68 protein-coding genes and 1 pseudogene (1 of these 69 cut by a window edge) are annotated in these 56,104 nt (G+C 41.7%); 28 read left to right on the top strand and 41 right to left on the bottom strand.

Annotated elements, in window-relative coordinates:
- Nucleotides 1-67: the 5' end (the start) of a DUF6219 family protein gene (locus DW922_RS03045; RefSeq protein WP_117649891.1), read on the bottom strand. Its footprint begins 146 nt before the window's first position; 67 of the gene's 213 nt are visible here — the first part of the coding sequence; its start codon is at nt 65-67; its stop codon lies beyond the left edge, outside the window.
- A 1,139-nt stretch (nt 68-1,206) separates the two neighbouring features.
- Here DW922_RS03045 and DW922_RS03040 point away from each other — a divergent pair.
- Together DW922_RS03040 and DW922_RS03035 are read left to right on the top strand one after the other, a co-directional pair.
- Complete coding sequence (locus tag DW922_RS03040) at nt 1,207-1,521, top strand: YdcP family protein (protein WP_002578441.1); 315 nt, start codon at nt 1,207-1,209, stop codon at nt 1,519-1,521.
- A 21-nt stretch (nt 1,522-1,542) separates the two neighbouring features.
- Complete coding sequence (locus DW922_RS03035) at nt 1,543-1,920, top strand: YdcP family protein (protein ID WP_118529870.1); 378 nt, start codon at nt 1,543-1,545, stop codon at nt 1,918-1,920.
- Between the two features lie 120 nt (nt 1,921-2,040).
- Here the strand turns inward: DW922_RS03035 and DW922_RS03030 are convergent, their stop codons facing one another.
- Nucleotides 2,041-2,307, bottom strand: coding sequence for a hypothetical protein (locus DW922_RS03030; protein WP_118725756.1), 267 nt, complete (start codon nt 2,305-2,307; stop codon nt 2,041-2,043).
- Nucleotides 2,308-2,448: 141 nt separating this feature from the next.
- Here DW922_RS03030 and DW922_RS03025 point away from each other — a divergent pair, with 141 nt between their 5' ends.
- The 11 genes from DW922_RS03025 (at nt 2,449) to DW922_RS02975 (ending at nt 14,479) form a co-directional block, all read left to right on the top strand.
- A complete protein-coding gene (locus DW922_RS03025; protein ID WP_118529868.1) occupies nt 2,449-3,846 on the top strand; it encodes an FtsK/SpoIIIE domain-containing protein in 1,398 nt (465 codons plus the stop codon).
- Between the two features lie 164 nt (nt 3,847-4,010).
- On the top strand, nt 4,011-5,222 hold the full coding sequence (gene mobT, locus DW922_RS03020) for a MobT family relaxase (RefSeq protein ID WP_347560259.1): 1,212 nt from the start codon (nt 4,011-4,013) through the stop codon (nt 5,220-5,222).
- A gap of 51 nt (nt 5,223-5,273) precedes the next feature.
- Entirely contained in the window at nt 5,274-5,495 is a 222-nt protein-coding gene (locus DW922_RS03015; protein ID WP_002570387.1) for a hypothetical protein, read from the top strand.
- 186 nt (nt 5,496-5,681) lie between these two features.
- Nucleotides 5,682-6,188 carry a superinfection exclusion B family protein gene (locus tag DW922_RS03010; protein ID WP_074133969.1) on the top strand — a complete coding sequence of 169 codons (507 nt, stop codon included), beginning with the start codon at nt 5,682-5,684 and terminating at the stop codon, nt 6,186-6,188.
- Between the two features lie 73 nt (nt 6,189-6,261).
- A complete protein-coding gene (locus DW922_RS03005; protein WP_074133967.1) occupies nt 6,262-6,756 on the top strand; it encodes an antirestriction protein ArdA in 495 nt (164 codons plus the stop codon).
- A gap of 16 nt (nt 6,757-6,772) precedes the next feature.
- Complete coding sequence (locus DW922_RS03000; protein WP_118529866.1) at nt 6,773-7,270, top strand: antirestriction protein ArdA; 498 nt, start codon at nt 6,773-6,775, stop codon at nt 7,268-7,270.
- A gap of 90 nt (nt 7,271-7,360) precedes the next feature.
- Nucleotides 7,361-7,753 carry a conjugal transfer protein gene (locus DW922_RS02995; protein WP_118725894.1) on the top strand — a complete coding sequence of 131 codons (393 nt, stop codon included), beginning with the start codon at nt 7,361-7,363 and terminating at the stop codon, nt 7,751-7,753.
- A complete protein-coding gene (locus DW922_RS02990) occupies nt 7,737-10,190 on the top strand; it encodes an ATP-binding protein (protein ID WP_055058889.1) in 2,454 nt (817 codons plus the stop codon). The genes DW922_RS02995 and DW922_RS02990 overlap by 17 nt, the downstream gene beginning before the upstream one ends.
- Nucleotides 10,187-12,553 (top strand): YtxH domain-containing protein, encoded by a 2,367-nt coding sequence (locus DW922_RS02985; RefSeq protein ID WP_118529864.1) that lies wholly within the window; start codon nt 10,187-10,189, stop codon nt 12,551-12,553. Before DW922_RS02990 ends, DW922_RS02985 begins: the two co-directional genes overlap by 4 nt.
- A complete protein-coding gene (locus DW922_RS02980) occupies nt 12,550-13,554 on the top strand; it encodes a bifunctional lysozyme/C40 family peptidase (protein ID WP_118529862.1) in 1,005 nt (334 codons plus the stop codon). Before DW922_RS02985 ends, DW922_RS02980 begins: the two co-directional genes overlap by 4 nt.
- A 16-nt stretch (nt 13,555-13,570) precedes the next feature.
- Entirely contained in the window at nt 13,571-14,479 is a 909-nt protein-coding gene (locus DW922_RS02975) for a conjugal transfer protein (protein ID WP_118725755.1), read from the top strand.
- 74 nt (nt 14,480-14,553) lie between these two features.
- On the opposite strand, the gene DW922_RS02970 is transcribed toward DW922_RS02975, so the two are convergent.
- Nucleotides 14,554-15,114 carry a TetR/AcrR family transcriptional regulator gene (locus tag DW922_RS02970; RefSeq protein ID WP_103900079.1) on the bottom strand — a complete coding sequence of 187 codons (561 nt, stop codon included), beginning with the start codon at nt 15,112-15,114 and terminating at the stop codon, nt 14,554-14,556.
- A gap of 179 nt (nt 15,115-15,293) precedes the next feature.
- Between DW922_RS02970 and DW922_RS02965 the strand changes: the two genes are divergently transcribed.
- Nucleotides 15,294-15,989, top strand: coding sequence for a hypothetical protein (locus tag DW922_RS02965; RefSeq protein ID WP_015552517.1), 696 nt, complete (start codon nt 15,294-15,296; stop codon nt 15,987-15,989).
- Between the two features lie 32 nt (nt 15,990-16,021).
- Here the strand turns inward: DW922_RS02965 and DW922_RS02960 are convergent, their stop codons facing one another.
- Nucleotides 16,022-16,378 (bottom strand): helix-turn-helix domain-containing protein, encoded by a 357-nt coding sequence (locus DW922_RS02960; protein ID WP_118529858.1) that lies wholly within the window; start codon nt 16,376-16,378, stop codon nt 16,022-16,024.
- Between the two features lie 600 nt (nt 16,379-16,978).
- On the opposite strand from DW922_RS02960, the gene DW922_RS02955 reads away from it, so the two are divergent.
- From DW922_RS02955 to DW922_RS02935, 5 genes are all read left to right on the top strand, one after another.
- Nucleotides 16,979-17,398 carry a sigma factor-like helix-turn-helix DNA-binding protein gene (locus tag DW922_RS02955; RefSeq protein WP_172749839.1) on the top strand — a complete coding sequence of 140 codons (420 nt, stop codon included), beginning with the start codon at nt 16,979-16,981 and terminating at the stop codon, nt 17,396-17,398.
- The gene (locus tag DW922_RS02950; RefSeq protein ID WP_118529854.1) at nt 17,395-17,634 is read left to right on the top strand and encodes a helix-turn-helix domain-containing protein; all 240 of its coding nucleotides are present in this window, start codon (nt 17,395-17,397) and stop codon (nt 17,632-17,634) included. Before DW922_RS02955 ends, DW922_RS02950 begins: the two co-directional genes overlap by 4 nt.
- A 221-nt stretch (nt 17,635-17,855) precedes the next feature.
- A complete protein-coding gene (locus tag DW922_RS17550) occupies nt 17,856-18,005 on the top strand; it encodes a hypothetical protein (protein ID WP_172749838.1) in 150 nt (49 codons plus the stop codon).
- A 202-nt stretch (nt 18,006-18,207) separates the two neighbouring features.
- Entirely contained in the window at nt 18,208-18,402 is a 195-nt protein-coding gene (locus DW922_RS02940) for a DUF3173 domain-containing protein (protein ID WP_011861908.1), read from the top strand.
- Nucleotides 18,403-18,438: 36 nt separating this feature from the next.
- Nucleotides 18,439-19,623 carry a site-specific integrase gene (locus DW922_RS02935; RefSeq protein ID WP_015552515.1) on the top strand — a complete coding sequence of 395 codons (1,185 nt, stop codon included), beginning with the start codon at nt 18,439-18,441 and terminating at the stop codon, nt 19,621-19,623.
- An 80-nt stretch (nt 19,624-19,703) separates the two neighbouring features.
- On the opposite strand, the gene DW922_RS02930 is transcribed toward DW922_RS02935, so the two are convergent.
- Genes DW922_RS02930 through DW922_RS02915 form a run of 4 tightly spaced genes read right to left on the bottom strand, consistent with a single transcriptional unit; the run spans nt 19,704 to nt 22,832 of the window.
- Nucleotides 19,704-20,000: a hypothetical protein gene (locus DW922_RS02930; protein WP_243031995.1), complete on the bottom strand. Its 297-nt coding sequence runs from the start codon at nt 19,998-20,000 to the stop codon at nt 19,704-19,706.
- Between the two features lie 18 nt (nt 20,001-20,018).
- Nucleotides 20,019-21,065 carry an aldo/keto reductase gene (locus DW922_RS02925; protein ID WP_118725754.1) on the bottom strand — a complete coding sequence of 349 codons (1,047 nt, stop codon included), beginning with the start codon at nt 21,063-21,065 and terminating at the stop codon, nt 20,019-20,021.
- Between the two features lie 33 nt (nt 21,066-21,098).
- Nucleotides 21,099-21,437: a TIGR04076 family protein gene (locus tag DW922_RS02920; protein ID WP_118543688.1), complete on the bottom strand. Its 339-nt coding sequence runs from the start codon at nt 21,435-21,437 to the stop codon at nt 21,099-21,101.
- A 15-nt stretch (nt 21,438-21,452) separates the two neighbouring features.
- Nucleotides 21,453-22,832: a Na+/H+ antiporter NhaC family protein gene (locus tag DW922_RS02915; RefSeq protein ID WP_118725893.1), complete on the bottom strand. Its 1,380-nt coding sequence runs from the start codon at nt 22,830-22,832 to the stop codon at nt 21,453-21,455.
- A 601-nt stretch (nt 22,833-23,433) separates the two neighbouring features.
- Here DW922_RS02915 and DW922_RS02910 point away from each other — a divergent pair.
- Nucleotides 23,434-24,150 (top strand): NAD(P)H-dependent oxidoreductase, encoded by a 717-nt coding sequence (locus tag DW922_RS02910; RefSeq protein ID WP_118725753.1) that lies wholly within the window; start codon nt 23,434-23,436, stop codon nt 24,148-24,150.
- Here DW922_RS02910 and DW922_RS02905 read toward each other — a convergent pair whose 3' ends face one another.
- The 14 genes from DW922_RS02905 to DW922_RS02845 all read right to left on the bottom strand — a co-directional run bounded on the left by DW922_RS02905 (nt 24,151) and on the right by DW922_RS02845 (nt 35,095).
- Nucleotides 24,151-24,648, bottom strand: a complete 498-nt coding sequence (locus DW922_RS02905; protein WP_118543686.1) for a MazG family protein — start codon at nt 24,646-24,648, stop codon at nt 24,151-24,153.
- A gap of 20 nt (nt 24,649-24,668) precedes the next feature.
- On the bottom strand, nt 24,669-25,424 hold the full coding sequence (gene rarD, locus DW922_RS02900; RefSeq protein ID WP_347560253.1) for an EamA family transporter RarD: 756 nt from the start codon (nt 25,422-25,424) through the stop codon (nt 24,669-24,671).
- 155 nt (nt 25,425-25,579) lie between these two features.
- Nucleotides 25,580-25,777: a helix-turn-helix transcriptional regulator gene (locus tag DW922_RS02895; RefSeq protein ID WP_118543684.1), complete on the bottom strand. Its 198-nt coding sequence runs from the start codon at nt 25,775-25,777 to the stop codon at nt 25,580-25,582.
- Nucleotides 25,764-26,297 carry a hypothetical protein gene (locus DW922_RS02890; protein ID WP_118725751.1) on the bottom strand — a complete coding sequence of 178 codons (534 nt, stop codon included), beginning with the start codon at nt 26,295-26,297 and terminating at the stop codon, nt 25,764-25,766. Before DW922_RS02890 ends, DW922_RS02895 begins: the two co-directional genes overlap by 14 nt.
- Nucleotides 26,298-26,485: 188 nt before the next feature.
- Nucleotides 26,486-26,920 carry an SWIM zinc finger family protein gene (locus DW922_RS02885; RefSeq protein ID WP_118725750.1) on the bottom strand — a complete coding sequence of 145 codons (435 nt, stop codon included), beginning with the start codon at nt 26,918-26,920 and terminating at the stop codon, nt 26,486-26,488.
- A gap of 4 nt (nt 26,921-26,924) precedes the next feature.
- Nucleotides 26,925-27,191 carry a hypothetical protein gene (locus tag DW922_RS17870; RefSeq protein WP_243031993.1) on the bottom strand — a complete coding sequence of 89 codons (267 nt, stop codon included), beginning with the start codon at nt 27,189-27,191 and terminating at the stop codon, nt 26,925-26,927.
- Nucleotides 27,192-27,215: 24 nt separating this feature from the next.
- Nucleotides 27,216-28,391, bottom strand: coding sequence for a type III restriction endonuclease subunit R (locus tag DW922_RS02880; protein ID WP_243031992.1), 1,176 nt, complete (start codon nt 28,389-28,391; stop codon nt 27,216-27,218).
- A 502-nt stretch (nt 28,392-28,893) separates the two neighbouring features.
- Nucleotides 28,894-29,931: a hypothetical protein gene (locus DW922_RS02875; RefSeq protein WP_118725749.1), complete on the bottom strand. Its 1,038-nt coding sequence runs from the start codon at nt 29,929-29,931 to the stop codon at nt 28,894-28,896.
- A gap of 2 nt (nt 29,932-29,933) precedes the next feature.
- On the bottom strand, nt 29,934-31,370 hold the full coding sequence (gene dcm / locus DW922_RS02870; RefSeq protein ID WP_118725748.1) for a DNA (cytosine-5-)-methyltransferase: 1,437 nt from the start codon (nt 31,368-31,370) through the stop codon (nt 29,934-29,936).
- Between the two features lie 87 nt (nt 31,371-31,457).
- Nucleotides 31,458-32,732 carry a plasmid recombination protein gene (locus DW922_RS02865; protein ID WP_118725747.1) on the bottom strand — a complete coding sequence of 425 codons (1,275 nt, stop codon included), beginning with the start codon at nt 32,730-32,732 and terminating at the stop codon, nt 31,458-31,460.
- A gap of 307 nt (nt 32,733-33,039) precedes the next feature.
- A complete protein-coding gene (locus DW922_RS02860) occupies nt 33,040-33,417 on the bottom strand; it encodes a TnpV protein (RefSeq protein ID WP_012739997.1) in 378 nt (125 codons plus the stop codon).
- Nucleotides 33,418-33,447: 30 nt separating this feature from the next.
- A complete protein-coding gene (locus tag DW922_RS02855; protein WP_118725746.1) occupies nt 33,448-33,819 on the bottom strand; it encodes a hypothetical protein in 372 nt (123 codons plus the stop codon).
- Entirely contained in the window at nt 33,803-34,897 is a 1,095-nt protein-coding gene (locus DW922_RS02850) for a site-specific integrase (RefSeq protein ID WP_118725745.1), read from the bottom strand. The genes DW922_RS02855 and DW922_RS02850 overlap by 17 nt, the downstream gene beginning before the upstream one ends.
- On the bottom strand, nt 34,898-35,095 hold the full coding sequence (locus DW922_RS02845; protein WP_022431210.1) for a hypothetical protein: 198 nt from the start codon (nt 35,093-35,095) through the stop codon (nt 34,898-34,900).
- Between the two features lie 218 nt (nt 35,096-35,313).
- Between DW922_RS02845 and DW922_RS02840 the strand changes: the two genes are divergently transcribed.
- Together DW922_RS02840 and DW922_RS02835 are read left to right on the top strand one after the other, a co-directional pair.
- Nucleotides 35,314-35,955: a helix-turn-helix transcriptional regulator gene (locus DW922_RS02840; RefSeq protein WP_118725744.1), complete on the top strand. Its 642-nt coding sequence runs from the start codon at nt 35,314-35,316 to the stop codon at nt 35,953-35,955.
- A 57-nt stretch (nt 35,956-36,012) separates the two neighbouring features.
- A complete protein-coding gene (locus DW922_RS02835; protein WP_118725743.1) occupies nt 36,013-36,918 on the top strand; it encodes a hypothetical protein in 906 nt (301 codons plus the stop codon).
- A 222-nt stretch (nt 36,919-37,140) separates the two neighbouring features.
- On the opposite strand, the gene DW922_RS02830 is transcribed toward DW922_RS02835, so the two are convergent.
- The 8 genes from DW922_RS02830 to DW922_RS02795 form a co-directional block, all read right to left on the bottom strand.
- Nucleotides 37,141-37,320: a hypothetical protein gene (locus DW922_RS02830; protein ID WP_028086473.1), complete on the bottom strand. Its 180-nt coding sequence runs from the start codon at nt 37,318-37,320 to the stop codon at nt 37,141-37,143.
- Between the two features lie 135 nt (nt 37,321-37,455).
- The gene (locus DW922_RS02825) at nt 37,456-38,910 is read right to left on the bottom strand and encodes an RNA-binding domain-containing protein (protein ID WP_114001563.1); all 1,455 of its coding nucleotides are present in this window, start codon (nt 38,908-38,910) and stop codon (nt 37,456-37,458) included.
- 139 nt (nt 38,911-39,049) lie between these two features.
- Complete coding sequence (locus DW922_RS02820; RefSeq protein ID WP_044924454.1) at nt 39,050-39,436, bottom strand: helix-turn-helix transcriptional regulator; 387 nt, start codon at nt 39,434-39,436, stop codon at nt 39,050-39,052.
- Nucleotides 39,437-39,620: 184 nt separating this feature from the next.
- Nucleotides 39,621-40,394, bottom strand: a complete 774-nt coding sequence (locus DW922_RS02815; RefSeq protein ID WP_073106964.1) for a NifB/NifX family molybdenum-iron cluster-binding protein — start codon at nt 40,392-40,394, stop codon at nt 39,621-39,623.
- Between the two features lie 98 nt (nt 40,395-40,492).
- A complete protein-coding gene (locus DW922_RS02810) occupies nt 40,493-41,077 on the bottom strand; it encodes a 4Fe-4S binding protein (RefSeq protein WP_114001564.1) in 585 nt (194 codons plus the stop codon).
- Nucleotides 41,074-41,262 carry a 4Fe-4S binding protein gene (locus DW922_RS02805; RefSeq protein WP_114001582.1) on the bottom strand — a complete coding sequence of 63 codons (189 nt, stop codon included), beginning with the start codon at nt 41,260-41,262 and terminating at the stop codon, nt 41,074-41,076. The genes DW922_RS02810 and DW922_RS02805 overlap by 4 nt, the downstream gene beginning before the upstream one ends.
- A 131-nt stretch (nt 41,263-41,393) precedes the next feature.
- A complete protein-coding gene (locus DW922_RS02800; RefSeq protein ID WP_222891074.1) occupies nt 41,394-41,720 on the bottom strand; it encodes a hypothetical protein in 327 nt (108 codons plus the stop codon).
- A gap of 91 nt (nt 41,721-41,811) precedes the next feature.
- Entirely contained in the window at nt 41,812-42,732 is a 921-nt protein-coding gene (locus DW922_RS02795; RefSeq protein ID WP_114001565.1) for a hypothetical protein, read from the bottom strand.
- Between the two features lie 59 nt (nt 42,733-42,791).
- Between DW922_RS02795 and DW922_RS02790 the strand changes: the two genes are divergently transcribed.
- Nucleotides 42,792-43,526 carry a Crp/Fnr family transcriptional regulator gene (locus DW922_RS02790; RefSeq protein WP_338126087.1) on the top strand — a complete coding sequence of 245 codons (735 nt, stop codon included), beginning with the start codon at nt 42,792-42,794 and terminating at the stop codon, nt 43,524-43,526.
- 118 nt (nt 43,527-43,644) lie between these two features.
- Here the strand turns inward: DW922_RS02790 and DW922_RS02785 are convergent, their stop codons facing one another.
- From DW922_RS02785 to dinB, 7 genes are all read right to left on the bottom strand, one after another.
- Nucleotides 43,645-45,336 (bottom strand): FAD-dependent oxidoreductase, encoded by a 1,692-nt coding sequence (locus tag DW922_RS02785; RefSeq protein ID WP_114001567.1) that lies wholly within the window; start codon nt 45,334-45,336, stop codon nt 43,645-43,647.
- Nucleotide 45,337: 1 nt separating this feature from the next.
- Nucleotides 45,338-45,658 carry a rhodanese-like domain-containing protein gene (locus tag DW922_RS02780; RefSeq protein ID WP_028086465.1) on the bottom strand — a complete coding sequence of 107 codons (321 nt, stop codon included), beginning with the start codon at nt 45,656-45,658 and terminating at the stop codon, nt 45,338-45,340.
- A gap of 12 nt (nt 45,659-45,670) precedes the next feature.
- The gene (gene trxA / locus DW922_RS02775; protein WP_028086464.1) at nt 45,671-45,976 is read right to left on the bottom strand and encodes a thioredoxin; all 306 of its coding nucleotides are present in this window, start codon (nt 45,974-45,976) and stop codon (nt 45,671-45,673) included.
- Nucleotides 45,977-46,081: 105 nt separating this feature from the next.
- Nucleotides 46,082-46,708, bottom strand: coding sequence for a sigma factor-like helix-turn-helix DNA-binding protein (locus tag DW922_RS02770; protein ID WP_182439088.1), 627 nt, complete (start codon nt 46,706-46,708; stop codon nt 46,082-46,084).
- Between the two features lie 260 nt (nt 46,709-46,968).
- The gene (locus tag DW922_RS02765; protein ID WP_026650125.1) at nt 46,969-47,514 is read right to left on the bottom strand and encodes a hypothetical protein; all 546 of its coding nucleotides are present in this window, start codon (nt 47,512-47,514) and stop codon (nt 46,969-46,971) included.
- A gap of 275 nt (nt 47,515-47,789) precedes the next feature.
- Nucleotides 47,790-48,029 (bottom strand): hypothetical protein, encoded by a 240-nt coding sequence (locus DW922_RS02760; protein WP_026650126.1) that lies wholly within the window; start codon nt 48,027-48,029, stop codon nt 47,790-47,792.
- A gap of 20 nt (nt 48,030-48,049) precedes the next feature.
- On the bottom strand, nt 48,050-49,294 hold the full coding sequence (gene dinB / locus DW922_RS02755) for a DNA polymerase IV (protein ID WP_095906918.1): 1,245 nt from the start codon (nt 49,292-49,294) through the stop codon (nt 48,050-48,052).
- Nucleotides 49,295-49,487: 193 nt separating this feature from the next.
- Between dinB and DW922_RS02750 the strand changes: the two genes are divergently transcribed.
- From DW922_RS02750 to DW922_RS02740, 3 genes are all read left to right on the top strand, one after another.
- Entirely contained in the window at nt 49,488-49,940 is a 453-nt protein-coding gene (locus DW922_RS02750; protein WP_095906919.1) for a helix-turn-helix transcriptional regulator, read from the top strand.
- A 77-nt stretch (nt 49,941-50,017) separates the two neighbouring features.
- Nucleotides 50,018-50,572 (top strand): ImmA/IrrE family metallo-endopeptidase, encoded by a 555-nt coding sequence (locus DW922_RS02745; RefSeq protein WP_055182584.1) that lies wholly within the window; start codon nt 50,018-50,020, stop codon nt 50,570-50,572.
- Nucleotides 50,573-50,605: 33 nt separating this feature from the next.
- Nucleotides 50,606-50,899 (top strand): hypothetical protein, encoded by a 294-nt coding sequence (locus tag DW922_RS02740; RefSeq protein WP_026650130.1) that lies wholly within the window; start codon nt 50,606-50,608, stop codon nt 50,897-50,899.
- A 72-nt stretch (nt 50,900-50,971) separates the two neighbouring features.
- On the opposite strand, the gene DW922_RS02735 is transcribed toward DW922_RS02740, so the two are convergent.
- Entirely contained in the window at nt 50,972-51,727 is a 756-nt protein-coding gene (locus DW922_RS02735; RefSeq protein ID WP_049946956.1) for an NUDIX domain-containing protein, read from the bottom strand.
- Between the two features lie 282 nt (nt 51,728-52,009).
- Between DW922_RS02735 and DW922_RS02730 the strand changes: the two genes are divergently transcribed.
- Together DW922_RS02730 and DW922_RS02725 are read left to right on the top strand one after the other, a co-directional pair.
- Nucleotides 52,010-52,333, top strand: a complete 324-nt coding sequence (locus DW922_RS02730; protein WP_026650133.1) for a MobC family plasmid mobilization relaxosome protein — start codon at nt 52,010-52,012, stop codon at nt 52,331-52,333.
- Nucleotides 52,300-53,658: a relaxase/mobilization nuclease domain-containing protein gene (locus DW922_RS02725; protein ID WP_114001569.1), complete on the top strand. Its 1,359-nt coding sequence runs from the start codon at nt 52,300-52,302 to the stop codon at nt 53,656-53,658. The genes DW922_RS02730 and DW922_RS02725 overlap by 34 nt, the downstream gene beginning before the upstream one ends.
- Nucleotides 53,659-53,724: 66 nt before the next feature.
- Here the strand turns inward: DW922_RS02725 and DW922_RS02720 are convergent, their stop codons facing one another.
- The 3 genes and pseudogenes from DW922_RS02720 to DW922_RS02710 all read right to left on the bottom strand — a co-directional run.
- Nucleotides 53,725-54,393 (bottom strand): SIMPL domain-containing protein, encoded by a 669-nt coding sequence (locus DW922_RS02720; RefSeq protein ID WP_114001570.1) that lies wholly within the window; start codon nt 54,391-54,393, stop codon nt 53,725-53,727.
- Nucleotides 54,377-55,705, bottom strand: a complete 1,329-nt coding sequence (locus tag DW922_RS02715; RefSeq protein ID WP_114001571.1) for an ADP-ribosylglycohydrolase family protein — start codon at nt 55,703-55,705, stop codon at nt 54,377-54,379. The genes DW922_RS02720 and DW922_RS02715 overlap by 17 nt, the downstream gene beginning before the upstream one ends.
- Before the next feature lie 72 nt (nt 55,706-55,777).
- A pseudogene (locus DW922_RS02710) lies at nt 55,778-56,062 on the bottom strand (endonuclease); the annotation flags it as partial.
- Nucleotides 56,063-56,104: the final 42 nt, after the last annotated feature.

Genomic DNA, 56,104 nt, shown 5'->3' with positions numbered 1-56,104 from the left:
ATCCAGTGTAATAAGTCCCAAACATTGTAATTAATGCTCCAACTGACCAATATTTATGTGCTTTCATGTAATTCCTCCATTTTTTCAGTGTATTCAATTGTAATTATACTCTACCACATTCCTGTGTCAATTTGATAATAGCGCATTCCTATAAATTTTTCAGAATATCATGGTTAAAACTATGTATTGTTATCCTATCATTTTTCTTTGAAAAATCTAACCAAAAGCTTACCTTCAGGAAATTACTATTTCATCTCTTGTCCATCTATTACAACTTTCCCAACCGATGAGACTATATATGATATTATAAGACTATATAAAAGGAGGGCCTGAAATGCCGATTCCACGTGAAATCCTGGACGTTGGACGTCCCGTAAATACAGTTGTCATTGCCTACGGCAGAGACAAACATCTATACAATAGAAAACACGCTCCACATACTTTCTATTGTATAGAATAATTAGAGCCATTTTAGAGCCAACCGACATAAAACAACGCCGGAAATGCCCATTTTATCAGCATCTCCGGCGTTCTGTCCGTTATTCAAACTCCAGACAGACAGTATGCTATATAAGTGAAAATCATTGATTTTAAGGCATTTTCAGGAACTATCAACCACTAAAATTTATATGAAAAAAAATAAAAAATGCAATAAAAATGCAATCGAAGTACATTCAGATTTTATAAGATAGACCAGCAAACCTCAATATCATCCCAAAATAGACGTTCAAGAATGAGCGTCTATTTTTTGTTTCAAAATTAAATGGGGCTGAAAACAGCCCCGATGGGAATTGGAGATTTGACCCTCCCGGATTCTTCATGTCATGCCAGCCGTAATTTTTCCCACTGCCCCTGCACACTTTAGCAAAAATTCCCAGAAATTCCGTTGCCCACCATAATGCTTTTTACAGTCGTTATTATTGTCATAACCGTACCTCCTGATATTATAAATCTCCACTGAAATCTACTTTTAAGTTGTTGGGAGTACATGACAGAGCTGCATGAGAAAATACAAGCTAACAATCCTAACCATGACCATTTAATTTTTAACACTTAGATAATATCACAACCCTGTAATTTCTTCAATAGCCCCAGAAAGGATGTGATACTACGAAGAACTCACCACCGCTGGAGCGTTCCCCTCCGCTTCCAGACCAGAACCCAAAACCAACAAACACAACATTCAGAAAGGACAGATACATCTATATGGAATTAAAATTCGTTATCCCCAACATGGAAAAAACATTTGGCAACTTGGAGTTTGCCGGAGAAGACAAAACAGAACAGAGAAGAATCAACGGACGCATGGCGGTACTCTCTCGCAGCTTCAATCTTTATTCAGACGTACAGAGGGCAGATGATATTGTGGTTATCCTCCCTGCTGAAGCAGGAGAGAAACATTTTGACTTTGAGGAACGTGTGAAGCTCGTCAATCCTCGTATCACCGCAGAGGGCTATAAAATCGGCACAAGGGGCTTTACCAACTACATTTTACACGCTGACGATATGGTAAAAGCGTAAGGAAAAGGAGGACATCAGACTATGAGATTAGCAAACGGAATCGTGATTGACAAGGAAGCAACATTCGGGGCATTGAAGTTTTCTGCCCTCCGCCGTGAGGTTCACCTCCAGAATGAAGACGGCTCGGTATCAAAAGAAATCAAAGAACGTACCTATGACTTAAAATCCAGAGGGCAGGGGCGTATGATTCAGGTTTCCATCCCTGCCAGCGTGCCGTTAAAGGAGTTCGATTACAACGCAGAGGTAGAAATTATCAATCCTGTGGCGGATACCGTAGCAACGGCTACCTTTCAGGGAGCAGAGGTGGACTGGTACATCAAGGCGGAGGATATTGTCCTGAAAAAAGGGGCTGCCATGAATCCGCAGCAGCCGAAAAAAGATGAAGTAGTTAGAAAATAGGAATAGACATGGTTACTGAATATAAATAACATAGGTCAAGATTTTTTGCATAGCATCCAAAACCTTTAGTAGCCGAATTACTCATACAGCGAGTAGTTCGGCTACACCTTTCATAAGTTATTATAAAAAGTTTTCAATCAATAAAAATATAACTAAATCAATAAGCAAACTATCTTGTATAGTGGAACAGAACGGTAAAATCTTATTATAGTTAGTAAGAATAAAAGATATTAGTTGCTTACCGATTTTGGGTATTGCTGACATGTTCGATGAATCAAAAGTTGATTTAGACATTGATGACGTTGTTAGAGATAACAATAACTCTGTTTTTGTATCTGTTTTCTCTCGATGAAAAGAAAAAGTAGTAGAATGTTTAATTTTTTTCATAACAATCCTCCTTAGCTGTTTGAGGTTAGCAACATGAATCTACTTTCATGCCGGTATCATCTAGTTATATTTATTGTATAACACTTATTCATTCTTTTTGTCAAGATTAAAAATTTAATTTATGAAAAGGAGGATTTCAGTATGAAACCATTTTTCCCCCGTGGAAAACGTATCCGTCCCACGGATAAAGACCTTGTGTTCCATACTTCCCTTGCCGCCCTGTTCCCTGTCTTCCTGCTGGTTGTCCTGCTGTTTCATATCCGGCAAATTGCCGGAACCAACTGGCAGGAAGTGTCCCTCTCCCAGATAACACAGGATGTAAATCTCCCTTATCTGCTATTCAGCATGGGCGTGGCAGGAATGGTGTGCCTTACAGCCGTTCTTCTGTTCTGGCGATACCGCAGGGATGAAGTAAAGCAGCTCATCCACCGCCAAAAGCTGGCAAGAATGGTGTTGGAAAACAAGTGGTATGAATCTGAACAGAGAAAGGAAGACGCTTTTTTCAAGGACTTGTCTTCCAGCCGTTCCAAAGAAACCATCACTTACTTTCCCAAAATCTACTACCGGATGAAACAGGGCTTGCTCCATATCCGTGTAGAAATCACCTTGGGGAAATATCAAGAACAGCTCTTAAACTTGGAGAAAAAGCTGGAAAGCGGCTTGTACTGTGAGCTGACGGATAGGGAATTAAAGGATTCCTATGTGGAGTACACCCTGCTCTATGATACCATTGCCAACCGTATCTCCATTGAGGACGTACAGGCAAAGAACGGCAGGCTCCGGCTTATGAAAAATGTCTGGTGGGAGTATGACAAGCTGCCCCATATGCTCATTGCCGGAGGAACCGGCGGCGGAAAGACCTACTTTATCCTGACTCTCATTGAAGCCCTGCTCCGCACCAATGCCGTCCTGTTCGTCTTAGACCCAAAGAACGCCGACCTTGCGGATTTACAGGCGGTTATGCCGGATGTGTACTACAAAAAGGAAGATATGCTCTCCTGCATTGACCGTTTCTATGAGGAAATGATGAAACGCAGCGAAGACATGAAGCTCATGGAGAATTACCGGACAGGGGAAAACTACGCTTACTTGGGACTTCCGTCAAATTTCCTTATCTTTGATGAATATGTGGCATTTATGGAAATGCTCGGCACAAAAGAAAATGCCGCTGTCCTCAACAAATTAAAACAAATCGTTATGCTTGGGCGGCAGGCTGGCTTCTTCCTGATTCTCGCCTGCCAGCGTCCGGACGCAAAGTATCTGGGGGACGGAATCCGTGACCAGTTCAATTTCCGTGTGGCTCTGGGGCGGATGTCGGAAATGGGCTATGGGATGATGTTCGGGGAAACCACAAAGGACTTCTTCCTAAAGCAGATAAAAGGGCGTGGCTATGTGGATGTGGGAACCAGCGTTATCTCGGAGTTTTACACGCCCCTTGTCCCAAAAGGACACGATTTCCTCAAAGAAATTAAAAAGCTCATAGACAGCAGGCAGGGAGTGCAGGCGGCGTGCGAAGCAAAAGCCGCAGAAACGGACTGACCTGCTGTAGCTGGTGTGCCGTAAGGCACGCCAGCATAAACCCCTCGTATCTAACAGAGGGGTACAAATCGACAGGCAACAATCAAACAACAGGGCAGAATCCCACGGTACACAAGGGATTTTCCCCATATCCGGCGTGTGTCAACAAAGCTCTGAAAGTTGACATACGCTTTTTTAGACAGGAGGGATTTTCACTGAATGAAAAAACATGGGTACGGGACATCAAAGAGAAACGGGAAGTTTACGGTATCTCACAACAGAAACTTGCCCTAGCTGCCGGAATCACCCGTCCGTACCTGAGCGATATTGAAACGGGCAAGGCTCACCCGTCCGAAGCATTACAGGAAGCCATCACGGAAGCTCTGGAACGCTTCAATCCAGACGCTCCCCTTGAAATGCTCTTTGACTATGTGCGGATTCGCTTTCCCACTACGGATGTGAAGCATATCGTGGAAGACGTGCTGCGGCTAAAGCTCCCCTACTTTATCCATGAAGACTACGGTTTCTACTCTTACACAGAGCATTACTATCTGGGGGATATTTTCGTTCTGGTATCACCGGAACTGGAAAAAGGGGTGCTGCTGGAACTGAAAGGGCGTGGCTGCCGCCAGTTTGAAAGCTATCTGCTGGCACAGGAACGGAGCTGGTATGAGTTTTTCATGGATGTTCTCATGGAGGACGGCGTGATGAAGCGGCTTGACCTCGCCATCAATGACAAAACGGGAATCCTGAACATTCCCCATCTGACAGAGAAGTGCCGGAATGAGGAATGTATCTCAGTCTTCCGCAGCTTCAAAAGCTACCGCAGCGGCGAACTGGTACGGCGTGAGGAAAAAGAATGTATGGGGAACACCCTGTATATCGGTTCCCTCCAAAGTGAGGTGTACTTCTGCATTTACGAAAAGGACTATGAGCAGTACAAAAAGCATAATATTCCCATTGCGGACGCAGAGGTAAAGAACCGCTTTGAAATCCGGCTGAAAAATGAGCGTGCCTTTTACGCCATCCGTGACCTGTTAGAACATGACAATCCAGAACGGACAGCCTTTCAAATCATCAACCGCTATGTCCGGTTCGTGGACAAGGACGATACGAAACCCCGTTCTGACTGGCGTATCAGTGAGGAATGGGCGTGGTTCATTGGGGAACACAGGGGAAGCCTGAAACTGACAACCAAACCGGAACCCTATTCCTTTGAACGCACCCTGCACTGGCTCTCCCATCAGGTAGCACCCACATTAAAGCTGGCTCTCCGTCTGGATAAGATGAACCACACCCAGATTGTCCATGACATCATCACCCATGCAAAGCTGACGGAGAAGCACGAAAAAATCCTGAAGCAGCAAGCCGCCGCTGCAAAGGAGGTGGTGCTTTAACGGCGGCAATTTTGGAACCTAAGAACTCTTACAGGAAAGAAAGGAGCTTTTATGAATTTCGGACAGAATCTTTACAACTGGTTTTTATCCAACGCCCAGTCCCTTGTGCTGCTGGCAATCGTGGTAATTGGACTGTACCTCGGATTTAAGAGGGAATTTTCCAAACTTATCGGTTTTCTGGTAGTTTCCCTTGTAGCGGTTGGGCTGGTCTTCAATGCGGACGGTGTAAAGGACATCTTACTGGAACTGTTCAATAAGATTATCGGTGCATAGGAAACCCTTGTTACACTTCCGTTATGGAACAAGCTCTGATTGCTTCATGGCGGAAGTCCACTAGGGGCTTGGGGAGCGTAACTCCCCAAAAGAAAGAAGATGTAATATGATAGTGTATGATAATTGAGATAAACTAAGAATGGTGGTATAATTTCTTTATATAGTAATTGAAAGTGGAGGAAATGTATGAAGGATTTTATTGATTTTTTGAAATTACCACCGAACATTTTAGGAGCTTTATCTATTGCCAGTGGTACATTATTATTATTGCCTCAAAAGTTAGCCCAAAAGTTTTATATTATAAATTTTCGGGAAAAATATGGTTTTACAATAGGCATTGTTTTTGTGATTTCCACAGCCTTACTAATAGTTTTATTACTATCTAAAATTTTTCATTTCTTTTATGACAAGTATGCTTCAAAGAAATTAGGAACTGCTCAGATTAAATATTTGAAAAATATGACACCAGAACAGGTGACAATCATTCGGGAGTTTTTACATGAACCAACTCACACCCTGCCATTACCCATGAACAATGGATTAGTAATAGAACTTCAACATTTACAAATATTAACCCCTGCCGGACAAACTCATTTAGTAAGTATGTTAGACCCACAAATCAATTATTTTTTACAACCTTGGGTAATTAAAAAAATCAATAGTGATGAAGAATTAAAGCGAATATTTTATTAGAAAAATGGCAACTGACAAACAAAGTTAGTTGCCATTTTTTGTTCTAAGAAAGGACGTGATACTGATTGAGGAAATGAGAATCTACATCCTGAACACCACACGGTTTTACCATGAGGATTTTGAGGAATACCCTGGGGCATGGTTTTCCTGTCCTGTGGATTTTGAAGAAATCAGGGAACGTCTTGGCGTTCAGAGTGAGGAAGAAATCGAAATTGAAGACTATGAGCTGCCGTTTCCATTGGAGGGCAACACAAGGCTCTGGGAAATCAACGCCCTTTGCCGGATGGTACAGGAAATGCAGGGAACGCCCCTCTATTATGAAATGGATGTGGTACAAAAGCGGTGGTTTCCCAGCTTTACAGAATTTATCGACCACAAAGACCAGATACGCTGCTATCCGGTGCAGGACGGGGAAGCTCTCGCCCGTTATCTGGTGCAGGAGGTACAGCTATTTGGAGAAGTACATCCAGACCTGTTGAACCATATCGACTACGCTGCCATTGGTCGGGAACTGGAAAACAGTGAACACTACCTGTTTACGGACAATGGTATCTTTTATTACCGCTAAAAGGAGGTGGAGGAACTTGGAGGAAATGCGGATTTACATTGCCAACTTAGGCAAATACAATGAGGGCGAACTGGTAGGGGCATGGTTCACGCCACCTGTGGGCTTTGAGGAAGTCAAGGAACGTATCGGCTTGAATGATGAGTATGAGGAATACGCCATCCATGATTATGAGCTGCCCTTTGCGATTGACGAATATACCCCCATTGAGGAAGTCAACCGCCTGTGTGAGATGGTGGAGGACTTACCGGAATATATTCAGGAGGAACTATCGGAGCTGCAATCCTACTTTGGCAGTATCGAAGAACTCTGTGAGCATGAAGACGATATTATCTACCATTCCGGCTGTGACGATATGGCGGATGTGGCTCGCTGCTATCTGGAAGAAAGCGGACAACTTGGGGAACTTCCGGCACACTTACAAAACTATATCGACTATGCCGCCTATGGGCGTGACATGGAATTGGAGGGAACCTTTGTTGTCACAAACCACGGCGTATATGAAATCTTACGGTAGACCCGTCTGTATCTCTTTCAGGAAATACAGGCGGATTTTTTGATTCAGGGGTGGCTTTTGCTGCCCCATCTTTTAGAAAGGACGGATAACATGAAAAAAATACGAAGCTATACCAGTATCTGGTCGGTGGAAAAGGTACTCTATTCCATCAATGATTTTAAACTGCCATTCCCCATCACGTTCACACAGATGGCGTGGTTCGTGGTGTCGGTGTTTGCGGTTATGCTCTTGGGGAACCTCCCTCCTCTTTCGTTCATTGACGGAGCATTTTTGAAATACTTCGGCGTACCCTTTGCCCTCACTTGGTTCATGTGCCAGAAGACCTTTGACGGGAAGAAGCCTTACGTCTTCCTGAAATCCGTACTGGCATATCTGGTACGCCCGAAACTGACCTATGCAGGAAAGCCCGTGAAGCTGGAAAAGGAATATCCGGCACAACCCATCACGGCAGTAAGGAGTGATATTTATGGCATATCCGATTAAGTATATCGAAAATAACCTTGTATTCAACCATGACGGGGAGTGCTTCGCTTACTATGAGCTGCTTCCCTACAACTATTCTTTTTTAAGCCCTGAACAGAAATATCAGGTACACGATTCCTTCCGGCAGCTTATCGCCCAGAACAGGGACGGGAAGATTCACGCCCTGCAAATCAGCACCGAATCCAGCATACGGGCAGCACAGGAACGCTCCAAACAGGAAGTGACGGGCAAGTTAAAGGACGTTGCCTGTGCAAAGATTGACGCACAGACCGAAGCCCTCATTTCCATGATAGGGGAAAATCAGGTGGACTACCGCTTTTTTATCGGCTTCAAGCTGCTTGTCAATGAGCAGGAAGTCACCATGAAGCAATTTCGCAGGGAAGCAAAGACCGCCGTTTCCGATTTCCTCCATGAAGTCAACCACAAACTCATGGGGGATTTTGTTTCCATGAGCAATGAGGAAATCTGGCGGTTTCAGAAGATGGAAAAACTGTTGGAGAATAAAATCTCACGCCGCTTCAAAGTCCGGCGGCTTAACAAGGACGATTTTGGCTATCTGATTGAGCATTTATACGGACAGACCGGAACTGCCTACGAAGATTATGAGTATTATCTTCCGAAGAAGCGGTTTCAGGAAGAAACGCTGGTGAAATACTATGACCTCATCAAACCCACCCGTTGTCTGATAGAGGAAAACCAGCGGTATCTGAAAATCGAACAGGAAGACGGGACGGTCTATGCCGCCTACTTTACTATCAACAGCATTGTGGGGGAACTGGACTTCCCATCCTCGGAAATCTTTTACTATCAGCAGCAGCAATTTACTTTTCCCATTGATACCTCTATGAATGTGGAGATTGTCACAAACCGGAAAGCCCTCTCTACGGTGCGGAACAAGAAAAAAGAGCTGAAAGATTTGGACAACCACGCATGGCAGAATGACAGTGAAACCAGTACAAACGTGGTGGACGCTTTAGACAGCGTAAATGAACTGGAATCCACCTTAGACCAGAGCAAGGAATCCATGTACAAACTGTCCTATGTAGTGCGTGTGACGGCTCCCGACTTGGAAGAACTGAAACGCCGCTGCAATGAGGTGAAAGATTTTTATGACGATTTGAACGTGAAGCTGGTTCGCCCCTTTGGAGATATGCTGGGGCTGCATGGGGAATTTCTCCCTGCCAGCAAGCGGTATCTGAACGATTACATCCAGTATGTCACCAGCGACTTCCTCGCTGGTCTTGGCTTCGGGGCAACCCAGATGTTGGGGGAACCGGAGGGCATTTATATCGGGTACAGCCTTGATACGGGAAGAAACGTGTACTTAAAGCCTGCCCTTGCCAGTCAAGGAGTAAAAGGCTCCGTCACCAACGCCCTTGCTGCCGCTTTTGTCGGCTCCCTCGGCGGTGGAAAATCATTCAGCAACAACATGATTGTCTATTATTCCGTATTATTTGGGGCACAGGCTCTCATTGTTGACCCGAAAGCAGAACGGGGACGGTGGAAAGAAACCCTGCCGGAAATCGCCCATGAAATCAATATCGTAAACCTGACTTCGGAGGAACAGAACAGGGGCTTACTTGACCCGTATGTGATTATGGAGAACCCAAAGGATTCCGAATCACTGGCAATCGACATCCTGACTTTTTTAACAGGCATTTCCAGCCGTGACGGAGAGAAGTTCCCTGTTCTTCGGAAAGCCATCCGTGCGGTAACAAACAGTGAGGAACGGGGGCTTTTCAAGGTGATTGAAGAACTTCGGGCGGAGGGAACCACCATCAGCACCAGCATAGCCGACCATATCGAATCCTTTACGGACTATGACTTTGCACACCTGCTCTTTTCGGATGGGGATGTCACACAGTCCATCAGCCTTGAAAAGCAACTCAACATCATTCAAGTGGCGGATTTGGTGCTGCCGGATAAGGAAACCTCGTTTGAAGAATACACCACAATGGAGCTACTTTCCGTGGCAATGCTCATTGTAATCAGCACCTTTGCCCTCGACTTCATCCATACCGACCGCAGCGTGTTTAAGATTGTGGATTTGGATGAAGCATGGAGCTTCTTACAGGTGGCACAGGGCAAGACACTCTCCATGAAGCTGGTTCGTGCCGGACGTGCCATGAACGCAGGCGTTTACTTTGTCACCCAGAACACGGACGATTTGCTGGATGAAAAGCTGAAAAACAATCTGGGCTTGAAATTTGCGTTCCGTTCCACAGACATCAACGAAATCAAGAAGACCCTTGCCTTTTTCGGGGTGGATTCCGAAGATGAAAACAACCAGAAGCGGCTCCGTGACTTGGAAAACGGACAGTGCCTTATCAGTGATTTATACGGGCGTGTGGGAGTCATACAGTTCCATCCTATCTTTGAAGACCTGTTCCATGCCTTTGATACCAGACCGCCCGTAAGAAAAGAGGTGGAGGAATGAAGATAAGAAAGCCCATCCAGCAGGGGACAGCTCTTGTCCCTTGCCGGACAAAGGGAGAAAACTCTTTTAAAAAAATCGGGAGTATAGCAGGAAAAGTGCTTCTGGCACTCCTTTTCATCCTCCTGCTGTTTGCAGTCTTCGGCACAGCCGCCCACGCTGCCGGACTGGTGGATGATACGGTGGACGCTGCCAACGAATACAGCAAATATCCTCTGGACAACTACCAGCTTGATTTTTATGTGGACAGCGGATGGGACTGGCTCCCGTGGAACTGGCTGGACGGTATCGGAAAACAGGTGATGTACGGGCTATATGCCATCACAAATTTTATCTGGACAATCAGCCTGTACCTTTCCAACGCCACGGGGTATCTGATTCAGGAAGCCTACTCGCTGGACTTCATTTCCTCTACGGCGGATTCCATTGGAAAAAATATGCAGACCTTGGCAGGCGTTACCACAGGCGGCTTGTCCTCGGAGGGATTTTATATCGGGTTCCTGCTGATTCTCATTCTGGTGGTGGGGATTTACGTTGCCTACACAGGGCTTATCAAACGGGAAACCACAAAAGCCATCCATGCCGTTGTCAATTTCGTGATGGTGTTCGTGCTGTCCGCTGCCTTTATCGCCTATGCCCCTGATTATATCGGGAAAATCAATGAATTTTCCGCAGACATCAGCAATGCCAGCCTGACCCTTGGTACAAAGATTGTGCTGCCGAACTCGGAAAGTCAAGGAAAAGACAGCGTGGATTTGATACGGGACAGCCTGTTTTCCATACAGGTAAAGCAGCCGTGGCTCCTGCTGCAATACGGCAACTCGGATGTGGAAAGCATTGGGGCTGACCGTGTGGAAAACCTGCTCTCAACCAGCCCAAACGAAAACAATGGGCAGGACAGGGAAGAAATCGTAGTGGAGGAAATCGAAGACAGGGAAAACACCAACCTTACCATCACAAAGACCATCAACCGCTTGGGAACCGTCTTCTTCCTGTTCATGTTCAATATGGGTATCTCCATTTTTGTATTCCTGCTCACAGGGATAATGATTTTCTCACAGGTGCTTTTTATCATCTACGCCATGTTCCTGCCTGTGAGCTTTCTCCTTAGCATGGTTCCCTCTTTTGAGGGGATGTCAAAACGTGCCATTACAAAACTGTTCAACACCATCCTTACCAGAGCCGGAATCACCCTGATTATCACGGTAGCGTTCAGTATTTCCACCATGCTCTACAACCTGTCTGGGGAATATCCGTTCTTCCTGACGGCGTTCTTGCAGATAGTGACCTTTGCCGGAATTTATTTCAAGCTGGGGGATTTGATGGGGATGTTCTCCTTACAGAGTGGGGATTCCCAAAGCATGGGGAGCCGTATCATGCGAAGACCCCGTATGCTCATGCACGCCCATATGCACCGTTTACAGCATAAGTTAGGACGTTCTGTGGCGGCTCTTGGGGCTGGTACGGCTGCCTACCATGCAGGAAAACAGGCTGGCTCAGACCAGAGAACTGCTTCCAGCTCCGGCTCTTCCAAACGGACGCAGGCAGACCACAGCAGACCAGACGGACAGGCAGCACCGGAAAAGGAATCCGCATGGAAACGGGCTGGCTCTGCGGTAGGTGCGGTGGCAGATACCAAAGATAAGATAGCCGATACTGCCGGACAGCTTCGGGAGCAGACAAAGGATTTGCCTGTCAATGCAAAGTACGCCCTTTACCACGGGAAAACACAGGTATCAGAGGGAGTACGGGATTTTACTTCCAGCGTGACCCAGACCCGAACTGCCAGAGCCGAACAGCGAAACGCACAGGCAGAAAGCCGCAGACAGACCATTGCAGAACGCAGGGCGGAACTGGAACAGGCAAAACAGCCGCAAAAGACAGCTTCCGAAGCACCCAAAGGGGCGGCTCCTGTCCATGAACGCCCTGTTACTGCAAAGCAGCCAGAAGATTTCCGACATCATGCAGGAAAACCAGCCATGCAGCCAGCTTCCCCATCCATCAGGGAACGGGGACAGGTTTCTTATGGGGGAACTGTGGCGGAACGGGCTTCGGTTCCGGTGGTAAAAGCAGCTTCCATCCACCATGAGCAAACACCGCCAGTAAGGACGGAACGCCAGATACTCCCTCCGGTTTCCCCAGACAAACCAGAGGAAAGACAAAAGACAAGTCCCACCATCACCCCTGCTGCTCCCCATCCGGCAAGACCTGTCCAGAATGATACGGCTCCTGTGATACCGGAAAGAAAACGGGCTGCCCCTGTGGTAAAAGAATCGAACTTTACCATCCGGCGTACCACCGCCAGAAAGGAGTGGACAAAAACGGTAAAAGCGGCTGCCAAACAAAAGCAAGGGGAGAAACCATGAAGTTAAGACACCTTTTCTTTGCCTGTTCCGGCGTGTTCGTGATGATGTTCTCCCTGCTCCTTTTGGTGGTAATTGTCTTCTCGGATGAGGAAGACGGCGGAAGCGGCGGAAACCTTATCTATGGGGGCGTGAGCGTATCACAGGAAGTCCTCGCCCATAAACCTATGCTGGAAAAGTATGCAAAGGAATATGGCATAGAAGAATACTTAAATGTGCTGCTCGCCATCATTCAGGTGGAATCCGGCGGCACGCTGGAAGACGTTATGCAGTCCTCGGAATCTCTGGGGCTTCCTCCGAACTCCCTTAGTACAGAGGAATCCATCAAACAGGGCTGCAAGTATTTCTCGGAACTGCTCGCAGCAGCAGAAACAAAGGGCTGTGACTTAAACAGCGTGATTCAGTCCTATAACTACGGCGGCGGTTTTTTAGATTATGTAGCAGGACACGGGAAAACGTACACCTTTGAACTGGCAGAGAGCTTCGCAAGGGACAAATCCGGCGGAAAGAAAGTTACCTACACCAACCCTGTTGCCGTAGAGAAAAACGGGGGCTGGCGGTATTCCTACGGGAATATGTTCTATGTCCTCTTGGTATCGCAATACCTGACTGTGGCACAGTTTGATGATGAAACGGTACAGGCTATCATGGAGGAAGCCTTAAAGTATGAGGGCTGGACGTATGTGTACGGGGGCGATTCCCCCTCCACTTCCTTTGACTGTTCGGGACTGGTGCAGTGGTGCTATGGCAAGGCAGGAATCGCCCTGCCACGGACAGCACAGGAACAGTATAATGTGACGCAGCACATCCCCCTGTCCGAAGCAAAAGCAGGGGATTTGGTCTTTTTCCACTCCACCTACAACGCCGGAACCTACATCACCCATGTGGGGCTGTATGTGGGAAATAACCGGATGTACCATGCCGGAAATCCCATTGGTTACGCAGACCTGACAGGCTCCTACTGGCAACAGCACCTTGCCGGAGCCGGACGAATCAAACAATAAGAAAGGATGAACCGATATGATTCAGATTAGAAAAGAGGATAACCAGAAAAAGCAGAAAGAAAAGAAACTGAAAGTTTACAAAGTCAATACCCACAAAAAAACCGTGATTGCCCTGTGGGTGCTGCTGGCAATGAGCTTCCTGTTTGCCGTCTATAAGAATTTCACGGCGATAGACATTCATACTGTCCATGAAACCAAAGTGATTGAGGAAACCATCCTCGACACTCACAAGATAGAAAACTTTGTGGAGAATTTCGCAGAAGTCTACTATTCATGGGAACAGTCCGCCACTTCCATTGACAACCGGACAAAAGCTTTAAAAGGGTATCTCACCGGAGAGCTGCAAGCCCTGAATGTAGATACTGTCCGAAAGGACATCCCCGTATCGTCTGCCCTGACCGATTTTCAGATATGGGAAATTACAAAAGAAAAGGAGCAGCATTATCAAGTGACCTATACAGTGGAACAGCGTATCACAGAGGGAGAATCCAGTAAAACCGTCCGTTCCGCCTATCAGGTGACGGTCTATGTGGACGGCTCTGGAAACCTGACGATTATCCAGAACCCAACCATCACCAGCGTTCCTGTAAAATCCGGTTACACCCCAAAAGCGGTACAAAGTGACGGTACGGTGGATTCCATCACCACGGAGGAAATCAACGAATTTCTCACTACCTTTTTCAAGCTGTACCCTACGGCAACCGCAAAAGAGCTGACCTATTATGTGAATGAGGGCGTGCTGAAACCTGTGGGGAAAGAATATATCTTCTCGGAACTGGTAAATCCTGTCTACAACCGAAACGGAAATCAGGTGACAGCTTCCCTTGCAGTAAAATATCTGGATAACCAGACCATGACAACACAGGTATCGCAGTTTTACCTTGTGCTGGAAAAGAACGGGGAAAACTGGAAAATTGTGAAATAGTTATAGAGAAACGTGCATTTCTCATTTGGAGATTTGCACGTTTCTCTTACAAAGTATTTAAAAGAAATTTTCGTTTAATCTTTATATTTTTGATTAGCTCCCAGCAGTAGTGTATCAATTGCTTCGGATAATTCTTTTCTTACTTTATCAGGATTTGAAAAGGCATATCTTAATTGTAATGTTGTATAACCATGAAGCATACCTGTTACCATGCTCAAAATTTCAGTGGTCTTATCTGGATTAAAGCCACATGAGCAAATAAGTGTTTTAAGTAAAGATAGATAATCATTAAAAATGATTGCTGTTTCCTCTGTTCCATTCCAACTAGCCCATTGAATTATTTCATACACACCGGGATGTTCAATCATATAATTAAGATATTCAACTGCCACTAATTTTAACGCTGAATCCCCTGTCTTACCGATTGCTGCACGAATCATTTTTTCATTCATAGTACGCATACCACTATGTGCTATCTCCCTAAGAAGTTCATCCAAACTTCCTATATGATTATATAAGGAGGGGGTACGAATCCCTAAATTTTCAGCAATAGCTTTCAAAGAAACATTATGAAGTCCATTTCTATCAGCCATATCAGACGCTGTTTTTATAACTTCGGCTCTTGTAACTCGCATATTCATTTTCCTCTTTCTTCACATCATTTACCTCATTTTAAGTAATTAAATTAGCGAAGTCAATAATTAGGTTAGAAAAAAAGAACTTTTATATTGACAAATTGTATTATAATATTTAATATTACTAATATAATTAGTTTTGATACTACTATAATTAGTTTATGAAAGGAACTACAAATATGTGTACAAGATTTGTGTATAATGGGAAAGAAACCATTGTTGGGTTCAATTTTGATATTGACCTTTCTGAATGGGAACATACCGTAATTGCTGAAAAAGACCGTTTTTTTATAGGGATAAAAATGTCCGATAATAAGTATCACTCTTTTCACGGAATCAATAGAAATGGGAATGTTGGCACATTGTTGTATGTACATGGAAATGACAATGCACAATTTTGCGGTAATGAATCATGCTATACAATAGCTGATTTGACAGAAAATTTTATAAAAGGCAACCTCTCTTTTGATGATTCATTGGAAATAGTGAAAAAAAAGAAAATTACTTATGCTCCTGACACTACTATGCAGGCTATGTTTTCGGATAGAACTGGGCGTGTTCTCATTATTGAACCGGGGATTGGGTATCGTTTGGAAAAAGAAAAATATTCCTTAATAACAAATTACTCCATTCTAAAACCAGAATTGACTAATCCATATGTTTTATCTGGGGATAACAGATATGAAAAGGCAAAGGATTTACTGCAAGGATATGGAGAAAACTTCTCTATTTCCAACGCCTTTGATGTACTTAGGTCAGTACGTCAGGAAGGACTTTGGGCAACCAGAGTTTCTTTTGTATATTCCGTTGCTAAAAATAAGGTATATTATGTGTTGAACAATGATTTCAAAAATATTGCAGAGTATCAATTCTAATATCACTGCAATTATAAACAAAAGTGGAGGATTTACATTTCCCCCACTTCCTTAGATTTGACAATACCATCTGCGACGCTTTCCATAATAACAAGGTCAGCGTCTGTGAAATTGTCTATTTTGTTTTCTAACTGCCTGCGTTTGGTACTTTTCACCCGACTGCTGGCAGGCAAGAAAAACTCATCCACTGATACATTCAGCAGAGATACAAGGTCGTAAAGCACCTGTAAGCTGGGATGCTGCCCTTTGTTCTCAATATTGGTTAAATAACGTGGGTCAATCTCAATCATTGCTCCCACCTGTTCACGGGTCAAACCCTGTTTTTTACGGGCTTCTTTTATGGCAAGCCCCAAAGCCCTGAAATCATATTTATCTTCTTTTTTACGCATAATACACCACCTCTGTACATTTTACTGTTCCTGTTATAATAGTGACAGGTATAGAAAAACGTATTGTACAGTTGTACAGTTCCTATTATGTGTACCAAAGATAAAACTATGCTGCTGAAACGGAAATAAAAAAAACCGTTATTTGGCAGTACACTTTTCTTGCGTCAAAATCACATAAGCCTTTCCAGACGACGGTTTAATAAAAGCCGCCGTCTTTCTTTTTTCCAGAACACATGGAGGTTGTATTAAAGTCAGCTTTTTTTAGGCTCCGGCGGCTTACAGGAGGAAGCCGCTATGCAAAATATTTTCTTAAATATATCTACATTCGGTAAACCGTTAAAAAAAGCCATCCACCTACGCTAGAAAAGTCTGACCTGCAATATGGTTTTTCACAATACATAGTAAGAACTATCGAAGCACACAAGCAGAAATATCGTCTGTTTGCGTGCTTTTTTAGTTGGAAGAAAAAGTTTTTAAATTTTTCTTCTCAAAACGCAACTGCACCCCCTGTCCTGTCGGGACTAAGAGCGAAAAGGGGGAAAGAAGCAAAAATTCCTATCAACTCGCTCCCTTTCAAGGCTGGAAAGGGGGTGAGCAATGATGAAGCCATCTGAATTTCAGACAACCATAGAGAACCAGTTTGATTATATCTGTAAAGTCGCTATGGAGGATGAACGCAAAGACTATCTCAAAGCGTTGTCCAGACAGTGTAAACGGGAAACCCTGTTCTGTGATATGGACGATTACACCGTCAATCTGTTTTCTTCCGAAGACACCTATCCCTCCCATTTCCATACTTTTGAAATGGATGGATTTACTGTCCGCATTGAAAACAGCCTATTAGCAGAAGCATTAGAAAATCTGGATGAAAAGAAACGTGACGTTATCCTGAGATATTATTTTCTCGGATTTGACGATACGGAAATTTCAAAAATTCTGGAAGTCAACCGTTCTACCATCCAGAGAAGAAGACACGCCGGACTGGAATTTATCAAAAAATTTATGGAGGAAGAAGCATGACATCAAAGCACCCTATGATTCCGTTTCCTGTAATTGTAAGGGCTGCGGACGGTGATATTGAAGCAGTCAACCAGATTGTACGCCATTACAGCGGTTTTATTGCCAGCCGTTCCATGCGTCCCATGAAAGACGAATATGACAATACTCACATGGTTGTAGATGAAACCCTACGCCGCCGGATGGAAACACGTCTGATTGCAAAGATTTTATCTTTTGAAATCAGGGAACCAAAGTAAAAATAACGCTCTCCTGTGGAAGCATGGACAAGCCCATGCTTCCCAGACAGAGCTTGCCAGCCTATTAAAGTGCATTATCACCAGTGCATTTTAACAGGCTGACAAAGCCGGATTGTTCCTTGAAAAAGAAAGCGTCTAATCAACGCAGCATAAAGCAGCCGAATACGTTTCGATAGAAAGAGAGCCGTTGGGCTGGCACGCCGTGACCCACCAAAGGAGGGATGAAACCGGATAGCGATTCCTGCCAGCGTTCCATAAGCAGCTTACCGCAGAGCTGCCGCCATGACCTTTCTATTGTGATAATGATACTTCCGTACAGCCTTAGTCCGTGTGATGATGTAGCACCGCTGGCAAAGGGTACGGCTGGATGAGAACCATGCAGGGGTGAGATTCCCATGAGCTTTAGCGAAAGCTGCTCGGCTTGCTTATATACTATTTTGAATTAGAATTTTTCATTCAAAATCAAATAACTATTCGCAGGAAATACAATCTTAATATTACTTTTGCCACAAAATCTGATATAATATAGACAGATATTGAGGGTTCCATATCTGGTCTATGGAAAGGAGGAACATGATTACAGTAACAAAAAAAGACTTAATAGAACTGGGTTATGGGACTTCATTCGCAGCAGACATCATAAGAGAAGCAAAAAAACTTATGATTTCAAAAGGGCATACCTACTATCAGTCACGCAAACTGGACAGGGTTCCCAGAGAAGCTGTGGAAGAATTGTTAGGGATTACTTTTACTGATAAATCAAACTGATTGTACTTCTTGCACATTTATGTAAGGAGTGAAATCATGGCAAAAGACCCTATTAAGAAAGCAGAAAACGGAACTTATTATTTTAGAGCAAACTTAGGTTTCCACCCGATTACCGGAAAACAGATTCAGAAATACAAAAGCGGATTCAAGACAAAAAAGGAAGCCAGAGAAGCATATTCAAAGCTTATGCTTACATCCACAGAGGAATTGACAGAAAAGAAACAGCAGCTATCCTTTCAGCAGTTCATTGAAGAGACTTACCTACCTTGGTATAAAACACAGGTAAAGGAAAGTACCTATCTGAACCGCCGTTCTACCATTCAGAAACATTTTTCATACTTTTACAAAATGACGGTGGATGAGATAGAACCCATTAACGTCCAAAACTGGCAGCTTGAACTCGCAAAAGAATTTAGTCCAAACTATATCCGTATTGTACAGGGTATGCTCTCCATTGCCTTTGACAGAGCAGTTGTTCTCGGTCTTGCAAAGAAAAATCCGTCACGAATGATAGGAAACATCAAGAGCAAGAAAACAAAAGTGGATTTTTGGACACTGGATGAATTTCAAAAGGTAATTTCCCTACTCTACAAGGGCGATTATTACGAACATTACCTTTTCATTTCATACTGGCTCCTGTTTATGACTGGAATGAGAATCGGAGAAGCCGCAGCCCTGCAATGGTCGGATATCAACTTTGAAACCGGACTTTTAAGTATAACGAAAACGCTGTACTATAAAACAATAGACGAATACAAATTTGTGGAACCAAAGACACAAGCCAGTATTCGCACTATCTATATTGACACAGATACCATTAAAGAATTAAAAGCATGGCAGGAAGTACAGCAAAAGGTTTTAAAGGACTGTGACCTTGTACTAAGCTATAATGGGATTCCCACCAGTAAGCACACCCTCCCACGGGCATTAGAAAAACTTGCTGGATTGGCAGGCGTACACCGTATCAAAATTCATGCACTCAGACATTCCCATGCTTCCCTGCTCATCAGTATGGGAGAAAATCCTTTATTGATTAAAGAACGTCTGGGGCATGAAAAGATACAGACCACGTTAGGAACCTATGGACATTTATATCCCAACACCAACGTGGAAGTTGCCAAAAAATTAACTGGCGTTCTCACTTATACTCCGGCAACAACCAGTGTTGCCGATTACACCAGCAATCAGCATACAGCAATCTATCACAGAGCAGTTGAATAAAAAAATGCAATCAAAATGCAATTCTAAAAGAAAAGAGCCTCAAAACCCTTGAAAATAAAGGCTTTGAAGCTCTGCTCCAACTATTCAAACTCAATTGTTGCCGGCGCCATATCTGCTTCTTCGTATTCCGGCAGTTCACGCAGCTTCTCTACTGTCGCGTAAGTACAGTCTGTTCCATAAATCTTTGTTCCGATGATCTCCAGATTGGTTTTCGCCACATAGGCCCGGATTTTGTCTTCCGCAGCGTTCAGTGCCCGCCTGCCGCCAATGATCAGAACCTTTTTTCCATAAGATTCGCAGACCGGACCGATTTTATCATAAATCTTATCTCCGATTGAATAGTTTGGTAAATGAACCTCATAATTTTCCAGCTTCACTCGTTTCGCTCCTCCTGGTTATTCCACATGATTTCGATCTGTCAGGATAATTCCCTTATATCTTGGAGAAGTCCGCTCTAATTCATAGCACTCTCCCTCCGGTGTCGGATACTGGTCCACGAAATCACGGATCTGTTTCATTTCGTCTTCTGTCAGATCAAATTCCAGTGTCTGAAGATTGGACTTCACATGTTTGGAGTTTCTCGTTCCAACCATAACCGCCCCTACGCTCTTCTGATTTAAGATATACTGGGTTGCCACATTGGCAATCGTCACTCCATGATGATCCGCAATGGCCTTCAGTACCGGAAGCAGCTTCTGCATGCCATCCCAGCCCAACGAATCCTCAATGATCTGCATATACTTAACCTGGGAACGGGTTTCCGGTGCCTCATATTTTTTTCCCATGTAGCGCTCCGCCAGAAATCCCCCTGCCAGCGTGCCATACGCAAAGGTATAAATACCATGCTCCGCGCTGTAATCCAGAAGTGTGCGTTCCGGACGGCGGTCAAATACAGAATACTGTGCCTGATTGGATACCACCGGAATTCCCGCATCCACCATCTGTTTTAACGCATTAGTGTCCATGTTGCACATGCCGATGTTGCGGATCTTTCCTTTCTCCTGCAGCTTCACCAGATCAAAGGCAGTCTCCATCATACCCGGAACATCAAAATCCCACCAATGGAACTGAACCAGATCCAGAGCCTCCCGGTGCATTCTCTTCAAAGAACGGTCCACGATGCCTTCCGTGTACTTCATATTGATGACCGGAAGCACATCTTTATCCGGCACAAATTTGGTGTGAATCTGAATATCCTCCTCCTGATAATGTCCGCTGCCCTTTAAGTCCATAACAAACCGGCCCAGCACTTCCTCTGCCCCCGTATAAATATCCGCGCAGTCAAAGGTTGTAAAGCCCTGCTCCACCAGCTCATGGAACGCGCGAATGGCATCATCGTAGTCCAGATGTCCCTGCAGACAATGTTCCGCAGACAGCTGCCAGCATCCATTGATAACACGGTTAAAGGTATATCCATTTTTAAATTGACATTTTTTCTGCATGACAGATTTCCTCTTTTCTTAAATTTTGTTTTCTCACTCCGGCCTTTGGATCGGCACCACCGTGCACTGTCCATGACTCTGAATCCGTTTTCCTACTCTTGTAATTTTAAATCTGGCTCCACAGTTTGGATCCGGACAGGCGATCTCGGTATCCGAAAGCATCCAGTCATTCGGGTCCAATGGCCGCTGCTTTGCCGGAAGCAGCGGAATAAGGGCACTTAAAGAATACATGGAAAAGGATGTATCTTTCGGGAACACCAGATTCTCCCCCTGAACCAGAAAATAATCTCCCGCCCTGTGGCTGCACACCATCGGCCGGTCTGTGGCTACCACTTCCACTTTTAAATCATATAAAGTAAATGTATCGTCCATTCTGTCTGCTCCTTTTTATTCTTCTTTCTGACATCCCCAGCCAGTCAGCACTGCCCCCAAAAATACAGCAAATAATACAAAGCCATAAATGGTTCCGCCTGCTACAACAACAGGAGAAAGTCCGGTCAGGGCAGATCCGATAAATACAAACACACTCATAAACGGAATGATGGCCGGGAGACTGTTGGCCGTACCATCCAATAGGTTTGCCCTGCGGTATGGATGAATATTTCTTGCCGCTCCAATCTTATTTAAAATAGGTCCAAATGTCAAAATGGAAGCACTGGTCACGCCGCCTAACAGAATGGTCGTAAACGCGATACCCATCATACAGATTAGCTCTGCCCCATGGGTGGTGCTCGCCATCCTGCTGTTCAGAATCTTCTCAGCAATCAGATTCAGCATACCTGCATCACTCAAAACTCCCATGATGCCAAATACCGAAATGACCAGTGCGCAGGTCGGCAAAATGTTGTTGATGCCATCGATCAAAAAGCCTACTGCTGCATTGTTTGCCGCGTCGTTGGAAAATACCTGTGCCGGAGTGAAAAGTCCTGCTGCCAGGCCAACCACAGTACCCGTTACCAGACCCACTAAAATACCTTCGTAAATATTTCTCGTTTTTGTTGAAACAGTTAACATCAGAACAACCGGAATCAGCATCACCAAAGAAACCGGATTGGCTGCCGCGTCAATGGAACCGCCCTCATATACACCGCCCATACCACCAAAGACCGCAAAGATTACAATTGTGATCAGGCCTGCTACTGCGGAATATTTAATACGACTGGAAACAACACCGCCGATATCTGCCGGCTTTCCATTTTTAAACTGCTGGGTCGATGCAGATGCAATGGTCGTATCTGAAATCGGAGCCAGATTGTCACCGAAAATTGCGCCAGACACAATACATCCCGCCATCATCATTTCATTCGCGCCCAGCATAATGCCAGCCGGATAAAAAATCGGAAACGCGATAAACATGGTTCCGATGGAAGAGCCGGTTGCCGTGGAAACAATGCAGGAAGCAATAAATGTAAATGCCACAAAGATGCCGCCCTTCATGCCAACCGCATTCGCGATCCACACAAAACCGCCGGAAAGGCCGCACAGTTTAATCAGAGCACTGAACATACCGACCAGCAATAAAATCACAACAACCGACACCGATGTGATTGAGGAAATGCCCTTGATGGCACTCTCCCAAAAATCACTGTAGCTGGTACAGAAAACGCCGCCGATCAGAAGCGCCAGAAAACCACCTACCGCAAGTGCCTCCATATTGAAGGCCTTAAATCCAATGAAAAGCACCATGCAGAAGAACACATAAATTGCTACCGGAATCAGCGACATCCCGATTCCGCCCCGAAACTGAAGTTTTCTCTCTTCACTCATACTTTTTTCCTTCCTTTCTCTTGTTTCCTGTGCTGTAAAAATCTTCAGGAGCTGTCTGGAAATTGTTCCTGGCACCTCCGGCTGACATTCAAGAGTCCGGCGGAGCGTTTTTATTTCATAAGACACTATTTCCTATGAAACAAAAAAAGCCCGCCCCTGAACTACGTTCAAGGACAGGCTGTTATATACCTGCGGTACCACCTTGTTTGGTGCCAAGCACCCACTCTTTACAGAATGCCATTACATTCCTGGTCCGTTAACGCTGACCGTTGCGTCGCAGCTACTAAAGTCTGACCTGTTTTCCAGACCATTCCCTTTCACCTTGCCCTCTGAGGCCCACTTACCACGACACTCTGTCCGGATTCCACCACCCCGAACTCTCTGTGAGACTGCTTATATGGTACAACTTCCTCTTCAATGGTTTAAAGCAATGATAGCAATGGAACTGAGAAATGTCAAGTATATAATTTTTAGAAAAGCGTAAGAATGCCGTAATTCAGACATTTTTCTCGACAGACGGCCATTCCATTATTATAATACAGGTACCGGGGCACTGCATTCCCTGACCCGGAATCTATATCTGCTTTTAGAGGAACTGCCTATGAATATCACGGTAATTTACGCTTCCGGCCGAAAAACCAGATCAAGCACTTACCAGATCGCACAGATGCTCATCAAAGAACTCCTGGAAGATGGAACCTGTTTTTCCTTCTTTCTCCCGGATGACATGCCTCACATCTGTACCGGATGCCGCGCCTGCATCCTTGGAAAAGAGCAGGCCTGCGGAGGTGCTGCCGCCATGGCGCCCATCCTTGAGGCTATGGAACAGTCCGGGCTGATTCTGTTCTGTGCGCCCACTTATGTATATCATGTTCCTGGACAGATGAAATCCCTGCTTGACCACCTCGCATACCGTTGGATGGTTCACCGCCCTGATCTTACTTTCATGAAAAAGCAGGCAGTCATCATTAACACAGCTGCAGGTGGCGGTATGCGCTCCACCGTCCGCGATATCAAAGACAGTACAGAAAACCTGGGATTCGCGAGAACCCACTGCATTTCCCAAAGCGTATGGGATTACGCCTGGAATGATCTGCCGGAATCTTTCCGGAAATCCATTCAGCATAAGGTAACATGTACCGCCCGGAATGTCCGGCACTGTGCCAGACATCTGACTCCGTCGCCGAAAGTATGGTGCGAGTTCACCCTCTATCGTTTTCTGCATAAGCACAAGAAAATGAGCACAGTCGATGATGCTTACTGGCAGGAACATGGCTACAACACAGGGTGGCCCTGGAAAAGCAAAAAAGCATTATAATTACCGAAACCCTTTTCGTTTTCTTGCCGCTCCGATCAGTTCTTCTGCCTCATCAAACGCGCCGGGCAGATAGCTTTCCATCCACTCTTTTCCCTCTTTTTCCTGTTTCTTGATTTCAGCCCAGTTCACCAGAACTTCATCCGAGCCGGAAACCGCTGTGGTTCCAAACACATGCGGGTGCCGGCGAATCATTTTATCCGTGATTCCACGCATGACATCCTCCAGCGTAAATAAGCCTTCTTCCTTTGCAATCTGCGCATGCATGACCACCTGCAAAAGCAGGTCGCCCAACTCTTCTTTTAAGTTCTCTGCATTTCCCGTCTGCTCCAGAATGTTGATGCCGCCAACCACCTCCGCGGCCTCCTCCACACAGGCTGCTTTCAGGGAACCATGGGTCTGCTCCCGGTCCCAGGGGCATCCGTCCTCCGCGCGAAGACGGGCAATAACCTGTACCAGCCGGTTTAATTCTTTGTCTAATGGATTGTAATTGTCGTTCATAACAAATCTCCCGTTTTATCTTATTTCTTCATTTCTTTTACATTATGCCATAGCGTAAATCCGACGCCCACCCAGATAAAGCAAAACGCGATCAGGCGGTGAACCTCCAGCGGTTCATGGAAATAAAAGAGTTCCATAAGGAACTGAATCGTAGGATTCACATACATCAAAATCCCCGTCAAATAATAAGGAATCATGCGGACTCCCCTGTTAAATAACAAAAGCGGCACAGAAGTAATCGCTCCTGCTATCGGAAAAAGCAGAAACTGCATTCCATGAAGGACTCCCAGACTTCCATTACCATTCATTTCGCTGTAAATACAGAAAAGAAGCGCGATCGGCGTCACAAACAACGTTTCCGCAAACAGGGAAAGTCCTGCATCTAAATGCACACTCTTTTTCACAGCTCCGTAAAAAGCAAAGCTCAACCCGATCACCATAGCCATAACCGGAACCATCCGGTACACACCAATCAGATACCCCACTCCAATCAGGGAAAACAGTGCCGTCATCTGCTCTAACCGGCTCATCCTTTCATGAAAGAAAAACACGCCGATGGCTGTGACAAAAATCGGCTCCAGAAAATATCCCAGGCTGGCATCCAGCACATGTCCCGAATTGATAGCGAAAATATATACGCCCCAGTTAATACACACCAGCACACCACTGACCATGCAGCAGAACACTGTCTTTTTATCATGAAAGATCTTTCTGATATCTCCCATCCGCCCGGTCACGGCCAGATGGCCAAACATAAAAATCATGGACCAGACCACTCTCTAGGCCAGTACATAAGCGGAATTTACCTCTGCAAGAAGATTCCAAAATACGGTGAGTAATCCCCAGCAGATGTATGTAATTGTAACACTGATCGTTCCTTTTCTTTTTGTAGTATCCATATGTCGTTTCTCCTGTTGTCTGTCAATCCGTCCTATTCTTCCGGCCAGAATAAATCATCCAGTGTTTTATCCAGTGCCTTGCAGATTGCGATGCATAAGTAAATGCTTGGATTATAGTCTCCCTTTTCAATTGCGCTGATCGTCTGCCGGGACACACTGCAAAGCTTTGCAAGTTCTTCCTGCGACAGATCCTTTCCGGCTCTCGCAGCCTTCATTCTAAGATTCTTCATCTTCTTCCTCATTTCTACCGGCTTTTCGAATCACGATAGCTCCGGAAATCAGCAGAAAACAGATTACGCACAGAAGGTTAGCCCCTCCCGCCCCAAAGTCCAGCACACCATGTTCCAAAAAACGGCCGCTGCGGATGCTCTGGAATAAAGATGCGCCGTTGCTCACAATAAGAAATACGCATAACAGAAGATACCGGTTTCCGTTTTCCAGTACCCGGAAGAATGCATTGTTCAAGATAGAATATACAGCAAACACAGTAACTCCTGCATATAAGATCACGAACTGCAGCATATCGGTTGTCATATAATTCGAGATATTCAAACCATCTGCGTCATACAAAAGTCCCGTCACAGCCAGCAGCACAATAACTGCCGAAAAACCCAGCTTATACGCATCCCCCCGGATCTGCAGCTGCATTTCATCATAATGCAGTGCACCGGCTTTTTTCCTGGTGACAAGAAAAATGATACAAAATATTAACGTAAAACTCAATAGTGCGGCAAAACTATGGTTCAACATAAAAACCCTCCTCCTTGTTTTTTATATTACGTGTTTTGTCTTGTTGAGTTCATTGTAATATTTCGCGTGCATTATGTCAAGTTTATTTTACATTTTTCTTTTAAATGCGAACATCAGGACGTTGCGCGATATTATGAAAAAGTCGGAGAATCCGCGTATGAATGGATTTCCCGACTTCATCTTATTCTCTACCAATAACCATTTCTTCTATCTTCCAACTCCACAAGCGCATTATATAATTGCTCTTGCAATTCCACCTTCGAAAGACTGTTTACATATTCCCGAAGTTCCTCAAAATGCTGCCGTTCCTCCTCTTCTTCCTCCTTCTCCCATTCTTCCACCTTTTTCAGAAACTCGTCCACAACTGTAGGTTCTGCTGTAAAATACAAGGCTATCATATGCTTGCAGATCACTCGTCTGCCAGCAGCAAAAGGACAATTACAATTTGACTTTCTTGGATGCAGTTTATCAATATGTACAGAATAACTGTTTCCGTCGCTTCCAGATACTATTCCATCATAAGTCTCTTCTCCCGTCTTTTTCCATGAACGCACTTTTTTATTTTTATAATAGTCCATACCTCGCCAAACTGAATTGCCGCTGGCCAGTTCTATTAACCCCATTCCATCACACCTCCTCTGCCAATGTTATCTTATTGTTTTCTAATTTCAGCACCTTAAAACTTTTATCCGAAACATTCAGGCCATCGCAGTTTCTTAAGAAAAGCATGTACTGATTTGAAAATTCGAAATTAATAAACCGTCGCATGCCATAATAATCATCCATCACATCGTAAGTAATGTCCTCGATTATCGCCGTGGCCTTTTCGTCATTGATAAGAGCCGCAGCCTTGATAATAAATTCTTCCGGATTATCCTTAAACTGCTTAAACACATTTGGTTGAATACCCTTCAGAACCTAAATGACTGCCTTGCGGATGAGTCCTGTTTTATCCACAAGCTTGCCGATCAGATCGTATTTCACATTCGTACTGGCAGTTATAGTACGACCGTAGCTTGCAGACTCTTCTTTCACAAAGGAAGCCCCGGATACCAGCTCTTCCTTGGACTCAATTGTCTCCATTGTTCCTGTTTCCACCTTGAAGACGATTTTGGATACTCTAAGTTTACAATCAAGAGACTGAATAGCCTTGCGGATCAGCTCCTCAGTATCAAAGTCAACCACGTAGGTAGATTTGGCATTAATCTTCGCCCACAGTGCCTTAAATTCAGGCATAGCAAGCTTATTTTCATCCACATGCAGCTCCACGTTATTACTTCTGGCATTTTCAGGCATCATAGATTTGCCGTCATAAACAGTATCGATAATCTCAATCACAGAAGCAGCAGAATCTGCCACTTCCTCAGCAACCTTAATCTCATGATTAGCCTTGTCGGCATAGTATTTATCTGTGAGGATACCTTTCTTGTCAATGTAGCCGTTGACTATCAAGTCAAAATGAATCGCTCTTGCCGTATCCTGATCGACAACCTGTTCATTGCCCTTATCATCCTTAATTACCTTACCAACAAATAAGTCTTCCGTAATCGCACGAGGTCGATCAGCTACTGCTTCGGCAATTTCTGTTTGTAAACCTTTTGCAAAACTATCATAGCTTTCACTGGCAATAACGGTCAGCACATTGACATTCTGTACGTCTTCCCCCAGCGCATTGGCGTCCATACGCTCACCGTCCTGATTGACGCAAAGGCGCAGTCCACGCCCAACTTCCTGGCGCTTACATACCTCACTGCTGCTCTGCTTCAAGGTACAGATCTGGAATACATTCGGGTTATCCCAGACCTCTCTCAGGGCAGAATGAGAGAAGATAAAACGAACCGGAGAACGCTTTGGATCACGCTCCAACAGCAATTCTTTGTTCTTCATAATCAGCTCATAGGCATCCACATCATCCGTCGTGGTTTCCTTTCGCCCCACCTTGGAGTCAATCATCTTACCCTTTTTGTCTATGGAGAAGTATCCGGCGTGAGTCCTCTCAACAGGAATCGCCTGCAAATACTTCATGTAGTCATCCTCACCGATGCCAATCTGCAAACTACCAATGATATCATTATACTCTTCCACGAACATCATCGCCAGAAATCCGAAACAATGTATCGGATTTCTCTTTTATGAATTTCCGAAACAATGTTTCGGAAATTCGTCCCTGATAGTTCAAATAAAACTTTCTTGCATTTTCAAGAGTATCAACAGAAAATCCCTTTTCATATAACTCCCTATATGAAAAACCATACATTGTTCAGAAACCATGTCATCTTCATCATCCATTTCAATTAAATCCCATTACCTTCTAAAAGTCCAAAAATATAATATGCCGCCACCTACACACAATTCTCGTTTTTGGTTTTGGGTCAATGTTTGGTCAAAGGGCAAAAAAAATCCCCGCAAGCCCTTATTTTTCAAGGGTTTGCGGGGTTGTGTTACTATTCGAACTCCTCTTTGCAAAGTTGTTGTGTAGTGTTTTTCGTTGGTTCCGGTGGCAGAAAGCAGGAAGTTTTGTCTGATTTCTATCTGTTGCGTGGATTTTTAGGGGATTGTATTGTCATTTTGTTGTCAGTACCTCATCTAATTTTCACTACTCTTCTCCCTTATTCTGTTCATTAGCCTTATCCAACAAGGCTTTGAATTTGTTATAATACTTTGACTTTAAATTAAATTGCAATTCCGAAAAATTTTGCTGATTTCCTATCGGCTGAAATTGGATAAAACCAAAATGAGGATATTGATGAATTGCCATGTCAATTCCCTTGTAACTCCCCTTCAATATACGTTTTCCCTTTATACCAAAAGAATCAAAAAGTTGCGAATATGTAGCAAATTCTTCAACTGACATAACTGCAACTTTACAATCATTAATATCGCTATGCTTTTCACATTCGTGCAATATATATGTAGGTTTATAACTATCTGTTTTATAAGTTCTGGCACACTGCAATAACATCATTGTGATTTTTAATTGATTTTCAGTAAATATATTTTCCCATTCTTGTTTTACTTGGTCAGAAAGTTCTTCCCAGAACCATCTGTCTTGTCTTGCTTTTCTATCTTGTGGAACATTAGACATATCCTTCGGTACATAACCATCTATTGGTCTATATCCCACTTCCCCGCAAAACATTTTTAGACCAATCTCTGCATCATCCGAAACATCTATCCCATTTTCTCTTAACATTCCACAAAAAACAGATACGGTTGTCAATGCCATTTGAGCATTATTTGAGCAAGCTTTTGCAGAGACGCCAATTTTCTCATTAGTACCATCCTCGTATTCAACATCCATTAATATATCTGATTTAGAGCCTGTTATCTTTTCGCCGTTTTCATTCAGAATATTGTCTCCAGCTCTAGCGGTTGCTAATCCACCAAGCCAATACGCATTCAATCTATCAATCTGCTTTCCCTTATCTTGCGAAATATGACTTACTAATGCATTGGCAGGATTTCCATGATATACATTAGGCTTAATGCATTCAATAACTGTATTGCCAGACATAAAATCTATTTTATTCAGTTCTTCTGTAACAACCTCTTCAAATTTATGTCCTTGTAATCTGCCCTCTGTACCAGCCTCAATTTGAAACAAATGTCCTTTGTTTTTTGGATCCAATGCCATAATTATTCCTCCTTGAATATTTGTCCTATTATTTCTTTTGCAATAGCTCTTGCTAAAATTGGAGGAACAGCATTACCAATCGACTTTCTAATTTCTCCCCAATTTCCACAAAATACAAATTCATCTGGAAATGATTGTACTCTTGCAGCTTCTCTTATTGTAAGCGAACGCGTGTCCGTAGGATGAACATTTCTACATCCTGAAATCATACTAAAATTAGTGCTAATGGTAGAACATGGTTCATTCCATACATTTCTTTTATATGTCGTATTAAAACCACTAGGTGGTCTAAGTTCTGGATTCTCATTTTCATGTGCACTATGTCCTTCTGGAACATCAATCAACCACTCTATTACATGTTCTGGATGTGTTATAGCCCAATGCAGTGGATCTGTGTATGATTTTTCTCCATTTTCAAGTGATTGCAAATCTTCGGTTGCATCCCTAAATGTTAATGCCTTTTTCTTTTCTCCCCATAGTTCCATTTGATACACAGACTCATCCAATGAATATAGTGGTGTTTCAAACACAAATGACTTGTTAATATCTTTCCTTACCCCAACCAAAATAACTCGTTCTCTTGATTGCGGCACCCCATATTCATACGCATTTACAATTTTTTTTACAAGTGAATACCCTTGTTTAGAAAATGATTTTTCTATTTTATCAATAAATAATTCTCCACTTTCATCCTTCATAGATGTCATTAATGCTACATTTTCCATAACAAAAACTTTAGGTCGAATTACAGACACAATTCGTACATATTGCTTATACAACTTATTTCTTTCATCTTCAGGATTTCTTTTTCCAGCCAAACTAAATCCTTGGCATGGTGGTCCACCAACAATTATATCAATATCACCAAACTCTCTTCGCCACGCCTGCAAATCTTCATCAGATATTTCACATATATCTTCTCCAAGCAATTTTGATTTTGGGAAATTTTCCGCATAAATACGATTAGCAGACTCTGCAATTTCTACGTGACCGACCAAATCGACACCTGCTGCTTCAAATCCCAATGTCATTCCACCACAGCCAGAAAACAACGCAATTCCCTTTATCGCATTGCTTTTCTTTGGTGCCATTGCATCTTTATATAATCCAGACAACTCAGTCGCATATTTACTTGAATACTTCATATTTTCTGATAATGCTACATATTCTTTCGCATCCTTTATCACCGAAGGTAACTTTTTCTCTGTACCAGAATGTTGTACTTTTTTCTTTTTCACATCCAGCTTACCCTGGTCAATTTTCCATACAGCATCCTTCAACACATCATTTAATTTATCAATTTCTGATTTTACAGGAATTTTTTTTCCTAACTCCCATGCCGAAATCTGTGCCTTTGAAAAGCCACTGAATTCAGCTAACTTAGTTTGACTAATACTATATTCTAAACGTATCTTTTTTATATCCTCATAAACAAGCATAATGTCATCTCCTTCGATTTAAATATTATACTATAAATTCTTTTTTTTCTCCATAATGAAATCTTAACACTTCTATTAATTCTCCCATCACCTCCCTCTCCCAACATCTCTTACTTTCTCTCCAATCCATTCCCAAAACCTCTCCAGCAGATTCATCCCACCAATCACAAACTGCTTCATAAACTCATACGCCTTTTCCAGCTTATCCTTCAGGCTTCGGTTTTCCTCCTGGAGCATCTGATTCTGATACCTCAGCTCTATCACCTGCTCCTTCAGATAATCGTCGCCATCAACAGTTCCCAAAAGTTCCTTCTTAAGCCTTTCCGCCTCTTCCAGTTTCATCTGTGCCTGCTCCGTCTGCCACTTTGCGGTGTCCATTATCATCATCCTCTTGTCAGCCTCTTTTTGAACTGCCTCAATTTCCTTTTGTTTATCAGCGAGCTGATCCAGATTATCATAATATTCCAGCCGTAATTCAGAATTCTTTATGCGTAAATCCGTTGTTTCCAACTGCAATTTCCGAGTTTCAGCCTTGGTATCATTCAGCATCTTTTGAGCTTCGGATTGTTCTTTTCGAATACTGACATGCTTATCCTCTATTTCCTTTTCCAGAGATTCAATCCTTTCCTCTTTTAATTGAAGAACAACCTGTGCACCCTCCAGTTTCTCCTCAAGATCAGCCACTTCCTTCACCCGCTCCTGCTTCTTATAATCCAGTACGGATAAATGCTGATTATGCGTGTTTTTCTTCTTCCAATCAATCCCGTACCGACGCATGATAAGGGCAATATCATCTTTTTCAGCCTCTGCCCACTGCTTCCATTCGGTGTTCCCTTTACCCTCGCTTGCAAATCCTCTGGTAGCAAGTGCTGCCTTAAGGCTCGTCTTTGTTTCCAGTCCTCTCTTACAGCCGGATACCCATGGAACAAAATTCAGATGCAAATGCGGTGTTTCCTCATCCAGATGAATATAAGCGCCTATCACATATAACTGCGGATTACGATGCTGAAACATTTTTACATAATCCTTCAACACCCACGTTGCAACCTCAGCAGCTGAACTACCCACTCCGGTGTCATCCTTATTGCCAATCTGAACAATCACCTCATAAAATAATTTTTCCTGCTTACTCCGGGATATCTTTTCATAATAGCTTTTAATCTGCCTGTCTTTGCGTTTCTGTTTTGCATTGTATTCCTTAAGTGCCTTGTCAAACAATTTATGATATGCCTGCTTAATATCCTCGTGGATAAGAGTAATGTTATTTGGAGTGCGGCTGGCATCTACATTACCCGCTATAAATCTTCTTGTATTGTGTCCTATGGAACCTTCCCCATTCATAAAACTAATCGTTCTTTCCATTTTGAAATCCTCCTCTTTTGGTATGTATACAGGCACCTCCTTCTTATCCGTAATGAGTGCCGGATACGGCACGAAACAGCAGATTTTCCTGGGAAGGTTTTGTTACTTTTGTCAAAAGTAACGCAAAAGCACTTTTGACAGCTTCGCCATCAAAAATGCAGACCCGCAAGCGGGTTTTGCGCTCCTCGCCGGAGTGGCTATACGGCTCTCCCCGCCGGATAAAGCTCCCATTCGGGAGCTTATAAGTCGCGGATACGCGACATATTATTTACCAGTCACAGCTCCGATACAGAACTCCACTTATCCCCTAATGAAAACAATTCACCACATCATGCAGAACTACTTCCTCTGCTATCATTCTCGCCTGAGTCCGTAGCTGATACATTTCCACAAAAGAATTCGACTGCTTGGGTTTGTGTTTACGCAACCACTCATTTTCAATATCCTCCAGCAATTCATAAGCTACTTCATTTACCTTGGTCGCCTTATCATGTAATTTGCCAAATCGTACCAGACTTCTGTATCGCTGCGGATATTCCTTCTGTATGTAATCCATCCACATACGACCATATTTTCCAACATCTGTACTGTTTTCCTCTCCACCTAATGTAATCAACGGATAAAAAATGCCGTCTTTTTCTATGTATTTCACACCTAATTTTTCAAATAATGTTTCTTCGCTCATAGCAGTCACTTCCTTTATACAAAATATCTGTTATTCCCCATTTGGTACTGTAAGTTGCTTCATATCTGCCAATGTTTTCGGTTGTTCCTTGAAGCCTTCCAATATTTCCAGCATGGAACGGATAGGAGTAAGCAACTCCCCATCCATATCCGATGCCTTTTCTATCCTCTCAAGCTCACGTTCAATCCTTTGCAGGTTCTGCCGGAATTGTACCAACATCAACGGATTGCCTGTGGCAACCACCTTTTGATGTAGAACACTCTGGATAATATAATCCTGCTTTGTACGAAATCCGCTGAGCTTCACTCTGTTATTCAACTCCTCGTTTTCCTCTGGTGACATGCGGAATGCTATTGTAACATTCCGCCATCTGTTTTTATCGTCTCTATTCTTTTCTGACATTGACTAACGCCTCCCTTTCCGTTTCCAGTTGTGCTGCCATATCCGTCTGCACCGTTGGAAATAAATGTGCATAGTGATATGTGATATCTACCGCCTCATGTCCAACTCTTTCCCCTATTGCCAATGCTGAAAATCCCAAGTTAATCAACAGAGAAATATGAGAATGTCGTAATCCATGAATTCGGATTCTCTTCACTCCTGCAAACTTTGCACCTCTATCCATTTCATGATGCAGATAACTTTTTGAAATGGTGAAAATTCTGTCATCATCCCTTATTCCATAAAGACTTTTTATAAAATCCTCCATCTCAACAGCAAGAAAATCCGGCATAACAATTGTTCTGTTACTCTTTGGTGTTTTCGGGTCTGTAATTACATCTTTGCCTTCCAGTCTCTGATATGACTTGTTTATCCGAAGCGTTTTCTTTTCAAAATTGAAATCTGCCGGCGTAAGGGCAAGCAGCTCACCTTCACGAATCCCTGTCCAATAAAGCATTTCAAATGCATAATAGGAAATAGGCTTATCTGCCACACACTCCAAAAATGCCTGAAATTCCTCCTGTGTCCAGAACTCCATTTCCTTATTTTCTTCTTTGCTCATGGTTCCGGCTTTTCGTGCCACATTATCCTTTAGACCATACATATTTACAGCATGATTCAATATGGCACTAAGCTGATTATGGATGGTTTTCAGATAGGTAGCGGAGAATAACTCACCATTATCCTTTTTCAGCTTCATAATCTCATTTTGCCACTGGATGACATCCGAGGTCCGAATATCATCCAGTTTTCGTTTCCCGAAATAAGGCAGAATCTTTGTCTCAATAATGTGCTTCTTTGTGAGAAAAGTATTACGTTTTATTCTTGGCTCTAAATCCGTCAGATAAATATCCACAAAACTTTTGAAGCTCATACTGATACTCTGATCCTCTTTCAGCTTGAAATTACGCTCCCATTCAAGGGCTTCGCCCTTCTTGGCAAAGCCCCTCTTGGTTTTCTGTTTTCTTGCTCCGGTCAAATCCTTATAATAGGTTCTCACCTCCCACATTCCAGTCTTATTATTCTTGATAACCGCCATCTATCCCACCTCCTTATCCGTAGATAGCCCGTAGATTCTTTTCATAAAATACTGTGTACTGACACGCCCTTTTATTGTCACGAATCCATCAGCCTCAAGTTCCGCATTCAGTCGTCGTATCAGTTTATATGAATACGACAGTGAAACTCCCAGCATTTCCATTACATCCTGCGCTGTCAAAAATCTCTTGTTCTCCATAAGCTAATGCCTCCTCTCTTTTGTTTTATTATTCAGTTCATTTCTGAACTGTTATGATGTGTATTATATTAACAGTTCATTTTTGTACTGTCAACACTTTTTGTTAAAAACATTTCATTTTTGCACTGTTTATGTTATAATCCATGTATATGTATGATTTGTACCTCGTGTTTTCATGCATACTACACCACTCATTACACTTATAAGGAGCAGTTAAAATGGGCGAAAAATTTACCAGCCGGGTAGGCTTTTTAATTAGGAATTTCAGAATTGCATCTGATATGACGCAAAAGGAATTAGCAGATAAATGTGGATTAAACGAATCCACCATCCGAAACTATGAACTTGGAAACAGATACCCAGATGAAGCGACTTTATTAAATATTGCAAACAATCTGGGAGTTAGCTTTTATGCGTTGTCTGACCCTGATATAGCAAATATATTTAGTGCACTTCATGTACTATTTGACATTGAATGGGCATACGGACTACGACCTACTATGAAAGATGGAGAAATATGCTTCAAATTTGAAGAGCGGCTTCCAAGTGCTGGTCCCCGTCCACAGGAAGACCTTAATAACTTCCGAAAGATGGTTGAGTATTGGGCACGTTTACGAGACAAGCTAGAGGATGAAGAAATATCAGAAACGGAATATTATCTCAAAGAGGTAAAGTACCCAATGAACCCAACAGACCCCAATAAAGAGTATACTGTTTCGTTGAATCTTGATGATGACGACCAGCTACTTGTTCAAAATATGGATGAATATGACGATGTAGAAGAAACTGCTGAATTGTTAAAAGACTTGTTTCCGGATTTCTCTTATGTGAAGAGGAAAAGGAAGCCTAAGAAGGAGTAACATCTTTCTTAGCACTAACACTAATTCCAATCACAAATTAATAAAGGAGGATTCACAATGAAAAGCTTTATTTATCTAGATACAGATACCGTTAATTCATATATTGCACAAATTGACAATGGATTAAAAACTTTACAAACCCAAACAAGTCAATCATCTTCATCAACAGAAAAACAGTCATCCCATACTACAACCGCTGAAGGAGAAGCTGATTTTTCTATTCTTGGAAAAGGCTTTGATGCAAAATTAGATTACATATATAATCATATAAAAAATAAAACTAATACAAATCTCTATAGCGATGTTGAAACCAAAGTATTACACGACAATGCCTTTCATCAAGTTGTAGATTATCTAAATAAGAATAATTTATTTTCATTTGAAAATATAGAAATAGGAGATTTTATAAAGGTAAAAGGAGAATATCATCTTTTCGATTTGGATTATTACAAAAAACTATTTGATGATGCTGATTTTATACAAATGATGAACGAACCCAAACTTGCAGAATTAGACAAAATCTGTGAAGAACAATATAATGAAGCTACTAAAGGGATGACCATTAATAGGGATATTAAGCGTTCTTCCGAATTTAAGGAGATTGAAAATAAGATTAAACAAATCAAGAAAGAAGCAATTGATAAATTGAACAATGAAAATAAAGAGCTTCAAAAACAGCTTTCCATACTCTTAAAGATTTTTCCATACAAATCCTTTATTTGTATTGATAAATATTTGGTAATATTTGATGAAAAATATCTTCGAGAAGACATTCAAAAGGCACCATTTAAATATGGTGGTGAAGTTAATTTGGTTGGATATGCGACTAACACCACTCATGTAAACAAAATTTCTTCATTCTTCTCTGGCCCAAGTGACATGATAAATAGTATTTTAAAATCACTATTTGAAACGTCGGATGATTTGTTCATCGTTCATCCCATTGCACTATATTATGAATAATTTCCAAAATTATTGTCATTTGATTGTCACGCAACCAAAAACGAGCCAAGAAACGCTGTAAATTCGGCATTTCTTGGCTCATGTACATTATTCAAATTCCTTTGCGGACTGCATTTCATGACACGCAAAGGCTGTTATTAGAGGCTTATAGTTCGAACATATGTTCTGATTCTGTGCTTTTCGCACCGCTTATGAAGAAATAAACTCCAAAATAACTCCATTTTACTCTTTATTATTTTGTTGTTCTTCTCTTGCGTACAGGAGATCCAATGCCTGACATACAACACCACTCATGCTCTGATAGTGTCTTTCTGCATACTCAACAAGTCTCTGTTTTTGTTCTGGAGTCACCCGTACTCGTATGTTTTCTTCTTTGCCATCTTTTGGTGTTTTTCTAGCCAAACATATCACTTCCCTTCCACAAGTACAGTTTACTACTGATTACTACAAAATGTCAATCTGTTTTTGTTATTTATATATATATTCCCTTGGACTAATCTTGAGATATCTTGGACTAGTCTTGGACTAATTTACTTCTCACTCCTGTAGATCTTTATCTACAATCTCCCAGTAACCATTCTTTGGAGATCCATGTCTTATAAGAATACCATACTCTTTTAACTTCTTAATATTGTTCTCAATATTTCGACTGGCAACCCCAATTTTTTCAGCTAACTTAACTGCTGATAATTGATGATCTTCTGAAAGTAACTTTATAATCTTTTGCTGTGTATCGTTGAGGTCTGTTCTCCACACTACCTCCGATGCTTCTCCGATGCTTCTCCGATGCTTCTCCGATGTTTCTCTGATGTTTTCTTTTTCATTTGTCATCGGAAATGAATTACGGAACAGCTCTACCCGAAACATATTATCGAATTCCTGAAATCTCGGCTTCAAAAGTCCATACTCTTCTGCTGCATTAAGGATTCTTTTTATTCCGCTTCCCCATGCCTCTACAAGTCCCATCTGACTGAATATATTGGCAATGCCTTTATTCCGGATCTTCGAATGACCATTCATGACTTCCTCATAAGTCAATCCGTTATATAATCCACCCGGAGAAGTCACCTCCAGTCTGTCATCATAAACTGCGACCTGAATACAGGATTCGTCTAACAGGTTACGGTGACAATGGGCATTAATAATCATTTCCCTAATTGCTTCCGGCGGTAGCTCATATTTCTCTTTTCGCACCAATCCATCAATCGTTGCTCCAAGCCGAATATTTCTCAATACAAAATCTACTGCTTCTTCGATTTGTGTGTAAATCGGTCCTGTAAATTCTCTCTTATCCAGAAACACTGCACGATCTGTTCCCTTGAATACCGCACATTGTGTTTTAGAAAATGAGAAATAATCTGATGTCAGCAATGCATAGGCATTCGTTGCCAGAAGCTGTCCCTCACTCTGCTTTAAGATTTTCCAGTTTATCAGCTGCTCTTTCTTTACAGAATGTTCTGACATTCCTGCTTTCTTCCGGAACTTTTCGATATCCAGACAAAGTTTCTCTGTTGCTTCCTCTGAAACAGGATAACCCACACAAGTAAGCTCATCCCATGAGATTCTGGCACCTTCCATTTCCAGCTCTTTTATCTTCTCTGGAAATGCCTGTCTTGATGTACCTGCTACACGGATATAAGTGCCATTATCTTTTCCCTTTGATTTCAGATAATATGGTCTATTCTTTCCTGCTTCTACTGATACAACAATAACTGTTTTCCCATTTACCGTCTGCGGCTCAATATCAGGAATGATCTGCGGCACACAGGAATCAGAAACTGCATTGGCAATTCCATCCATCAGCTGAAACAACACATCATTTTCCACACCAACAATCTGGTGTGTTTTATCATCTACTCCAACAATCAGCTTGCCACCTTGTGTATTGGCAAAAGCTACGATTGTCTTCATGTACTTTTCACTTTTATCAGGTAAGGATACCTTGTACTCAATATTTTTCGATTCCCCGGAAAACATAGTATCTTCTACCATTCTTTCACTCCTACTCTATACTCGCACCACTGGTACGAATAATTCTATTTCCAGAGCAATCTTCTCTGGATCATTAACACTATTATACGTTCTATTCTTCTTTTCTATCAAGCAAGAAAACAAAACAGTTCATTTCTTCTTACCATTTTCTTCTGTTCTTTTTTGATGCCAGATAAAGTCTCGTCATCTCATCCATGAAAATAGTTTTGTCCTCATTGGTCATAGTTCCACTGGCAAATAAAGCAGCTACCTGTTCAAGAATCTGCCTTGCCTGTTTAGCACCAGCATATTCACTTGGCTCATCATTACCCAAGCACACGGTTTCATTATCATTCATAAGATAAGAAACCTGACACTGAAATGCATCTGCCAGTTTTTGATATAAACTACTCTGCTTCGGATATCGTCCTTCAACTTCCCAAGATCGAATTGTTCTATGAGAAACGCCCACCATATCACCCAGCTTTTGTTGAGTCATTTTTTTCTCTTTTCTCAACTTCCTAATTTTATCACCAAATGTTGTCATAAGTATACATCTTTCTCCTATGAGTTTTGTACATGCTTTATTTTTCTAACCACAATAAAAGTATATCATTATGCAAATAAAAAGAGAACCCGACATCACAAGCAAATTTGATGATGCGGGTTCCCTCTTTATAGATCAATACCTTTTATTTTTTCATCTTATGATCCGATGGCAATCTCACTTCTTAATGACAACTGTGGCTTCCACATCCATGCTCGCCACATGTATGTCCTTCCCCGTGGTTGTGCTCATGATGAGAACATTTCACATCCGGATTATACTCAAGTGTTTCATTGATAAAAGCTTCTACTGCTTCATCCGCATCTCCGGAAACTCCTCCGAAAAGCTTGATGCCTGCTGCCGCTAACGCTGTCTGTGCGCCGCCTCCAATTCCGCCACAAATCAAAACGTCTGCATTCAATGCATTAAGAACTCCTGCCAATGCGCCATGTCCACTTCCATTCGTATCTACTACTTCTGAATGTACTACTTTTCCTTCCTCTACATCGTAAATCTTAAATGTCTCTGTGTGTCCAAAGTGCTGGAAAATCTGTCCATTTTCATATGTTACTGCTATTCTCATGATACCTTCTCCTTTTTCTGCTGCATATTTTTTGTAAATTTCCTGTTTGTAACATCCTCCAAAGCTGCAGTTGCCGCTCTGACCGTCACAGATTCTGAAATCTCCGCCCTCAATTTTGAGTGGATGCCCGTCGATAAGTGCATCTGCGATCTTTTTCCTGGCGATCTCGTAAATTCGCTGGACCGTTGTTCTTGCGACTTGCATAGATGCTGCACACTGCTCCTGACTGTAACCTTTCTTGTCCAAAAGACGGATTGTCTCGTACTCATCTACCGTTAGAACAATGGGTGTTTTTTTCTCAGTATCATCTGCCGGAAGAAATTCTAAAACATTGGGGAAATGACAGACTTTTCTGCATTTTACTGGTCTCGGCATAAACTGCTCCTTTCTCGCTTTTCTTATATAATAGCCCTATAAAAGGCATATGTCAATAATGTTTTTGACATATGCCTTTTATGAATCACCTTATAGTATTACTTCTTTTCATTATTTTTTAATTTACAGATACCCTGCGTCATTGTTCCCATTGGACAAAATGTACACCAGGTTCGTGGCTTATATAACACCATTACGATCAACCCTAACAACAAAGATGTAAGCATCAAACTATAAAATCCAAAACTAAACTGTGCCACCCAATCAGCTACTGTTCCGGCAGTGTATGTCCATCCCCACGGAACACGGAAGGTCCAGAATAATTTGATGGCTTCACGCAAGGATGATGATCCGGCACCAACTAAATATGTCTGAAATACCATATTCCCAAACATTGTAAGGAAAAATATCAAAAAGCCGTATCGGAACCATTTTGAACTCATCCATCGCGGGGTTGGTTTATTTCTTGAGCATTTTAAATCCCCACCGAGCTTACTAAAAAGCTGGCCACGTCCACACAAATGATTACAGAAAAATTTATTTCCACCGAATATCGCTATTCCTAACGGCAACAGGAAATCAATCATCCCAAACCAAGCAAACAAAATATTAAAAAAACCGAGAGCAAAATAAAGGATCGCCCATATCCATAAATAATCATACCAATGTTTCTTTTTCTTCACATCGCTGTCCTCTCTTTCATTTCAATACAACCTGCCGGACAGGACTTTGCACATTTTCCACATCCTACACACACTGTTTCTTCTACCACAGCATAACATCCATGGTAAACTTTGACAGCTGCCAGCGGACAAGTATTTTCACATACTCCGCAGACAACACATCTTTTTTTATCGACACTTGCCATTCTTTTTGCCAATGCTTTGTTCCCCTTTCAAATTTTGTATCTCTATTGTACCTGAAAAAGGTAAATCCTTCTGTGATATTATTACATAAGAATTTACCTTGAACGCTAATCATTACAATGACATATTTTTATTATACATTACCTTTATATTTATATATGATGTTTAGAATTTCCTCAGTTGTTCGAATAATTTCTTTTTGTTTTTCTTTCATTGTTATAGATTTGCTTTCTTCTTCAGCTAACGAAGAGTAAAGGTGAATGGTATTAGCATGATTCCATATCTCATCGTAAATTTTCTCGATTTCATCAGCACTCCGAAATGCCTGGTCTGTTTGCATTTGCAAGTGTTCTCGTTGCTCTTCCAGATGATTCATCCGTTCTTGTAACTGATCCCTTTCTTTCTGCAATCGATCATGTTGTGCTTGCAGTTGATCTATTTGTATTTTAATTTCGCTCATCTTTTCTTTCTGTCTCCGCATAAGCATCATCAAATATACAACTACAACTACAAATACAAATAATAGTATTATGTACAGCATAAACTTCTCCTCACGACACATATATTTCGACGGTTTTCCGCAAATCAACTATTGATAATGGCATAGAAAGAACAGTTAGTTTTCCTGAATTCTTTTTAATTTCAACAGCATCAGGATTGCCTGTGATTAAAATTACAGGTGTTGTCCTGTCCGCACGCCATGGCTGATTCGGTTGGCTCGTCATATCTTCGGTAACAATCCAAAGATCCGGCTTATGTCTGCCTAATCTTGTTTTAGCACTTTCCGGTGTGTAAAACAGCATGATCTGATCTGAAATAAATTGCAATGTTTCTTTTAATCCTTTTGCATAACGTTCACTGCCACAGACCAGTGCAATAATAGAAGCAGCTTTCTTTTTTTGTGTTACCTGAATAAAATCCAAAACTGGTGTATTATAGAGACTAAAGTCTTTTTCCAAATGAACTTTATCATAATAATTCTTTGCTGCCTTGCACATCCTCAGACAAAACTGTTCTATGTCTATACGAATATCGTTTCCGTTCTCCTGTATGTTCATACTTTCCAACTGACAAACTGACATTCCACAGTTTAGTCCAAGATGAAAGCGTATATTATTTTCATCATTCAAAAATCCTTTATTTTGATGAAGATATTCACATCGAAGCTGCCAACAGCGTTCTCCGCAAATATATGGCTTTTCATCGGATTGAGATAGTTTAAAGTAGTCCCCTGCATATTCATCAAACCAGCGAATATACTGGGTTCCCACATCACGGGTCGGATTCTTTTGCCGATCCAGCATAACCCGGCCATCTCGATAATGTTTAACAATTTCCGGGAAAGCAATACCTCCGCAAATATCTGGCAAAGTCAATGCCAATGCCAGTGCAGACTGCCATCGTCTATCTACAATATTCAGTTCTACTTCTTCAATTCGGTCCAAAAATGTAAAACTGACATCTCCCTGCATTATTTATCCCTCCCTCATATTCACAACAGTCATGTACTATAGTCAGTATATTTTTATTTATGGCATATGTCAATTATGTAATTGACGCATCTAAAAAAAGTAAGTATACTATGTTCGTAAAGGAGATAACTGTTATGAGCTTCGAAAATTATTTTCCACTATGGAATGACTTAAATACAGCACAGAAAAAAGTAATTTCAGACAATTTGATTACACGGGATGTAAAAAAAGGAACGATCATTCACAACGGAAACCTGGATTGTACTGGATTATTACTGGTTAAATCCGGGCAGCTTCGAACTTACATACTTTCAGATGAAGGACGAGAAATTACACTTTACCGCCTGTTCGATATGGATATGTGTCTTTTATCCGCCTCATGTATCATGCAGTCCATTCAATTTGAAGTAACCATTGAAGCAGAAAAAGATACTGATCTTTGGATCATCCCTGCTGAAATCTATAAGGACATCATGAAGGAATCGGCTCCCGTCGCAAACTATACCAATGAATTAATGGCTAGCCGTTTTTCTGATGTCATGTGGCTGATTGAACAGATCATGTGGAAGAGTTTGGATAAGCGTGTTGCTTCATTTCTTTTAGAAGAGACCTCTATCGAAGGAACAAATGAACTGAAAATCACTCACGAAACTATCGCAAACCATCTTGGTTCCCACAGGGAAGTGATCACTCGAATGCTTCGATACTTTCAGGGCGAGGGTCTCGTCAAACTCTCACGCGGCAAAATCACCATCCTTGATTCGAAAAGACTGGAAACACTACAAAGATCATAAAACTGTTTTTCTATGACATCTAAAGAATCCTCCATTTATCAGAATTGTGAAAGTCATTCTAATAAATGGGGGATCTTTTTACGCTACAAGTAAATTATAAAATTATTGTGATTATTTTTTAATAATCCATACCACATGCATATGCCCTTTCAATCAGCGCACGGTCATTAACCACTGCATCATAGAAGCGGAATCCACCGGAGAAGTTGTATGTTTCATAACCGTTTCCTTCCAGAATACGGCTGGCAATGTAGCTGCGCAGACCACTTTGGCATATCAAGTAAACAGGCTTTCCCTTCTCAATTTCATTGATACGTTCCCTTAGTTCATCTACAGGAATATTTCTGAATCCATCCATATGCCCCCTGTTAAACTCACCTACAGTTCTCACATCCAGCAATACAACACTTTTATCTTTAGAAATCTTATCCATATCTTCCAGATGCCATTGTTTTAAGGTACCTTTTGCTATATTGTCTATCATGAATCCTGCCATATTTACAGGATCCTTGGCAGAGGAATACGGCGGTGCATATGCAAGATCCAGATCTTTCAGCTGGGTTGCCTTCAGCCCTGCATGAATTGCTGTTGCCAGCACATCAATACGTTTATCAACTCCTTCATATCCAATAATCTGAGCACCAAGCAAACGATAAGTCTCTTTTTCAAAAACCACCTTCATGGTCATCACTTTTCCACCAGGATAGTAACCGGCATGACTCATAGGAGAAAGAATTACTGTATCTACATCTAATCCTGACTTTTTGGCATTGGTTTCATTGATACCTGTAGTGGCTGCTGTCATATCAAATACTTTGATAACGGAGCTTCCCTGACTGCCCAGGTAACGGCTGTCACCACCACAAATATTATCAGCGATGATCCTGCCCTGCTTGTTGGCTGGTCCGGCCAAAGAGATCAGCGCATCATCACCCGTAACATAATGTTTTACCTGAACTGCATCACCTGCTGCATAAATATCCGGTACAGAAGTTTCCATTCTGTCATTCACTACGATACTTCCCTTGATGCCAAGTTCCAGACCAGCTTCTTTTGCTAATGCTGTGTCTGGTGTAACTCCGATTGCCAGCACCACCATATCAGCCTGAAGGGATGGATTATCTTTTAATAGAACCTCTACTCCATTGTCCTTTTCTTTAAATCCTTCTACTGTATAGCCCAGTACCAGTTTTATCCCATGCTTTCTCATTTCATTATGGATCATGGATGCCATATCCGGGTCAAATGGGTTCATCAGCTGCTTAGGCCGCTGGACAATTGTAACATCCATGCCAAGCTCCCTCAAATTTTCTGCCAGTTCCAGACCAATAAAACCGCCACCTGCCAATACAGCCGATTTTGGATGATTCTTATTTATATATTCCTTTATCCGAAAAGTGTCTTCTACAGTACGAAGTGTAAAAAGTTTATCCATACCTACTCCGGGAAGTCTCGGCTGTGTTGGCTTTGCACCTGGAGAGAGGATCAGCTTATCATAGTTTTCTTCAAATATCTCACCATTCTCTAAATTTTTCACTGAAACCGTTTTTCGTTCCGTATGTATGGAGATAACTTCATGATGAATTTTCATGTTAATACGGAATCGTTTAAAAAAACTCTCTGGTGTCTGTAGTGTAAGTTCTTCCGGGTCTGTGATCACGTCTCCGATATAATATGGAAGCCCACAATTCGCATAGGATATGTATCCGGATCTTTCAAACACAATAATTTCTGCATGTTCATCCAATCTTCGTATTCTTGCTGCAGCTGTAGCTCCTCCGGCTACACCGCCTACGATTATTACCTTCATCTTATTTTTCCACCTTTCCTGAATAAGCAGCAATGCCACCAATATTATTTACTTTAGAATATCCCATTCGTTGCAACATCCCAGTTGCTTGACGACTTCGGGCTCCGGAATAACAGTATACAAACAGCGGTATTTCTGTATTCTTCACTACCGAAACAACATTGTTAAGTTGTTGCAATGGCACATTTTTACTTTCTGGTATATGCCCTTCCTGATATTCCTGCGGCGTACGAACATCCAGCAGAACTGCACCAGCAGTCTTTTTATATTCCTCTATCCCTTGATTAATATTCGCCTGTTTTAAAAAATCAAAAAATCCCATTAACGCACCTCCTTAAAGCATCTCTAAGATTGCCTTCTTAGGTCTTGCCCCTGAAACTTTTGTTACAATCTTCCCATTCTTCATAACCACCAAAGTTGGAATACTCATAATACCAAATTTACTTGCCAGTTCTGGCTGCTCATCCACATTGATCTTTCCAACTTTGATATCAGGGCGTTCACTTGCTATCTCCTCTATGATAGGAGCCACCATACGACAAGGAGCACACCAAGGAGCCCAAAAGTCTAAAAGAACGGTTTTCTCGGAATCCATTATTTCATTCTGAAAATTATTTTTATTGATATTAATAGCAGACATTTTACAGTCCTCCTTGTTTTTTCTTTTGTGGCTTTATTATAATCTGAAATTCATTTGTTTTCTGTGATATCATCACATTATTATCATGATTAATTTTTAACTAATTTATTTTTTCATCTTATGATCTGATGGCAGTCTCACTTCTCCGGTCCTTTTCTTCATAATAGAATTCTGTGTTTCCATCTGTGTTGGAATATAATCGCTTTCCTGCAGAAATGCACCAGCCGCCTCAGCATATGATTCATATCCAGCTGCTTTCATCCTCTTTAACATTTTTGCCAAAGCACTTTTCTTGTCTCTACTTACCTGACGTGTGCTGATGCCCAGTTCCTCTGCTGTTTCCTTAACCTGTTTTCCCATGATAAAATAATCGCTCACGATTTTCTTTTCTTTCTCTGTCAGATCACTGAAGAGTTCTTTGAAGAAGATCTCAGTTGTGATATCCGATGCAATATCACGTCCACTATCTGCGATAAAGTCTGTCGCACAACCGTTCTCTGATTCTAATCCACAAAATAATACTGTATTATTTCTCTGATGCTGCTGATCGAACATATAATGTTCCTTATTATAAGAAATATTAAGAACTTCCAGCTCCTCTGCAGTAATATTAGCGTATTTCACCTTCTGGTATCTGTCGTAAAATGTGTATTTTCTTTTTTCCATGATTGTTCCTCCGATTTGTCGTTTTTGTTGATTTGTGACAAATCGAAAATCATGGATATCTGGCATAATGCCTGCCTCTTCCCTGCATCTTGATATGCTCTTCCTTTCCGGCATCTACCTGTTAAAAAGGAAGCTTTTTCAAATCTGCAACCTGTTTTTGGGTATAAAAAAAGGCCATGCCCTTCCGGGCACAGCCTGACGCCTTATAATTTGAGAAAAGAAAAACCTCCGCAAACATTACGTCTGCGAAGGTCTATTTCTCTCAGCATATCAATTCTAACATGCACGTATTTTCATTGTAATACCATTCACATGCCAGTTTACTGTCAGTTCACTGCCACTTTACTTCCACTTTTCTTCCAGTTTATTTCCTCCATCTTATTCTGTATCTTTTCCGGTCGTGTAAATGCCCAGAGCATTGTTGCATACAACCGGATTGCTTTCTTACGGTTTCGATAGTAAGTGGTGCTTGGCATATCATCCAGCATCAGCATCACATCTTCATTGGTATTTCCTGCTTCAAAATATCTATATTTCAAAAGCCGATAATACAGCTGTCCATTCTTTGGATAATCCCTCAAAGCTATCAGGGAATCTCTCATTATTTCCAGCAAACAGAGATTCATATCATTATTCAGAAGCTTTTCCTGAATTCTGCGTTTCTCTGCAGTCGCATCGAAATCTACCAGATCATATAACATTTCCTTCAGATGCTTCCCTTCTTCTGCATACATTTCATAATCTATATCCACAAGATTCTTCTCAATACGGAACATTACCTTGGTATACTGACTCAGCAATAATTCCGTATTCTTATAAGCATCCTCTGCCACTTCTTCCATATTGATAAACATATCCTGTATTCTCTGCATAATTGTCCTCCTTCCCGACCGCTTCCGCAGCCAGACCAATCATTGTATTGTTTGTTCCATTCACAGTCTGTCACTGTCCTAACATCTCTTCATGCAGATTCCGCAGAAATATCCGCTGTGGGATAGCTTCTATTTCTGGCTGACCGGCAACTGTATGATCTATTGAAAGCAATCGGTTCTCACGGGAAAGGATGTATCCCCGACTGCTGATGTTCTCATCGAATATCTATCTCTCCAAAGGGGGCCCTGATTCAGGGCTCCCTTTTAGGGCACCGTTATTTACGTTCCATAAACCATTTATAATTTTCTTCATAAGTCAGATGACAGATTTTCCCGCCCACCTGACAGGTATAACGATATCCGGTTCCACCAGCTTTTCGACTGGCACAACGCTCCGGTTTTGAAACCTTATCAATCGCATACTTACGTCCATCTTCCCAGACAAACGCTGTAGGGATCAATTCTCCTTCCCGGCTAAATACCGCCAGGACATCTACATACACTTTAGCTGTCATTACAAAACACCTGCTCTCTCCTATCCATGAAAATATGCTTGTGGATGAACCGTATGTTCCTTAGCATTCAGCTGTGCCAGTATCTTATCCTGATACATAAATGCTCTCTGAATACTCTGATAGCCAAACCTTCCACGGATCTCATCTACCACCTGGTCCATCTTTTTGATTTTTTCTCTTTTTGTTTCATCCATAAATAAATCAAGCTGATAAGGCATCTCTTCTGATACCAGATCACATCCTCGAACACCAAGACTACGAATCGGATGTTCCCAGTTATAATTTTTCTGAAATAACTCAAATGCAGTTCTGGCAATTTCTTCTGTAAGATTACTTGCCCTGTCCAGCTTGCACTGTCTCGTGAAATGATACAGACCATTATCCCGAATCGAGATTTCTACTGTCCTGCATTGAAAACCATTTTCACGCAGCCTGGCTCCTACACTCTCTGAAAGAGCCATCAAAATAATCTTGACATCCAATTCACTAACAAGATCTCTTGGCGTTGTTGTGCTGTTCCCGATAGACTTGATTGGTGCTTTATATCCTTCTACCGAAACTGGAGTTTCATCCCATCCATTTGCAAAGGTATGAAGTACCAATCCCATCTTTCCAAGATATGTTTCTAATATAGAAGATTCTGCTCCTGCCAAATCTCCAATCGTACAAATGCCAAGTTTCTTCATCGTCCGTTCAGTACTTCGTCCGACCATAAGTAAATCTCCTACTGGAAGTTTCCATGCAATATCCTTGTAATTGTCTTTGGAAAACTCTGTAATGGCATCTGGCTTTTTATAATCAGAACCGAGCTTTGCAAATATCTTATTCCAGGAAACACCAATACTTACGGTAACACCTAGTTCATATTTAATCCGACTGCTGATCTCTTTTGCAATCTTCATTCCGTCTCCCTTGACAGAAGTGCTGGCAGTTACATCCAGCCAGCTTTCATCAATCCCAAATGGTTCTCTCTGATCTGTGTATTCACTGTAAATCTCCTGTGCCATTCTGGAAAACCTCAAATAAAGATCCATGCGAGGCGGTACAAAAATTATTTCCGGGCAAACCTGCCTTGCCTGCCACAATGCCATACCTGTTTTTACTCCGGCTCGCTTTGCAATATAATTCGCAGTCAGCACAATTCCATGTCTTGCTTCCGGATCGCCCCCAACTGCCATCGGCTTTCCGGCAAGTTCCGGATGATGCAACATCTCGACACTTGCGTAAAAGCAATTCATATCTGAATGAAGAATTGTCCTGCTCATAACATTCACCTACCAGTCTAAAAATCGTAATAAAACTTCTTTGCTTCATATTGACTTTGTGAAGTTTTTGAATTATAATTTCTACTAACTTCACGAACATTTGTTTGTATTTTATACGTGATAATGAACTCTGTCAATAGTTTTTATAAAGTTGATGAAGTTACGATTTCAAAAACTTGGAAAGGATCCCACTATGAATTTTTCAGACAAGATTAAATTTCAACGAGAACAGAATCATCTGACGCAGAAAGAACTTGCAGAACTGGTCGGCGTATCACAGCGTGCAATCGCAGCTTATGAAAGTTCCGGCACCATCGCACGAATCTCTACTATGAGAAAGCTCGCTCATGCATTAAATGTCTCTTATGATTATTTAAAACATGACGAGATTACAGATCCTTCTTATGGAATTGAAAAAATGGATTATATTGATGAAGTCAATGGACAGCTTGGTGAAAAAGGAGCCAAGGACATCAATGAGATTCTCGAAGCCAACCGTGCTCTTTTCGCTGGTGGCGAACTTGACGAAGAAGCAAAAGATGCTTTCTATCAAGCTGTAACCAAAGCATATCTTTCCTGTAAGATGGAAGCTAAAAAGACATTTGGACGGAAAAAGAAAAACACTGAAACGGAAAGTGATTCATAGGTGTCCGTATTTTCGTACAGCACTTTTGCTACTCTATACTTGTAGCAAACTATCTTATGAAATATCGAGGTGTTTTTATGAGTTCAAAATGTATAAGAGACACTGTTAATAAAGTAAAAACAAAATATCAGGAAAGTGATCCGTACCGCCTTGCAGCCGCTATGCATATTATTGTTAAGAAGCTTCCGCTTGGAACTGATCCAAACTGTTGTAAAGGCTTCTGTATGCGGGAATGTCGAAAGACCTGCATCGTCATTAACAGCGATCTGCCGGAAATCATACAGCAGATTATCCTGATCCACGAGATTGGGCACGCACTCCTTCATCAGAAAACCCTTCAGATCAAGTGTTTTCATGATTTTGAATTATTCGATGGAGTATCACAATGTGAATATGAAGCGAATTGCTTTGCCGCTGATTATCTTCTGGAGGATGAAGATGTCCTGGAGATGCTTAACGCTGATATGTCATTTTTCCAGGCTGCAGCTGAACTGAAAGTTCCACCGGAACTTCTTGATTTCAAATTCCGAATGATGAAACGTAGCGGTGTTCAGATTGTAGATTCTCCGATTACTTCCAACAGTGACTTTTTAAAAGATATCCCTACTTCGGGAATAATAGAAAATTACTAAATATGCTATTTTTGAAAAAGGAGATTTTTGAAAATGATCAACTTAAATAAACATAGAATAGACTTTGGAAAAGGGGATGTAGGCATTGGTGTCATCGGTAACACTACAGATTCCGCACAACTGGCATTTTATAATCAGAGTGCACGTCCCATCCATATACTCAAGAATCCAGATCAGAATCCTGGGTTCGAACCCATGGAATTTAAAGAAGAACCTTTTATCATGAGCTTCTCCAATCCTGAAAGCATTGATGCAGTTATTTCAATTTTACAACGTGCCAAATATATTAATTTCACTTCCAAAAACGAACCGCAAAAAACAGAATAGATGAATGATGTATCTTATAAAGAATGGCTGTCTTTTCTCCAATGAGCAGGCAGCCATTTCTCATGTAATTCTTTAATACAAGTCTCCCACATATCCATCTGCTTCCAGATGCATATAGCACTCGTCCACCTTCTCTGATTCCAGAATCCGCAAAACGTGTTCCATACCTGTAGCAAGTTCTTTTGTTTTTAACTCTTCCAGCGGAATCCAATAAACTCTTCCTTCCTCAGAACTCTTTAATTCTCCGGTAAACTTATCCGCTTTATACAAGGTAATAACATAGTGCACTCCGCTCTTATGCCAATGATATAATCCTCCAAGCTTCGGTGCTTCAACCGTAAGTCCTGTTTCTTCCCAGACTTCCCGAATCATAGATTTCTGAAAAATCTCATTTGCTTCTACGTGACCGCCTGGAAAAGTTGTACCGGTATAGCTATCATTTACTTTATCCAGAGCCAGTACATTCCCTTTATGATCCTGAATCATACACATATTCATAAAACAGACCTTCTCAATCTGACTCTCTTCTTTTTCATTCAGAGATTTTCTGACACGTTTGTTGATATCCGATCGTTTGGATTTATAATGCTTGAAGACCTCTCCATACGGAATCCAGATTTCTGCATCTTCAATTTTTTCATAAACAGAATCCACCACTTCTTCCAGATGTTTGTCACTCGGAAAAGTACATTTTTTCATATAATAATCTCTGGTTGCCTGAAACATCCATTCCGCAATCTTTTCTTTCTGCTTCATTTTTAACTGGGAATACTTCTTATTCGTTTGCAGTAATCTCCCATCTATCATCTTATGGTTTTTCCGTGACATCGGTTTGACCTCTTTTCTTCTTTTTCATTCAGATTTTACTATACCACAGAATCATGCTTGCGTCATACTTCTGAGCTTCGATGTCCTCTTTTTCTTCTCTCAGTACCTTATTTATAGAGGGTTCTTTTTTAAGACTCTCTTCCGGCGGCTGTGCCACCGGTAAATAGCAAGGACAGGAAGTGTATATACACTTCCGGAAAACCAGCAATTTAGGGAACCCTGCCCTAAATTAAAAACACAGAAGTCACTACTTCGAAGAACCAAAGAAAGGAGAATCTGCCTATGGCAAAGAGAAAAAGAAATATACAGATTTTGTTTTGTGTTTCCCCAGAAGAAAAAAAGCTTATTCGTAGAAAGATGATTGAATCAAAGACAAAAAATATGGGAGCTTATCTTCGTAAAATGGCAATCGACGGTTACATCGTCAACACCGATACCACTCCACTGAAGAAACAGTATGAGGAAATGCATAAGATCGGTGTGAATATTAATCAGATTGCCAAAAAAGTAAACAGCACCGGTGATCTGTATCCGGAAGAAAAGCAAGAATTAAAAGAGATGGTGAAAGAATTATGGCGTATCTTAAGATCTTCCCAATTAAAGTAACAGACAAGAAAGCTCTGGACTACATCACGAATCCAGATAAAACAGATGAAAAACTGTTAGTTTCCAGTTTTGGCTGTTCCCCGGAAACTGCAGATCTTGAATTTTCTATGACAAGAGAAATGGCAAAAAAGAATGGAATGGACAAAGGTGATAACCTGGCATTTCATCTGATCCAGTCATTTAAACCTGGAGAAGTTGATGCCGAAACTGCCCATCGCTTAGGGCAACAATTTGCAAACGAAGTACTGAAAGGAAAATATGAATATGTGATAAGCACCCATGTTGATAAAAATCATATCCATAACCACATCATCTTTAATGCAGCAAGTTTTGTTGATCATCACAAGTATGTTTCCAATAAGCGGAGCTACCATAAAATCTGCCGGATCAGTAATCGTATCTGCCATGAAAATGGACTTGCCACCAGTATGCCAACCGGAGAAAAAGGCAAAAGTTATAAGGAGAACATGGAATATCATCGTGGCACCAGCTGGAAAGCCAAGCTACGTGTTGCAGTTGATAAAGCAATCTGGACTTCCATCAACTATGAGGAATTTTTACAAAAAATGCAGTTAGCCGGATATGAAGTCCGACAGGGAAAACACCTGTCCTTCTGTGCACCGGAACAGAAAAACTTCACTTATATGAAATCTCTTGGAAGCTATTATTCAGAAGAAAATGTCCGCATCCGTTTGGCAAAAAACCGTAACAAAATAAAAGCTCCAAGGCATCTGTCCAGAGAAGCTCGCCTGTATATCAATATCTCCACTTATGTTACGACCGGCAATCGAGAAGGATTTGAACGATGGGCAAAACTAAATAACCTGAAAGAAGCGGCACGCACCTTCAACTATCTTTCCGAAAATAACCTGCTGAATTATGAAGATTTCCAACAGCATGTTTCTGATGTTGATGCTTCTGTTAAAGCGGCTGATCAAAGAATAACGCAAATCAACAGTGAGCTGAGCACACAGAAAATCATTCAAAAACACTGTGATTCTTACCGTCTCTGCCGAAAAGTGATTGAAGATTGCAAATCTGCTAAAAATCCAAAAGCATACCGAACCAAACATCAAGCAGAATACCAACTGCACGATTCACTAAAAAAAGAGCTTCAGGATCTCGGTGTTACCAAAATCCCAAGCTCTAATAAAATCCAGAAGAGGATAGAAAATCTTGAATCTGAACAAGCTGCTACTGTCCGGGAAAAACAAGAATTGCAGAAAAAGCAGAAGACACTGAATATCATTAGACAGAATTTCACAGCACTACTTAATGCTCCGGAGATGCAAATTCCCATATCAGAAAAAGAGCTAACTCTCTAAAAAGAAGGAGGTACCTACTTTAACGGTGCCTCTTGCTTTTCGTCTAATCTATTTATATCTTCCTCTTTATGCAATTTCCCATATTACAGTTGCCGTATCAATAACATTAATATCGTCTGCCTCAATATCTATATCATATGCTCCCGGTGCACTCATTTCACATTCCGTACACTCCATTAATCTCATTTCATTCAATGGCTTTGTTACAAAATCTATCTCTCCCCAAGAATAATCAATTGCCTGTATTTCACCCAATTTCACATTTGCTGCTGTTGTAAGCACCTGTGCCTTTTGAATGGAATCCTCGATTGCTTTATGTAACAGCTCATTTTTACATTTTTCTACATCTGCCACTGTATACTCAATAGAAAACTCTGGCCTTAATGAGCTATGAGCCAAAGCGTAAAGGACTTGCCCTAATCTTTTATTATCAGCTGCAAACTCTATTTTCATATGGTGATTATACTTATAACCTTTAAATCTTCGCTTCCAGCTCTTATCTCTGTCCTGATAGCTTTCATATTCTGTATCGACATTAAAATATACTGTTTTAAGGTCTTTTCTCTGAAAACCAAGTTTCTCAAACAAATCCTTGAGAAGCTCTGTATCTTCTGTTGACCTTCGGAGAGTATCTTCATATTCTTTGCAAAGTTCTTCCTTGTTGACATATAACCGGATTTTATCCGGCTTTACTGCTATTTTCCCTTTTCCTGTAACTTTAATTGTTCTCATCATCTTTGCTCTTCCTTTCATTCTCATTATATTCATACCCATTGATTAAAAGCTCTATCATCTTCTTTGTCATCTGAATATACTTACCAAACGGATTAATCACAATTCCATTCACCTGTTCCCAATTAAGTGCCAGACGAAGTATTGATTCAATAGACTGATTCATCTGCACATTTCCAGCAGAACCCTTATGCATCTCTTCAGAAGATGTAAATACTCCAATCCATTCTTTTTCATCAGAATCTTTTACAGTCTCTATTTTAAGTCTTACATCATGGTCAAGCGAAATCGTGTCACCAGCCTTTACTTTACTTATCTGTTCTTCCGACATAAAAGGATTTTCCGTGATATATGGAACAATAACTTCTCCTGCCTGCTGCATTCTTGTTACCATAACTTCCATAAATAACAGCATTCCATTTTTATCCTGCTGAATATAATACTGGTCGATTGCTGCCTCAATCATCTGATTTGCCTGTGTCTCATCCACTTCATCTGAATAAGTATCCACGCTCCTGCCAAGTACATGATCAAATTCATCAAGAACATCCGTCATCAGTCCCTTATCAATCCGGCTTTTACACTCTGCAATCAGCACAGCTGGGATCCCATAAAATGCTTCTGCAATACTTCCTGTAATAGCACCAAGCGTATCCGTATCTCCACCAAGTGATACTGCATTCCGTATGGCATCCTCAAAATCTTTGGATTCCAGAAATGCGATGATTGCCTCTGGTACTGTTTCCTGACAGCTTTCAACATGATGGTAGTAGGTTCGGATATTATCCAATGTTCTACTCAGATCATAATGAAATTCCCTCTCGATATAAGTTTTGATTTCTTCTTTTGAAGATCCATTCCTTGCCATATATATTGCACTTGCAGTTGACTCTGCACCCTTTATACCTTCTGGATGATTATGTGTCACATTCGCTGTAGCTCTAGCTACCTCTCTGGTTCTTTCCATCGAATCATAAAGCCAGCCTACTGCTGACACTCTCATGGCTGAACCATTTCCATAGCTTCCGTATGGCTTCGGATTATTTTCTTTAAGCCAATGTCTGAAGCTTCCACCATAGCCTGCATGTGGATATCTTTTTCCCCAATCCTGCATATTGGATGCTACCGCATCTTCAATTTTCTTTACTGCTGCTTCCGGTCCGACTGCCAGGAGAGCTTCTCCAACTGCTATTGTCATAACAGAATCATCTGTAAAGCCACAGCCTTCACTAAACAAATCAAAATTCTTTGTTTTATCACCTCTGTCAAACTCAAACGGACTTCCTATAATATCTCCTAAAATTGCTCCGTACATATATGCCTCCAATTCCCGGATTACTCCGGCACCTCTCTTTCTCTGTTACAATATGAGTATAATTAAAAGGCATGCGTCATAGACAGGCTTTGTCTTTTGATAGGTGGAAACATTCTTGATAAGCACCGCCATTTCCGCAAGCCGCTTTTCGGCGTTCTTCAATGCGTCTGCCGCCTGTCCGCTTTCCGCTGCCATTTCCTCAATCCGGCTGACTAAATCCGCGTACTGCTCAATCTTATGTTCCGTCAAGAAATTCATTGTTTTAGCTGCCTGTTTCAGATTGTGGATTTTCGCCCACTGTTCATAGCCCTTACTCTGCGCTGCCTTGATACTGTTCTCAATGTCGATAAGCAGTGATGTGGTATAAAAAAAGTTGACAGCTTGTTCTCAAGGATTTCA

Origin of the sequence: Clostridium sp. AM42-4 (assembly GCF_003480105.1) — a bacterium.
In the GTDB taxonomy this organism is placed as follows: Bacteria; Bacillota; Clostridia; order Lachnospirales; family Lachnospiraceae; genus Brotaphodocola.
This window is presented reverse-complemented; position numbering and strand designations above follow the sequence as displayed.

Excerpts from the sequence above, each read along its gene's own strand:
- DW922_RS02990 (WP_055058889.1), top strand. The coding sequence starts at position 7,737 with ATGGCATATCCGATTAAGTATATCGAAAATAACCTTGTATTCAACCAT.
- DW922_RS02950 (WP_118529854.1), top strand. The coding sequence starts at position 17,395 with ATGACATCAAAGCACCCTATGATTCCGTTTCCTGTAATTGTAAGGGCT.
- DW922_RS02975 (WP_118725755.1), top strand. The coding sequence starts at position 13,571 with ATGATTCAGATTAGAAAAGAGGATAACCAGAAAAAGCAGAAAGAAAAG.
- DW922_RS02955 (WP_172749839.1), top strand. The coding sequence starts at position 16,979 with ATGAAGCCATCTGAATTTCAGACAACCATAGAGAACCAGTTTGATTAT.
- DW922_RS02960 (WP_118529858.1), bottom strand. The coding sequence starts at position 16,378 with ATGCGTAAAAAAGAAGATAAATATGATTTCAGGGCTTTGGGGCTTGCC.
- DW922_RS02790 (WP_338126087.1), top strand. The coding sequence starts at position 42,792 with ATGGCATATGTCAATTATGTAATTGACGCATCTAAAAAAAGTAAGTAT.
- DW922_RS02715 (WP_114001571.1), bottom strand. The coding sequence starts at position 55,705 with ATGTACGGAGCAATTTTAGGAGATATTATAGGAAGTCCGTTTGAGTTT.
- DW922_RS02880 (WP_243031992.1), bottom strand. The coding sequence starts at position 28,391 with ATGATGTTCGTGGAAGAGTATAATGATATCATTGGTAGTTTGCAGATT.
- DW922_RS02920 (WP_118543688.1), bottom strand. The coding sequence starts at position 21,437 with ATGGACGATACATTTACTTTATATGATTTAAAAGTGGAAGTGGTAGCC.
- DW922_RS02740 (WP_026650130.1), top strand. The coding sequence starts at position 50,606 with ATGATCAACTTAAATAAACATAGAATAGACTTTGGAAAAGGGGATGTA.
- DW922_RS02875 (WP_118725749.1), bottom strand. The coding sequence starts at position 29,931 with ATGGCATTGGATCCAAAAAACAAAGGACATTTGTTTCAAATTGAGGCT.
- DW922_RS03030 (WP_118725756.1), bottom strand. The coding sequence starts at position 2,307 with ATGAAAAAAATTAAACATTCTACTACTTTTTCTTTTCATCGAGAGAAA.
- DW922_RS02800 (WP_222891074.1), bottom strand. The coding sequence starts at position 41,720 with ATGAGCGAAATTAAAATACAAATAGATCAACTGCAAGCACAACATGAT.
- DW922_RS02860 (WP_012739997.1), bottom strand. The coding sequence starts at position 33,417 with ATGAGCGAAGAAACATTATTTGAAAAATTAGGTGTGAAATACATAGAA.
- DW922_RS17550 (WP_172749838.1), top strand. The coding sequence starts at position 17,856 with ATGAAACCGGATAGCGATTCCTGCCAGCGTTCCATAAGCAGCTTACCG.
- DW922_RS03010 (WP_074133969.1), top strand. The coding sequence starts at position 5,682 with ATGAAGGATTTTATTGATTTTTTGAAATTACCACCGAACATTTTAGGA.
- DW922_RS03015 (WP_002570387.1), top strand. The coding sequence starts at position 5,274 with ATGAATTTCGGACAGAATCTTTACAACTGGTTTTTATCCAACGCCCAG.
- DW922_RS02835 (WP_118725743.1), top strand. The coding sequence starts at position 36,013 with ATGAAAAGCTTTATTTATCTAGATACAGATACCGTTAATTCATATATT.
- DW922_RS03035 (WP_118529870.1), top strand. The coding sequence starts at position 1,543 with ATGAGATTAGCAAACGGAATCGTGATTGACAAGGAAGCAACATTCGGG.
- DW922_RS02925 (WP_118725754.1), bottom strand. The coding sequence starts at position 21,065 with ATGCAGAAAAAATGTCAATTTAAAAATGGATATACCTTTAACCGTGTT.
- dinB (WP_095906918.1), bottom strand. The coding sequence starts at position 49,294 with ATGAGCAGGACAATTCTTCATTCAGATATGAATTGCTTTTACGCAAGT.
- DW922_RS02765 (WP_026650125.1), bottom strand. The coding sequence starts at position 47,514 with ATGCAGAGAATACAGGATATGTTTATCAATATGGAAGAAGTGGCAGAG.
- DW922_RS02910 (WP_118725753.1), top strand. The coding sequence starts at position 23,434 with ATGAATATCACGGTAATTTACGCTTCCGGCCGAAAAACCAGATCAAGC.
- DW922_RS02895 (WP_118543684.1), bottom strand. The coding sequence starts at position 25,777 with ATGAAGAATCTTAGAATGAAGGCTGCGAGAGCCGGAAAGGATCTGTCG.
- DW922_RS02780 (WP_028086465.1), bottom strand. The coding sequence starts at position 45,658 with ATGGGATTTTTTGATTTTTTAAAACAGGCGAATATTAATCAAGGGATA.
- DW922_RS02905 (WP_118543686.1), bottom strand. The coding sequence starts at position 24,648 with ATGAACGACAATTACAATCCATTAGACAAAGAATTAAACCGGCTGGTA.
- DW922_RS02850 (WP_118725745.1), bottom strand. The coding sequence starts at position 34,897 with ATGGCGGTTATCAAGAATAATAAGACTGGAATGTGGGAGGTGAGAACC.
- trxA (WP_028086464.1), bottom strand. The coding sequence starts at position 45,976 with ATGTCTGCTATTAATATCAATAAAAATAATTTTCAGAATGAAATAATG.
- DW922_RS02720 (WP_114001570.1), bottom strand. The coding sequence starts at position 54,393 with ATGATGAGAACAATTAAAGTTACAGGAAAAGGGAAAATAGCAGTAAAG.
- DW922_RS02935 (WP_015552515.1), top strand. The coding sequence starts at position 18,439 with ATGGCAAAAGACCCTATTAAGAAAGCAGAAAACGGAACTTATTATTTT.
- DW922_RS02855 (WP_118725746.1), bottom strand. The coding sequence starts at position 33,819 with ATGTCAGAAAAGAATAGAGACGATAAAAACAGATGGCGGAATGTTACA.
- DW922_RS02815 (WP_073106964.1), bottom strand. The coding sequence starts at position 40,394 with ATGCCGAGACCAGTAAAATGCAGAAAAGTCTGTCATTTCCCCAATGTT.
- DW922_RS03005 (WP_074133967.1), top strand. The coding sequence starts at position 6,262 with ATGAGAATCTACATCCTGAACACCACACGGTTTTACCATGAGGATTTT.
- DW922_RS02865 (WP_118725747.1), bottom strand. The coding sequence starts at position 32,732 with ATGGAAAGAACGATTAGTTTTATGAATGGGGAAGGTTCCATAGGACAC.
- DW922_RS02890 (WP_118725751.1), bottom strand. The coding sequence starts at position 26,297 with ATGTTGAACCATAGTTTTGCCGCACTATTGAGTTTTACGTTAATATTT.
- DW922_RS03040 (WP_002578441.1), top strand. The coding sequence starts at position 1,207 with ATGGAATTAAAATTCGTTATCCCCAACATGGAAAAAACATTTGGCAAC.
- DW922_RS02805 (WP_114001582.1), bottom strand. The coding sequence starts at position 41,262 with ATGGCAAGTGTCGATAAAAAAAGATGTGTTGTCTGCGGAGTATGTGAA.
- DW922_RS02770 (WP_182439088.1), bottom strand. The coding sequence starts at position 46,708 with ATGCCAGATATCCATGATTTTCGATTTGTCACAAATCAACAAAAACGA.
- DW922_RS02750 (WP_095906919.1), top strand. The coding sequence starts at position 49,488 with ATGAATTTTTCAGACAAGATTAAATTTCAACGAGAACAGAATCATCTG.
- DW922_RS02760 (WP_026650126.1), bottom strand. The coding sequence starts at position 48,029 with ATGACAGCTAAAGTGTATGTAGATGTCCTGGCGGTATTTAGCCGGGAA.
- DW922_RS02940 (WP_011861908.1), top strand. The coding sequence starts at position 18,208 with ATGATTACAGTAACAAAAAAAGACTTAATAGAACTGGGTTATGGGACT.
- DW922_RS02915 (WP_118725893.1), bottom strand. The coding sequence starts at position 22,832 with ATGAGTGAAGAGAGAAAACTTCAGTTTCGGGGCGGAATCGGGATGTCG.
- DW922_RS02980 (WP_118529862.1), top strand. The coding sequence starts at position 12,550 with ATGAAGTTAAGACACCTTTTCTTTGCCTGTTCCGGCGTGTTCGTGATG.
- DW922_RS03025 (WP_118529868.1), top strand. The coding sequence starts at position 2,449 with ATGAAACCATTTTTCCCCCGTGGAAAACGTATCCGTCCCACGGATAAA.
- DW922_RS02795 (WP_114001565.1), bottom strand. The coding sequence starts at position 42,732 with ATGCAGGGAGATGTCAGTTTTACATTTTTGGACCGAATTGAAGAAGTA.
- dcm (WP_118725748.1), bottom strand. The coding sequence starts at position 31,370 with ATGCTTGTTTATGAGGATATAAAAAAGATACGTTTAGAATATAGTATT.
- DW922_RS02845 (WP_022431210.1), bottom strand. The coding sequence starts at position 35,095 with ATGGAGAACAAGAGATTTTTGACAGCGCAGGATGTAATGGAAATGCTG.
- DW922_RS02840 (WP_118725744.1), top strand. The coding sequence starts at position 35,314 with ATGGGCGAAAAATTTACCAGCCGGGTAGGCTTTTTAATTAGGAATTTC.
- DW922_RS02825 (WP_114001563.1), bottom strand. The coding sequence starts at position 38,910 with ATGGTAGAAGATACTATGTTTTCCGGGGAATCGAAAAATATTGAGTAC.
- DW922_RS02735 (WP_049946956.1), bottom strand. The coding sequence starts at position 51,727 with ATGTCACGGAAAAACCATAAGATGATAGATGGGAGATTACTGCAAACG.
- DW922_RS02725 (WP_114001569.1), top strand. The coding sequence starts at position 52,300 with ATGGCGTATCTTAAGATCTTCCCAATTAAAGTAACAGACAAGAAAGCT.
- DW922_RS02730 (WP_026650133.1), top strand. The coding sequence starts at position 52,010 with ATGGCAAAGAGAAAAAGAAATATACAGATTTTGTTTTGTGTTTCCCCA.
- DW922_RS02965 (WP_015552517.1), top strand. The coding sequence starts at position 15,294 with ATGTGTACAAGATTTGTGTATAATGGGAAAGAAACCATTGTTGGGTTC.
- DW922_RS02745 (WP_055182584.1), top strand. The coding sequence starts at position 50,018 with ATGAGTTCAAAATGTATAAGAGACACTGTTAATAAAGTAAAAACAAAA.
- DW922_RS02985 (WP_118529864.1), top strand. The coding sequence starts at position 10,187 with ATGAAGATAAGAAAGCCCATCCAGCAGGGGACAGCTCTTGTCCCTTGC.
- DW922_RS02820 (WP_044924454.1), bottom strand. The coding sequence starts at position 39,436 with ATGACAACATTTGGTGATAAAATTAGGAAGTTGAGAAAAGAGAAAAAA.
- DW922_RS02995 (WP_118725894.1), top strand. The coding sequence starts at position 7,361 with ATGAAAAAAATACGAAGCTATACCAGTATCTGGTCGGTGGAAAAGGTA.
- DW922_RS02785 (WP_114001567.1), bottom strand. The coding sequence starts at position 45,336 with ATGAAGGTAATAATCGTAGGCGGTGTAGCCGGAGGAGCTACAGCTGCA.
- DW922_RS02885 (WP_118725750.1), bottom strand. The coding sequence starts at position 26,920 with ATGGGGTTAATAGAACTGGCCAGCGGCAATTCAGTTTGGCGAGGTATG.
- DW922_RS02970 (WP_103900079.1), bottom strand. The coding sequence starts at position 15,114 with ATGCGAGTTACAAGAGCCGAAGTTATAAAAACAGCGTCTGATATGGCT.